The 46733-nt window shown below is 29.9% G+C and carries 42 protein-coding genes; 31 read left to right on the plus strand and 11 right to left on the minus strand.

Annotated elements, in window-relative coordinates; genetic code table 11:
- Positions 1-1442: oligopeptide ABC transporter substrate-binding protein (locus HMPREF1984_RS05065; RefSeq protein WP_021766840.1), on the plus strand; the 1442-nt coding region annotated here is incomplete at its 5' end.
- Positions 1443-1617: 175 nt separating this feature from the next.
- Positions 1618-2433 carry a hypothetical protein gene (locus tag HMPREF1984_RS05070; RefSeq protein WP_021766842.1) on the plus strand — a complete coding sequence of 272 codons (816 nt, stop codon included), beginning with the start codon at positions 1618-1620 and terminating at the stop codon, positions 2431-2433.
- A gap of 85 nt (positions 2434-2518) precedes the next feature.
- On the opposite strand, the gene HMPREF1984_RS05075 is transcribed toward HMPREF1984_RS05070, so the two are convergent.
- Both HMPREF1984_RS05075 and dtd read right to left on the minus strand, forming a co-directional pair.
- Positions 2519-3196 carry a C40 family peptidase gene (locus HMPREF1984_RS05075; protein ID WP_021766843.1) on the minus strand — a complete coding sequence of 226 codons (678 nt, stop codon included), beginning with the start codon at positions 3194-3196 and terminating at the stop codon, positions 2519-2521.
- A gap of 30 nt (positions 3197-3226) precedes the next feature.
- The gene (gene dtd, locus HMPREF1984_RS05080) at positions 3227-3664 is read right to left on the minus strand and encodes a D-aminoacyl-tRNA deacylase (RefSeq protein WP_021766844.1); all 438 of its coding nucleotides are present in this window, start codon (positions 3662-3664) and stop codon (positions 3227-3229) included.
- Between the two features lie 291 nt (positions 3665-3955).
- Here dtd and metA point away from each other — a divergent pair, with 291 nt between their 5' ends.
- From metA to HMPREF1984_RS05110, 6 genes are all read left to right on the plus strand, one after another.
- Positions 3956-4879 (plus strand): homoserine O-succinyltransferase, encoded by a 924-nt coding sequence (gene metA, locus HMPREF1984_RS05085; protein WP_021766845.1) that lies wholly within the window; start codon positions 3956-3958, stop codon positions 4877-4879.
- 39 nt (positions 4880-4918) lie between these two features.
- The gene (locus HMPREF1984_RS05090) at positions 4919-5605 is read left to right on the plus strand and encodes a helix-turn-helix transcriptional regulator (RefSeq protein ID WP_036099834.1); all 687 of its coding nucleotides are present in this window, start codon (positions 4919-4921) and stop codon (positions 5603-5605) included.
- Positions 5606-5754: 149 nt separating this feature from the next.
- Positions 5755-7290, plus strand: a complete 1536-nt coding sequence (locus tag HMPREF1984_RS05095; protein ID WP_156894246.1) for a L,D-transpeptidase family protein — start codon at positions 5755-5757, stop codon at positions 7288-7290.
- Positions 7291-7375: 85 nt separating this feature from the next.
- On the plus strand, positions 7376-9160 hold the full coding sequence (locus HMPREF1984_RS05100; RefSeq protein ID WP_021766848.1) for a L,D-transpeptidase family protein: 1785 nt from the start codon (positions 7376-7378) through the stop codon (positions 9158-9160).
- Positions 9161-9254: 94 nt separating this feature from the next.
- A complete protein-coding gene (locus HMPREF1984_RS05105) occupies positions 9255-10373 on the plus strand; it encodes an aminotransferase (RefSeq protein WP_021766849.1) in 1119 nt (372 codons plus the stop codon).
- A 93-nt stretch (positions 10374-10466) separates the two neighbouring features.
- Complete coding sequence (locus tag HMPREF1984_RS05110; protein ID WP_156894247.1) at positions 10467-11342, plus strand: M23 family metallopeptidase; 876 nt, start codon at positions 10467-10469, stop codon at positions 11340-11342.
- A 10-nt stretch (positions 11343-11352) separates the two neighbouring features.
- Here HMPREF1984_RS05110 and HMPREF1984_RS05115 read toward each other — a convergent pair whose 3' ends face one another.
- A complete protein-coding gene (locus HMPREF1984_RS05115; protein WP_036099873.1) occupies positions 11353-12312 on the minus strand; it encodes a site-specific integrase in 960 nt (319 codons plus the stop codon).
- A 334-nt stretch (positions 12313-12646) separates the two neighbouring features.
- On the opposite strand from HMPREF1984_RS05115, the gene HMPREF1984_RS05120 reads away from it, so the two are divergent.
- From HMPREF1984_RS05120 to HMPREF1984_RS05180, 14 genes are all read left to right on the plus strand, one after another.
- Positions 12647-15799 carry a helicase-related protein gene (locus HMPREF1984_RS05120; RefSeq protein ID WP_036099836.1) on the plus strand — a complete coding sequence of 1051 codons (3153 nt, stop codon included), beginning with the start codon at positions 12647-12649 and terminating at the stop codon, positions 15797-15799.
- Entirely contained in the window at positions 15800-16513 is a 714-nt protein-coding gene (locus HMPREF1984_RS05125) for a DUF4391 domain-containing protein (protein WP_021766853.1), read from the plus strand.
- A gap of 15 nt (positions 16514-16528) precedes the next feature.
- The gene (locus HMPREF1984_RS05130; protein WP_021766854.1) at positions 16529-18493 is read left to right on the plus strand and encodes a site-specific DNA-methyltransferase; all 1965 of its coding nucleotides are present in this window, start codon (positions 16529-16531) and stop codon (positions 18491-18493) included.
- Between the two features lie 51 nt (positions 18494-18544).
- The gene (locus HMPREF1984_RS05135; protein WP_021766855.1) at positions 18545-18829 is read left to right on the plus strand and encodes a hypothetical protein; all 285 of its coding nucleotides are present in this window, start codon (positions 18545-18547) and stop codon (positions 18827-18829) included.
- A gap of 167 nt (positions 18830-18996) precedes the next feature.
- Complete coding sequence (locus tag HMPREF1984_RS10920; protein ID WP_021766856.1) at positions 18997-19557, plus strand: hypothetical protein; 561 nt, start codon at positions 18997-18999, stop codon at positions 19555-19557.
- The gene (locus tag HMPREF1984_RS05145; protein ID WP_021766857.1) at positions 19554-20402 is read left to right on the plus strand and encodes a hypothetical protein; all 849 of its coding nucleotides are present in this window, start codon (positions 19554-19556) and stop codon (positions 20400-20402) included. The genes HMPREF1984_RS10920 and HMPREF1984_RS05145 overlap by 4 nt, the downstream gene beginning before the upstream one ends.
- A gap of 300 nt (positions 20403-20702) precedes the next feature.
- On the plus strand, positions 20703-20864 hold the full coding sequence (locus HMPREF1984_RS11515; RefSeq protein WP_021766858.1) for a hypothetical protein: 162 nt from the start codon (positions 20703-20705) through the stop codon (positions 20862-20864).
- A gap of 132 nt (positions 20865-20996) precedes the next feature.
- On the plus strand, positions 20997-21203 hold the full coding sequence (locus HMPREF1984_RS05150) for a hypothetical protein (protein ID WP_021766859.1): 207 nt from the start codon (positions 20997-20999) through the stop codon (positions 21201-21203).
- A 16-nt stretch (positions 21204-21219) separates the two neighbouring features.
- Positions 21220-21753 carry a hypothetical protein gene (locus HMPREF1984_RS05155; RefSeq protein ID WP_021766860.1) on the plus strand — a complete coding sequence of 178 codons (534 nt, stop codon included), beginning with the start codon at positions 21220-21222 and terminating at the stop codon, positions 21751-21753.
- Between the two features lie 24 nt (positions 21754-21777).
- Positions 21778-21957, plus strand: coding sequence for a hypothetical protein (locus HMPREF1984_RS05160; RefSeq protein ID WP_021766861.1), 180 nt, complete (start codon positions 21778-21780; stop codon positions 21955-21957).
- 137 nt (positions 21958-22094) lie between these two features.
- Complete coding sequence (locus HMPREF1984_RS05165; protein WP_021766862.1) at positions 22095-25178, plus strand: DEAD/DEAH box helicase family protein; 3084 nt, start codon at positions 22095-22097, stop codon at positions 25176-25178.
- An 11-nt stretch (positions 25179-25189) separates the two neighbouring features.
- Positions 25190-26233, plus strand: a complete 1044-nt coding sequence (locus HMPREF1984_RS05170; RefSeq protein WP_021766863.1) for a hypothetical protein — start codon at positions 25190-25192, stop codon at positions 26231-26233.
- A 54-nt stretch (positions 26234-26287) separates the two neighbouring features.
- Positions 26288-26596 carry a DUF898 family protein gene (locus tag HMPREF1984_RS05175; protein ID WP_021766864.1) on the plus strand — a complete coding sequence of 103 codons (309 nt, stop codon included), beginning with the start codon at positions 26288-26290 and terminating at the stop codon, positions 26594-26596.
- A gap of 527 nt (positions 26597-27123) precedes the next feature.
- Positions 27124-27876 (plus strand): queuosine precursor transporter, encoded by a 753-nt coding sequence (locus HMPREF1984_RS05180; protein WP_051314463.1) that lies wholly within the window; start codon positions 27124-27126, stop codon positions 27874-27876.
- A 92-nt stretch (positions 27877-27968) separates the two neighbouring features.
- Here the strand turns inward: HMPREF1984_RS05180 and HMPREF1984_RS05185 are convergent, their stop codons facing one another.
- Positions 27969-30074, minus strand: coding sequence for a glutamine synthetase III (locus HMPREF1984_RS05185; RefSeq protein WP_021766866.1), 2106 nt, complete (start codon positions 30072-30074; stop codon positions 27969-27971).
- Between the two features lie 234 nt (positions 30075-30308).
- Positions 30309-31559, minus strand: a complete 1251-nt coding sequence (locus HMPREF1984_RS05190; protein WP_036099838.1) for a Glu/Leu/Phe/Val dehydrogenase — start codon at positions 31557-31559, stop codon at positions 30309-30311.
- Between the two features lie 255 nt (positions 31560-31814).
- Here HMPREF1984_RS05190 and HMPREF1984_RS05195 point away from each other — a divergent pair, with 255 nt between their 5' ends.
- From HMPREF1984_RS05195 to HMPREF1984_RS05230, 8 genes are all read left to right on the plus strand, one after another.
- A complete protein-coding gene (locus tag HMPREF1984_RS05195; RefSeq protein WP_021766868.1) occupies positions 31815-32618 on the plus strand; it encodes a toxin-antitoxin system YwqK family antitoxin in 804 nt (267 codons plus the stop codon).
- 61 nt (positions 32619-32679) lie between these two features.
- Positions 32680-33588: a DNA-binding protein WhiA gene (whiA, locus tag HMPREF1984_RS05200; protein WP_021766869.1), complete on the plus strand. Its 909-nt coding sequence runs from the start codon at positions 32680-32682 to the stop codon at positions 33586-33588.
- A 12-nt stretch (positions 33589-33600) separates the two neighbouring features.
- On the plus strand, positions 33601-34557 hold the full coding sequence (lpxK, locus tag HMPREF1984_RS05205) for a tetraacyldisaccharide 4'-kinase (RefSeq protein ID WP_036099882.1): 957 nt from the start codon (positions 33601-33603) through the stop codon (positions 34555-34557).
- A 58-nt stretch (positions 34558-34615) separates the two neighbouring features.
- Complete coding sequence (locus HMPREF1984_RS05210) at positions 34616-35425, plus strand: hypothetical protein (RefSeq protein ID WP_021766871.1); 810 nt, start codon at positions 34616-34618, stop codon at positions 35423-35425.
- Between the two features lie 20 nt (positions 35426-35445).
- Entirely contained in the window at positions 35446-36717 is a 1272-nt protein-coding gene (gene serS, locus HMPREF1984_RS05215) for a serine--tRNA ligase (protein WP_021766872.1), read from the plus strand.
- A 55-nt stretch (positions 36718-36772) separates the two neighbouring features.
- Positions 36773-37507 carry a GH25 family lysozyme gene (locus HMPREF1984_RS05220; RefSeq protein ID WP_021766873.1) on the plus strand — a complete coding sequence of 245 codons (735 nt, stop codon included), beginning with the start codon at positions 36773-36775 and terminating at the stop codon, positions 37505-37507.
- Positions 37508-37638: 131 nt separating this feature from the next.
- Positions 37639-38625, plus strand: a complete 987-nt coding sequence (locus HMPREF1984_RS05225) for a class II fructose-bisphosphate aldolase (protein WP_021766874.1) — start codon at positions 37639-37641, stop codon at positions 38623-38625.
- A 231-nt stretch (positions 38626-38856) separates the two neighbouring features.
- Positions 38857-40470 carry a CTP synthase gene (locus HMPREF1984_RS05230; protein ID WP_036099842.1) on the plus strand — a complete coding sequence of 538 codons (1614 nt, stop codon included), beginning with the start codon at positions 38857-38859 and terminating at the stop codon, positions 40468-40470.
- Between the two features lie 182 nt (positions 40471-40652).
- Here the strand turns inward: HMPREF1984_RS05230 and HMPREF1984_RS05235 are convergent, their stop codons facing one another.
- The 6 genes from HMPREF1984_RS05235 to HMPREF1984_RS05260 form a co-directional block, all read right to left on the minus strand.
- Positions 40653-40913, minus strand: a complete 261-nt coding sequence (locus HMPREF1984_RS05235; protein WP_021766876.1) for an HPr family phosphocarrier protein — start codon at positions 40911-40913, stop codon at positions 40653-40655.
- 121 nt (positions 40914-41034) lie between these two features.
- Entirely contained in the window at positions 41035-42642 is a 1608-nt protein-coding gene (locus HMPREF1984_RS05240) for an NFACT family protein (protein ID WP_021766877.1), read from the minus strand.
- A gap of 90 nt (positions 42643-42732) precedes the next feature.
- Positions 42733-43395 carry a MarR family transcriptional regulator gene (locus HMPREF1984_RS05245; protein ID WP_021766878.1) on the minus strand — a complete coding sequence of 221 codons (663 nt, stop codon included), beginning with the start codon at positions 43393-43395 and terminating at the stop codon, positions 42733-42735.
- Between the two features lie 35 nt (positions 43396-43430).
- Positions 43431-44066 (minus strand): ribulose-phosphate 3-epimerase, encoded by a 636-nt coding sequence (gene rpe, locus HMPREF1984_RS05250; RefSeq protein ID WP_021766879.1) that lies wholly within the window; start codon positions 44064-44066, stop codon positions 43431-43433.
- A 43-nt stretch (positions 44067-44109) separates the two neighbouring features.
- Positions 44110-45015 (minus strand): ribosome small subunit-dependent GTPase A, encoded by a 906-nt coding sequence (rsgA, locus tag HMPREF1984_RS05255; RefSeq protein ID WP_021766880.1) that lies wholly within the window; start codon positions 45013-45015, stop codon positions 44110-44112.
- Positions 45016-45040: 25 nt separating this feature from the next.
- A complete protein-coding gene (locus tag HMPREF1984_RS05260) occupies positions 45041-46039 on the minus strand; it encodes a PASTA domain-containing protein (RefSeq protein WP_021766881.1) in 999 nt (332 codons plus the stop codon).
- 563 nt (positions 46040-46602) lie between these two features.
- Here HMPREF1984_RS05260 and HMPREF1984_RS11760 point away from each other — a divergent pair.
- Positions 46603-46733, plus strand: a 131-nt coding sequence (locus HMPREF1984_RS11760; protein WP_021766882.1) for a low temperature requirement protein A, incomplete at its 3' end; no start/stop codon positions are given.

The following is a 46733-nucleotide window of genomic DNA, read 5'->3' on the forward strand; positions in this document are numbered from 1 at the left end:
CTATAAAAATAAAAGATGGAATGAAATGGTCTGATGGACAGCCAATAGTTGCAGATGATGTAATCTATCCTTATGAAGTAATAGGTAACAAAGATTACACTGGTGTAAGATATAGTGATGAGAGTGCCAAAATAGTAGGAATGGAAGAGTATAAAGCAGGAAAGGCATCCACAATTTCAGGAATTAAAAAAGTTGATGACAAGACAGTTGAAATTTCTTTTAAAGAAATGGGACAGGGAATCTTTACAGGTGGAAATGGGCTGCTGACTTATGCAATGCCTAAACATTATTTGAAGGATGTACCTATAAAAGATCTTGAAAAATCAGAAAAAGTAAGAACAAAATTGGTAGTGGCAGGACCTTATACAATAAGCAGCATAGTGCCTGGAGAAAGTATAGAATTAAAAGCAAATCCTAATTATTTCAGAGGAAAACCTAAAACTGAAAAGGTTACAGTACAGGTTGTAAACTCACAGACAATAACTGCCGCTATGAAGTCAGGAAAATATGATTTAGTATTTGATATTCCGACAGAATTATACAAAATTTATAAAGATTTTGATAATATAGAAACACTTGGAAGACAGGAACTTTATTATTCATATTTAGGATTTAAAATGGGGAAATATGATAAGGCAAAGGGTGAAAATATAGTAAATCCTAATGCAAAAATGGCTGATTTAAAATTAAGACAGGCACTTGCTTATGGACTTGATATAAATCAGATGGTAAAAGCTTTCTATGACGGATTAAGAGAAAAAGCGACTTCTTCTGTGCCACCTGTATTTGGAAAATATTATCCAAAAGATCTAGCAGGATTCCCTTATGATCCTGAAAAGGCTAAAAAACTTTTAGATGAAGCTGGATATAAAGATGTAAACGGTGACGGATACAGAGAAGATAAAAATGGAAAACCATTTGAAATAAAAATTGCCGCAATGTCAGGTGGAGATATAGCTGAACCATTAGTACAGTTCTATATACAGCAATGGAAAGAAATAGGAATAAAAGGTGTTCTTGCAACAGGAAGACTTATAGAATTTAACAGTTTCTACGACAAAGTTGAAGCAGATGACCCTGAAATAGATGTATACTTTGCGGCATGGGGAGTTGGAACAAACTTAAGTCCGTTTGAAACGGCAGGACGTAAATCAATGTTCAATTATTCAAGATTTGCTTCAGAAGAAAATGATAAACTGATGGCTGAAGTGGCAAGTCCTAAAACATTGACAGATCCTAACTATAAGCCGGAAGCTTATAAAAAATGGCAGGAATATTTTATAAATCAAGCAGTTGAAGTACCTTTAACTTACAGATATCAATTATACCCTGTAAATAAACGTGTTAAAAACTTTGATGTAGCTTATGGTTTACAAAAACAAGGAAAAGGAATACACCTGGTTGAACTTACAGCTGCAGAACCTATAAAATCTAAAAAATAATATTATAACTGAAACTGAATGAGGGTGTAATAAATGCCCTCTTTCTTTTTTCCAGATACTGAAATATGGAGCTGTAAAATTAAAAGTTGTAAAATAAAGAAAATATTGATTAAATCATTAAAAAATGATAGAATTTTAACAGAAAAAATTAAGTTATGAGAGGAGAAATAAGTTAATGGATGAATTGAGAAAATTATTAAAGGAAGGAAAGCTTACTTTTAGACAGTACTTTATAGTAGCATATGAATTATTTAAGGAAATGATTAAAAATGATAATAAGGAAATAATAGTATTATATGTCCTTTATTTGGCAACTGTATTTTTTGTTGTAAGTCAGAATCCTTTATTCGGAATGCTTACTGGTATAGTAACACTTGTAGCTATATCTAGAATATGGTTATTATACAAAAAAGTGATTTTTAAAATAGAAGAAAGGGAATATGATAACAACGGTAATCTAAGAAAAATATTTGCACTGCTAGGTTTTTCAGCATTAATTGGATTTATACTGGCAGTAATGTTTATGCATTATATCTTCAGTCTTGGAATCGAAAGATTGTCAAGTACAGATCAGATAAGTTTACTTTCTGAAATGAGAAATCCAATTATAATATTGGTAGTTATAATGCTTCTTATACAAATATGTATTTTATATTTTATTCCAGTGTATATGTCAAGAAGAGGCGGTTTCTGGGAATCCTTCAGATATAATTTATATCTTTCCAAAGGAAATAAAATGAAGGTGTTCATACCAATATTTGTTATTGGGGCATTAAATGTTGGAATAGGACAGACTTTAGGTAGATTGGGAATTATAGGAATTTTTTTGAGCACAGTTCTGACAGTGACGCTTAATATATTTAAAGTAATACTGCTGTCAATTATTTATCTTAATGTGGAATATACAAGTGAAATACCTGAAGAATTTTCTTATCTTATAGGTAAAGAAGAAGAAACTTATAATGTAGTAGAAGATAAAATAGAAGAATAAAAGGTAATAATAAAAAAACTGTTTCAAGTTTTCAGATTTTAAATATATCTGGCTGAAACAGTTTTTATTATATTATAGCTATTATTTATACATTTGCACTTGCAGTATCAACTCTCACACCATGTACAAAATATTTTGACCAGTAGGAGTGTTCCAATGAAGATAATATAACTCCTTTTGAGGAAGAAGCATTTATGAACAATGAATTTCCTAGATAAACAGCTGTATGATTATATTTTCCATCAGGTCTGAAGTACAAAATATCTCCAGGTTTCAAATTATGTCTTGAAACATGTCTTCCTACTTTAATCTGATCTTTTGTAACTCTAGGTAATTCAAAACTGAATACTTCACGATAAACTCTACGTGTTAAGGCAGAACAGTCAATTCCTCTGCTTGAATCTCCACCAAATGCATATCTTGTCCCTTTCCAGTTTTCAAATGATTTTAAAAGGGCATTCTGCAACTTGACTGTACGTATTTCAGAACTTGTACCGCTAATTAAAAGTCTCTGATTTTTCTCCTGCAGTTCGTTAATTTTAGTAATAACTAAACTATCATTACTAAATCTGTTTTTTAAATTTTGATTGTCTGATTTGTGCTCCCTGTCATCTTCTTTTCTGCTAGCAGTTGCATCTGCATTTTCAGGATCTGTCTTAACTTTATTATTTCCTTTTTTAGAGCTTAAATTCTCCTGTAAAGTTGAACAGTTCATTGCAAATAAGGAAAGCGAAGCCATCAGAATAACATTTTTCTTTTTCATAATAACTTTTCCTTTCTGAAGTTTTTAGCTTTAAGATTCTATAATTAAATTTATTGGACCATCATTTATTGACTCTATTTCCATATATTGCTGGAATTCCCCTGTTTTGAAGGGTACATCTGTTTCTGAAAGTTTTTCAACAAAAAGGTCATATATTTTTTTAGCTTTTTCTGCAGGTGCTGAATTTAAATAATCCGGTCTTCTGCCTTTTTTTGTATTTCCATAGATTGTAAAATTACTTACAATTAGCAGTTCCCCTTTGATATCCTGTACAGATAAATTTAATTTACCGTTTTCATCATCAAAAATTCTCAAATGAATCAGCTTGTCAACGCAGTAATTAATATCTTTAATGTCATCTTCATGTGTAATACCCAGGTATGCAACTATTCCTCTGTTAATTTCACATTTAAAATTGTTATTAACAGACATTTTTGCAGACTTTACCCTTTGTATAATTAATTTCATAAAAACCACCTGTAAAAAAATGTATTTCTGTTATTTTATTTTATAAATATTCTAAGGATTTGTCAAGCTTTTTCTTATAAATTCATTTAAAATTTTATTTGAAAATACATATAAAAAAGTGTTAGCTAAGTATTTTATAAGCTTAAGCAAATAATAAGGCTATACTGTAGTCTATAGAAAGTAGAAAGAATATCTAAATACTCTTGCAATTTAAGGGAAAAAAATATATAATATTTAATAAAATTAAATAAGCTTTAAGCTATAAAAAATAATGAAAGGAGAATATTGACAATGCCTATAAAAATACCAAATAATTTGCCAGCTGTAAATATTTTAGCAAAGGAGAATATTTTTGTAATGAACGAAGCAAGAGCATTGTCGCAAGATATTCGGCCTTTGAAATTTGTGATAGTAAATCTGATGCCTACAAAAATAGAGACAGAAACCCAGCTTTTAAGATTGTTGAGTAACACTCCCCTTCAGATGGAGGTAACACTATTAAAGATGGACAGCTATGTGTCAAAAAATATTTCAGAGGAACATATGGAAAATTTCTATAAGACTTTTAATGACATAAAAAATGAAAAATTTGATGGGCTTATAATTACCGGAGCTCCTGTGGAAACTCTTGAATTTGAAAAAGTTGATTACTGGAAGGAACTTACAGAAATTTTAGAATGGAGCAACAAACATGTTTTTTCAACATTGTACATATGCTGGGGAGCACAGGCGGGACTTTATTATCATTATGGAATAAAAAAATATCCCCTCAATGAAAAGCTTTTTGGAATATATCCTTTAAAGCTTGATGACAGCAGCATAGGACTTTTTAGGGGATTTGACGAAGTATTCTATATGCCGCAGTCAAGACATACAGAAGTAAAGGAAGAAGATATAAATAAAATTGAGGAACTTGAAATATTGGCAAAATCTCCTGAAGCAGGAGTTTCAATTGTGAGAACAAAGGATAAAAGAAGGATATTTGTTACAGGGCATATGGAATATGACAGAATGACCCTTGCATCTGAATATGAAAGAGATGTTAAATTAGGCAAGGAAATAAGCGTTCCATTTAATTATTATCCGGAAGATGATCCGAAGAAAACTCCTTTATTCAAGTGGAGGGGACATGCAAACCTTTTCTTTATAAACTGGATTAACCACCATGTTTATCAGGAAACTCCTTATAATCTGGATGAGCTGGAAGAAATGTAAGTTTAGAACAATATGAAATATGAATCAGAAGGAGAGATTATGGAAACTACAGGAGAAATATTGGAAAAATATATCAGAAGAAAGATATCCCAGGTAGAACTTTCTAAGCTGATAGGAGTTTCTCCACAATACATAAGTAATATTATAAATGACCTGAAAGGACCGTCAGAAAATTTTCTGGATAAGTTCTATAAAATATTTGATGTGTCGGATGAAGATAAAAAGAAAATTTCTGAATATGAGGAACTTAGAAGATTACCAAAAAAAATTCAGGAGGAAATCACTCTTTTTAGACAGGATGAGATAATACAGGAAAAAAAGCATAAACTTCCTGTAAGTAATATTGTACTGGATGGTGAAATTCTTCCAAATGACGAAATATATTTCTTCAATGAAAAGGAGATACAGATTTTCCCTAAATTTGAAGGAGATGACGAAGATCTTTTTTCAATAATAGTGAAATCTGATAATTATGAACCAAAATTTCACTATTTGGATACTTTAATCTTTTCAAAACAAAAAAAAATTAATTTTGAAGAGTTACATAAAAAATATTGTCTTGTTGAATATGAAAATAAGAAGTATATAAAAAATGTTGAATATGTTGAAGATACAATAATTTTAAAAGCTTTAAACGAAAAAGAAGATACAATGATTTTTCCTAAAGGAACATATTATAATTTGAGAATATTAGGAATATTGAAGGGGTGTCTTCATCTATATTAATATAAATTATTAATATAAAAAACTTATATTATATATATTGTATATTGTAGATGATATATATGAAAATATAGTAGATTTTTTTACCAATTTATTATAAAATTATATGTGAATATATATTGAGAAATGATTTAAAAGAAATAGGAGTTGAAATGAGAAAAAATAAATTAGCCTTGTTTACTTTTGCATTGGCAGCATTTAATTTTGCAGGAAAATCAAGTGAAAAAATATCATTACCGAAGGAATATACAGAAAATATACAGGTAAATGGTTACGATATCTATGAGACAGAATATGATTTTGATAATGATGGAACACCTGAAAAAATAGTGATAAACAGGAAAAGTGACAGTATCATAGCAAAGGGAGGACTGGCTTCAATTTATACGTTGCAGGATGGTAAGTATGCACTTACTTATCAGATTCCTCTGAAAAATGAAGCAACTGCATTTTCTTTTGAAAATACTGAAAAAACATTGAAAAGTATAAAAGATTATTATGGAGAATATTCTAAAGGAATAGAAAAGGGAGAGGTAAGAGTAGTAAATCTGTTTGGTGACAATACAAATGAAAACGTATCAGTAAACCTTAAATATGATAAAAATTCTCTTAAAGATTTGGAGAACTTTCTTTTTATTGGGCATTCAGAAGTGCTGAGGGAATCACCGAGTAATTCATCACCTGGAGTCGCCACTTTGAAATATAGGGATAAGCCTAAGTTATTGCTGGAATTTACGTCTTTAAAAGATAATACAAGCCAGAAATGGTACCTTGCGGAATTTGGTAAGGAGTCAAAGGTAAAGGGTTATATACAGGAAAATAGTAAGGTTATAAAAAGAGGATTCTATTGGGATAAAATGGTTTCCAAAATGGAAAAAATAAATGCTTTTGTTTCAGATACGCTTGAAAAAAAGGAAGATATCTATATTGTTACTGAATACAGACCGTTGGCAAATGATTATTACAGTAAAAAAGACAAATTTGGGAATAGAAGCAACCAAAGTATAAAGGGATATGTAAATTCCAATAAAGAAGGAGAATACATAAATATACCGGATAGGACGCTTCTTAGAGTTTTAGGTGAAGAAAATGGTATGGTAAAAATAGAAACACCAATGTATGGAGGCCCATATTATATTGAAAAGAAAAATAATAACATACAGAAATCAGGTATAACATCTAAAATAAATAAGTTTGTTGCAATAGATCCGGAAAGTCAGACGGAAGCCATATTTGAAAGAGAAAATGATACCAATAAATTTAATATTGTAACTTATTCTTTTGTAACAACAGGAGTAGATAACGGATACTCATCATATGAAACACCGCATGGAGCTTTCCTTGTGGCATTTACCAGACCTTATATGCTATTTACGGGACATGCCAGGGAAGGGGATACACGTAAAAGTGCAGGAAAAGAAGGACTTGTAATAGCAGGAGAAGCCAATTATGCAGTAAGATTTAGTGGTGGTGCATACATGCATGGAATTCCGGCTGCATACGGAGCATCAAAGTCAACAAAAGCTTATACTGCAGGAAAAATAGGAACGTATAAGGAATCACATAAATGTGTAAGACATTATGATGACCAGATTGAATATATAGTAAAATGGATAAATGCGGACAGTCAAAAAAAGGAAAAGGAAAATACAATACCAGCAGAGCCGGTAGTAGTAGTGGTCTTATAATAAACAAATTTAGAAATTTTAATATTATAGCTAAAGTTAAAAAAATTCATAAAAATATTTCACAAATTTGGAAATGAGGTAAAGTATGAAAGGTACTAAGAAAATTATTCTATTATTTTTTCTTATGATTTTATCTGTGTATGGAAACGTCGCAGGTAATCCTGTAACTAGTGGAAATACTGCAGAAAAAACAGAAGAAAAGAAGGAATGGAAATCGAATGAACTTAAACCGGATTTAGATAAGGACGGTAAGAAGGATAAACTAGTTATTATGTATCTGATTGAACCGGATAGGGTTGTAACTAAGTTTATTCCATATATAACAGATGATAAAGGAAAGTCTGTAAAAGGAAAAGAAGTTGAAAAAATATTTGGGAAATCAAATTTCGATAATGATTTTGGTAATTTTATGACTAGCTTTATAGATAGTTATCCTAAAAAAGAAGTAGCAAAATCTAGCTCTGATTCCAATACAGAGCCAAAAAAAGAAAATATCAAAAAAGCAGAAACTGAAAAGAAAACAGAAGAAAAGAAGCTAGCAGAGAAAACACCAGCTGTAGCTGAAAAAAAGCCTTCTACAGCTGAAAAAGCACCTGCGGAAAAAGCACCTGATGTAACAGAAAAAAATGATGTTCCTGAAGATTTAAAGAAAGAGGATAACATAACTAATGTACCTCAGAATACGGATACAGATATAAAATCTAAGGACAATGTGGTAGATGAAGGTAAACAGCCTGCAAAAAATATTAAAGGGCCTTATACTTATATTAATTACTATGTAAAAGAAAGACCAAAAAATTTAACTTTCAACTATAAATATGACAAAAATTCTCCTAAAGATATGGATGACTTCGTATTTATAAAGACAGCAACAGCAGTAAGAAAAGAGCCAAATACAAAATCAGGAGTTCTAAAGAATGCCGCCTACAGTCACAAATATAAAGTTATTGGAAAAGTTAAGACGAATGTACCTGGTGGAACTGCAGAATGGTATGAAGTTTATTTTGATGGTAAACTTGGGTATGTTTTAGCTGCAAATGCAATAAAGAGGGAATTTGACTGGAATGACATGATGAAAAGGGCTGAAAAAACTAATAACTTTATAAAGGAAGCAGTTGCAAAAAATCAGAAAATTTATGTTTTAGATGATTATACTCCATTAGGTGGAGGTAACGGTTCAAGCAAGGATAAGTATGGTAATAAAGAAAATCAGAGTGAAAGAGGATATTTAAGTTCTTCATTTAAGGAATTTATAAATATTCCTGACAGATCAATCATGACAATAACTGAAGAAACTGATAAGTATATAAAGGTAAAAATAGATGTTTATGATGATAAGGAATATTATCTTCAGAAATCAAACAAGAAACTTCTGAAGGATTCAGGAATCAAGGAAGAAGTTTCAAGATTCATTTATGTTGATAGACATAGCCAGAATGAAATGATAATAGAAAAAAATAAAGATACAAACAGTTGGAATGTTGTAACAAGTTCTTTTGTAACAACAGGAAAAGATGGAAATGGCTCATATGCAACACCTTATGGAGTATTCCATGTAGCTTATTCAAAACCTGTAATGCAGTATACAGGTTCTGCAGGAACAGTGGTAGGAGATGCTAAAAATGCCGTAAGATTCAGTGGTGGAGGATATATGCACAGTATACCTTCATTATTTGAGCCAAAGGAAACAAGAAATCAGAGAAAAGCTGTAACAGCAAAGAAAATAGGAACTTATCCTGAATCGCATAAATGTATAAGACATTATGATGATCAAATAAAGTTTATATATGACTGGCTTGGAAATGCTTCGCCTGGAGATAAGAACGGTTTCAGAGTACCTGAAGTTCCAACAGTTATGCTTGTAAAATAGCTCTAAACGATAAAATAATATTTAGGAAGGATATTCGGGGTATTCATTTAAAAGTGGGTATCCCGTATGTTTATATATAAAAGAGGTGAGTAATATGAAAATTGCAAACTTTGGAGTTGAAGAATGGCTAAATGTATGGGAAAATGATGCGATTTATGATATTGCAGGAAGTTCAATAGCATCATTCACATTGGAAGAAATTATAAAAACAGGAAATAAAAGTGAAAAAGAATTTTTTTCAGGGTTAATGACGAAAAAGATGAATTATGGATGGATAGAAGGTTCACCGGAATTTAAGGAGCAGGTAAGTCTTTTATATAAAAATATTAAGCCTGAACAGGTTTTACAGACAAATGGGGCAACAGGAGGCAATTTCCTGGCTTTATATTCTCTGATTGAGGCTGGAGACCATGTTATTTCACTGTATCCCACTTATCAGCAGCTGTATGATATACCGCGTTCTTTTGGTGCAGAAGTGGATTTGTGGCATATTAGGGAAGAAAATAGATGGTTGCCAGATTTGGAAGATTTACGGAAACTTGTAAGAAGTAATACAAAAATGATATGTATTAATAATGCAAATAATCCTACAGGAGCAGTTATGGAGGAAGATTTTCTGAAGGAACTGGTAAAAATTGCTGAAGGCTGTGGAGCCTATATTCTTTCTGATGAAGTCTATAAATCACTGGAAACAGGAATAGAAGTTCCTTCGATTGCTGATTTATACGACAAAGGGATATCAGTAAACAGTATTTCAAAAACTTATTCTGTTCCAGGGATACGTATAGGCTGGGTTGCTGCCAATTCCGAGTTAAGTGATATTTTCCGTAAATATCGTGATTATACAATGATATGTGCTGGAGTGTTTGATGATTATCTGGCTACGTATATACTGGAAAATAAGGAAGCTGTACTTGAAAGAAATAGAAAAATAGTAACAGAAAATTTAGAAGTTGTAAAAAAATGGGTGGAAAATGAACCTAAAGTATCACTGATTTATCCTAAATATGTATCAACTTCCTTTATTAAATTAGATATTCCAGTTGATACAGAGGAATTTTGCATAAAACTTCTGAAGGAAAAGGGAGTACTGTTAGTTCCAGGTAACCGTTTTGATATGCCGGGATACGCAAGATTAGGTTACTGCACACATAGGGAGATACTGGAAAAGGGACTTGAAAAGCTTTCGGAATTTTTGAGAGAATTTGAATAATTTAAAGAGGAGATTTTAAAATTTACTACTATGGAAAATAATTACAGTAATATGAAAAAAAATAAAAAATGGCGTATTAATAAGAGAAAAGTTATGTTTGTTTTTATAATTCCTTTAATAATTGTCGGAATTATTTTTTCAGTTGTAACTTATATTAATACTAAACGTGAAGAAGCAGTTGTCAAAGCGGCAATGGAAGAGGAAGAAGACAATATTTTCAGGATAGATCCTGTAAAAAATCCCCAAGTTACATATTATAACTTCAGGGGGGAAGAATATCCTGACTGGGCTAAATTTGGAATGACAAGAAGTAATGGAATAAAGGCTCATCAGGGAATTGATATTTTTGCTGTTCCGGGAACAGATGTCTTTGCAGTTCTGGATGGAAAAATTGTTGATTTATATGTAGATAAAAAGGGTTATGGGTTAAATTTTTATCTGGAAGTGGATCCTAAGGAGCTTGAAAAAATTAAGAGAAAAAATTATAAGCCAAAGGAAGGTTCGGGAGAAGAAAACTACGGTCCAAATTATGAACCCGGAATGGTAATAAAATATCTGAGATATTGTCATTTGAGTGAAGTCAGTGTAAAAGTTGGAGATACAGTAAAGGCAGGGCAAATACTTGGAAAAACAGGAGTTACAGGTAATGCAAGCGGAACACGTGCTCCACATCTGCATTTTGAAATAGCTTATGAAATGAGGGGAAAAGGGCTTTTAAACAGAGTGGATCCTGAAATGTATTTTAAGATAAAAAATGGGAATCAATTATCTGAGGAAGAGAAGAAAGTCCAGTATGAAGCTACTCAATTAGTCTGGAAAGCTGATAAAAAATATGCGGAAGGTTTCAGGCTAGCAAGTGTGTTTATGGATGAGGAAAACGAAAGAAGGCTTAAGGAAGAGGAAGAAAAGAATAAAAAAATTTCAAATAATGGAAAAGTTTCCGGAAGAAAGAAAGGGAGCAGGAGATAAGGCGAGGGCCTTATCTTTTTCTTTTTTTGAGGTATGAAGAGAGTTTGTTGTGGATTAGGGTTAGGCATTTTTTCTTATGTTCCATTTTTGGATGAACATATAAATTTAGAGTTGTATTTATGCTGGAATGTCCTAAAATTTCTGCAACAGTTTTATAATCAGTTCCAAGTTCGATTGCCTGTGTTGCAAAAGTATGTCTCAAAGAATGAAAAGAAAGTTTTGAAATATTTAGTAAGGAAAGTATTGAATAATAGTATTTGCGGTATATTCTAGGTTCAATAAAATTTCTATTTCCTGAAATAATATAGAAATTATTATTTTTACGTAATTTTTTAATTGTTTTTATTAGATGTTTACTGAGGGGAATATTTCTAAATGAGGAAGTTGTCTTTGGAGAAGAAATGATGATTTTACTTTCACTTGAAATAGTTTTTTTAATATAAATTCTTTGAACAGTTCTATTTACAGATAAGATTTCATTTTCAAAGTCAATATCACACCATTTCAAACCACAAACTTCGCCTATTCTTAAGCCACATAGTAAAGAAATCAGTATACCAAGAGATTTTTCATCTAGATTGGAGTTTATATATTGAAAAAGTTTAAAATGTTCAGCATGGCTAAAAATTTCTATTTTTTTACTTGGAATATTTTTAGGAAATTTATAGTCAAAAGTTTTCCTCTTAATAATACCATTTTTCATTGCAGAATTTAAACAAGATTTGATAACTGTCATAATATCTTTTACAGTTTTTAGTGACAGTCCTTTTTTATTATTTAATTTTCCTGAATTTAATTTTTCAAATATTATATTTTGTAGGTCATTATTTTGGATATAGTTTATATTTTTAGCACCTAAAGATGGTTTTATGTGGTTTTCAATAATATTTGAGTATGTTGCATAAGTAGATTCTTTAAAAAAGGGTTTTTCATTTTTTAACCATATGTCAATCCATTCTGAAAATTTCATATCCTTTCTACAATTAGTATTCTTTTTCATATTTTTACCTCCCTGTAATATAGTTCTTATTAATTTTACTATATTTGTGGAAGTTTTTCATTTGAGGAGAATTAAGCTGAATACTTAATTCCAGTTTTATTAAAACTTACTTTTTTAAAGTAAATTCTAATATATTATACCATATATTATTTAAATATGACTAAAAAACGTCTAGAAATCTTTAGCCATTTTTTTCTTTTCTATATAATTTTAAAACCTCTGGAATTAAGTATTCAGATTAATTTTAAATAGGGCAGGTTGATAGAGGTTTTAAAAACTCTAAATGAAAAGGATATTGAAGAAAATGGAAAATTCAGCAAAAAAATTTATTGAAAAAATAAATGAAGTTTTGGCAGAAAAAGAAAATGCTGTGGTGAATATCATTAATGATAAATTAACCATATCAGTTTTTACGGCACTGGAAAAAAATTTAAAAAATGTGAAGGAAATAAATTTTGTTATAAGAGATACAAAGTTTATTCCTGAAAATAGTGAAATATCGAGAGAATTTGAGATAACGCCTAATGATATTTTGTACAATTCTTACGATATAAAGGAAAAAAATAAGTTGAAGCATTTTGCTAAGGCGAAGGCTATGTATGATTTTATAAAAAATAATGTAAATGTCAGAAAAGTAAAGCCATATCAGAAAGTAAATGGAAATATTTTAATAATTGATGATGATTTTATGATTCAAGGGACATCATCACTTGAAATATACGAAAAAAGGACAAATCGCTATGATTTTGATACAACAATAAAAGGAGAAAATGAAAAAGAACAAATTCTTGAAACAGTAAAAAAATATAATCAGATTTGGAATAACAATGATGTAACACAGGATTATAAACAGGAATTATTAGAAAGCCTTGAATTTGTTTATAAAAATTATAACCCTGAATTTTTGTATTATTTCACGTTAAATGAATTGTTTGGAGATAAGTTGGACAGTGGAGTTGAGAGATTTGAAAATGACAGCGAAAAATTTAAAAAGACTGAAATTTGGAATTCGCTTTTTGATTTTCAGAAGGATTGTGTTGTTTCTGCTATACAAAAACTTCAGAAATATGGAGGATGTATAATTGCTGATTCTGTAGGATTGGGAAAAACATTTGAGGCACTTGCTGTGATTAAATATTTTGAAATAAGAAATGATAATGTATTAGTTCTTACACCAGCAAAATTATACGATAACTGGCGTTCTTTTACAGGAAGTTATAAAGATAGCTTTTTGGATGAAATGTTTAATTATAAAATTATGTTTCATACGGATTTATCGAGAACTAAGGGAGAATCAAAATCAGGTTATGAACTAAGCAGATTTGACTGGTCAAAATTTGATTTAGTTGTGATAGATGAGTCACATAATTTCAGAAATAGAATTGCAAAATATGATGAAAATGATGAGTTAATAATGAACAGATACTTTAAATTACTTCATGATGTAATAAAAAGTGGAAAAAATACAAAAGTACTACTGTTATCAGCGACACCAGTAAATAATAGTCTTGTGGACTTGAAAAATCAGATTTCAATTATAACAGGAGATAATGACAATGCTTTTAATGAAGAAGGTATTTCGAGCGTGGGATATTTACTGAAAAAAGCGACGCAAGTTATAAATGACTGGGAAAAAGAAGGAAGTCAGAAAAAAGATGAGTTACTGGATAACTTGCCGTCGGATTTTTATAAACTGCTGGAAATGATGACAATATCAAGAAGCAGAAAACATATTACAAATTATTACGGAACAAAAAATATAGGTAAATTTCCTAAAAAAAATAAACCAATAACTTATTATCCTGAAATAGACAGCAAAAATCAGTTGTTAGATTTTAAATATACAAATTCACTTTTAGAAGAACTGAATTTATCAGTATATACACCAACAAAATTTATAAAAAGTGACAAATTGGCCTACTACATCAACAAATACAAGTTATCAGGAAATCGTGGAGGAAAACTGGACTTTGAAACACAATCAAAAGGACTTATTTATCTGCATAGAGTGAACTTATTTAAAAGGCTGGAAAGTTCAGTTTATTCATTCTCTGAAACGTTGAAAAGACTGATTGAAAATATTGACAGGACAATAGATAACTTACAGAAAGGACAGCAGATTGAAGAAGAGCTTGATGTGGAAAATGAAGATGAAATATATATTGAAAGAAGTAAGTATGAAATAAAGGTAGAAGATTTGAGAATAAATGCCTATCTTGAAGAGTTGTATAACGATAGAGATATTGTAAAAAAAATATATGATGAAACATTGATTTTATTGAAAGAAGGTAGAGATAACAAGATTCATGAACTGGAAAAGATTGTGGAAAATAAGGTTGAAAATACACCATATAATGAAGGAAATAGAAAAATACTTATTTTTACAGCATTTGCGGACACAGCAAACTATATCTATTCTGAGTTGTTAAAAAAATTCGATGGTAAAGATATTAGCATTGCAAGTGTTACAGGTAAAGGCGTAAAAACTACAAACAAAAAAGTAAGAGAGGACTTTCACAGCATTCTGAGTGCATTTTCACCAAAGTCCAAAATGAAAATTGAAATCCCACAGGAAGAACAGATAGATATTATAGTGGGAACAGACTGTATTTCAGAAGGACAGAATTTACAGGACTGTGATACTGTAATAAACTTTGATATTCAGTGGAATCCTGTGTCGCTTATTCAGAGATTTGGAAGAGTGGACAGAATAGGAAGTAGAAATGACAAAATACAGATGATTAATTTCTTTCCGAATGCAGATCTGAATGAATATTTGGACTTGGAGAGAAGAGTAAAAGGGAAAATGACAACATTAAATATTGCTTCCACAGGGGATGAAGATATGCTTAATCCTGAAATGAATGATTTTAACTTTAGGAAAAGACAGCTGGAAAAATTGAAGGATGAAGTGATAGATATAGAAGATACAAATGAAAATATTTCATTGACAGACCTTAATATGAACGAATATCTGTATGAACTTTCAAATTATGTGAATAATCATAAGGAAATAAACAAAATACCTAAAGGAATTTATTCTGTAGCTGAAGGTGAACAGAAGGGAGTGTTGTTCTGCTTTAAACATAGTAAAAATGATGCTAAACCTAAAAATGACAGTTCCCTTTATCCCTATTACCTGATTTTTGTTGGAAATAATAAAGAGATTTTATTTAAAAACAGTCAGGCAAGGGAAGTTATAAAACTTTTCAGACAGCTATGCTATGAGAAAAATGAAGTTCAGGAAAAAGTTTTAAAGGAATTTTTTAAAGATACGAAAAATGCTACAGAAATGGGATTTTATTCAGAACTGCTTAATACTGCGGTAAATAGTATAAAAGGTGAAGAAGAAGAAAAGGCTATTCAGACAGTGTTTGATTTTTCAGGATTTAATAACAATTTTAAAAATGATATGATTGATGACTTCGAATTAATTTCTTTTCTGGTGGTGGGTTAGATGATAAATATGCCCGAAAGATATGAAGTAAATCAGGAAATAAAATTGAAAAATCTTATTCTGAAGGAATTTAAACCTGATGAAAAAAAGAAAATAAAGGAATATGTAAAATCTGTAATATTAAAGTACGTGATAAATGATGAAGAAATACCGAGTGTGGAAGATGAAAAATATAATTTTAAGGTAATTCAGTATTTTGACTTTGAAATAAGCGATATAAAAAAGGCAGGATTTCTTGCAAATTTATATCAGGAAGCAATTAAATCGCCGTGTGTATTAAGATTTTACGATAATTCAAAAGAAGTGTATTCCTTAGCTTTAAAAAGACTGAATCAAAATGATAGAGATGAAATAGTAGTTACAGATACAGTAATGACTGAAATATTTGACTTGTCAATGTCAAGTTCAGCAAAAAGGGAAGTGGAAGGAGTTTTAGACTATTCTAAAATCCTGAATCGAACTAACAAAGTTAATTTTTATTCGGAGATGTTTATAAGAAATTATATTTTAAAAAACCAAAAATATTATCAGAAATCAAGGAATATTTTAGAAAGTTTAATATGGTATGACAGAAACAAAACGATTAATATTTTTGAAAATTTTAAAAATCTTGTGATGTACAAAGAAAAAATGAAATCAACTATTAGAAATAGTGAGAAAGTAGAAATTAATAAAAAAATCAGAGAGATAATTTCTGAATTGGATAAATATTAGAATTTTGGAGGAAAAATGGAAAATAATAAAATAAAAAAAGAGATAAATGACATAGTAAATGATAATTTAAAAGCACTAGAACAATTATTTCCATCTGCTGTAAAGGATGGACAGCTGGATATAAAAGCATTAAAGGAAGAACTGGGAGATTTTGAAGAAGTAACAACTGAAAAATATGAGTTAAACTGGGCAGGGAAACAAAATGCCAAAAAAAGAGTACAGCAGGGGATAGGAAATAAAACATTGAAATTTGTGGAAAAAGATAGTAAAAATGCTGATACAACAGAAAATATCTATATTGAAGGAGATAATCTGGAAGTATTGAAACTGTTAAGACAGAATTATTACAACTCAATAAAAATGATATATATTGACCCGCCGTATAATACGGGAAATGATTTTGTCTATAATGATACTTTTAAAATGGACAAGGAAGAGAGCGACAAGGCAGAGGGAATAATATCAGAAAATAATGAAAAACTGCAGAAAAATCAGAAGTCAACTAACAGGTACCATGCAAACTGGTTAAATATGATGTATCCAAGATTGAAACTGGCTAGGGATTTACTGACTGATGAGGGAGTTATATTTATAAGTATTGATGATAATGAGCAGGCTAACCTAAAGAGATTGTGTGATGAGATTTTTGGGGAGGAGAATTTTGTCGGGGTAATTTCGAATATAACAGGAGCTAGTCAAAATGGTGAAGGAGTTCTTTTGCAGAAGAATATAGAGTATTGTTTGGTTTATTCAAAATTAATAGATAGAGTAAGCATTAATAAAGTAGATAAAGCGAATGAAGAATTGAGAAATTTATCAGATGCACCTACTTCATTGATAACAAGACCAGATATGGGATATACAATCTATTATAATACAGAGACAAATGATATTATTCCAGTTAAAGACTATAATAAAAATAAAATTCTTTCAAATATTCAAGAGGAAGTGTATCAGGATGTGAAAGAATTAATTGAAAATGGATACATACCAATTAGACCAGGAATTAAAAATAATCAGTTGCACAGATGGAGATGGGGATTTGAAACTTTTTCTGAAAGAAAAAATGAAATAATTGTAAAAAAAATAAATGATAAATTTAATGTATATTTTAAGCAATCAGGATATAATCCACCTAAAAATATACAAAAGTTTTCAGTTGGAACAAATGAATTAAAAAAATTATTTGATAATATTAAAATATTTGATTATCCCAAATCAGTAAATATGTTAAAATATTTAGTTTCTATTGGAATGAATAAGGGAGATTTAATGATTGATTTTTTCTCAGGTTCAGCAACAACAGCACATGCCGTTATGAAACTAAACAGTGAAGATAATGGAAATAGAAAATATATAATGGTTCAATTACCTGAAACAACTGATGAAAAATCAGAAGCATTTAAGGCTGGATATAAAAATATTGCAGAAATTGGAAAAGAGAGAATCAGACGTGCTGGAGAAAAGATAAAACAGGAAATAGAAGAATATAATTCAAATTTAAAACTTGGAGAAGAACCAAAAAAAGTTCCAGATATTGGATTTAAAGTATTTAAAGTGGATGATACAAATATAAAATGGTACGACTTGGAGAATTTCAATGAAGAAAGTCAATATTCTTTTGATGACCCTGATTCATTGGATTTTGTGCTTGGAAGCAATGATATTGATATTGTTTATGAAATAATGTTAAGACAGAATGATGTTCCGTTGTCAGAAAATCTGGAAGTGTTGACAGATATTGGAAATAGAACTTATCTGTATGCAAGTACATACTTGATTTGCCTTGAAACAGAAATAACAGAGGAAATGGTAGAAAAATTAGCTTCATTAGATCCGTTACCGATAAAATTTGTATTTAGGGATTCAGCATTTAAGGATAATATTTCATTGAAGGATGAGACTTTTAGGAAGTTGAGAAGTCTGATTGAGAGAAATTCAGGGGAGAGTAAGGTTAGTTATAGGGTTGAGTTTATTTAGGAGAGGAGAAGAGGTAAAAAAATAAAATAAAAATAGGAAGGAAATGAAAAAATGAAAATAGAAAAAGAGATATCAGAAAAAATAAGAAAAGAATTAGAAAATAAGATAGTTATAGGTTCAACCACAGCATTAAAAAATGAATTTAGAAAATACAATGAAATGTTAGATGTAAATTTAGGCTCTTGTTTTAAGATTCCAACACAAGAAAATAAAAATAAGTTTCCTTGTAATATTTTAATTGAAGATGAAATAGTAGGAAAATTAATATACGAAGAAATTAAAGATGGGAGACATAAAATCTTAAAAATAGAATTTTTAGATGAAGAGTCTGAATAGTAAATTTAGTTTATTTAATATAGGTAATTGTAAAAGTAAAAAATACATAATAATAAGGGATTAAAGATCTTTGTCAGAGAGTTGGAAAAAAGAAAATCAAATATTCAGATTCTATATTTATTGGAATTTTTAGACTTTTACAAACAGCTATAAAGTAAGGAGAAATCATGATAAAACAAATGAATAATTTTATTTTATCATTTTTATCAATATCTTGGATGATATTGATATATATTTTAGATAATACAGATAAAGAAGAATTATTTTATGGATTAATTCTCAAATATAAGTATTTTTTTGAAATAGTTGTAATTATTTTTATTATTTTACAAATTTGTTTGACATATATTGAGATAAAAATTATACAATTAGAAAAATTTCAGATATATTCAAAAGATAAATTATACGATGTAAAAGAAATAGAAAATTTGGATGGAGAATTTTTATCGGTATATTTAGGTTATTTTTTTGTAGCATTAGGTTTAGGAAGTTTAAAAATAGCAATAACAGTCTTTACATTAATTCTTATTTTTGTTAGTTTGACAAGAGTACAGTATTATAACCCAGTATTATTATTCTTTAAATATCACTTTTACAATGTACGAACTGAAAGAGGAACAAAAATATTTTTAATTTCAAGAAAAGAAATAAGAACTAATGAACTGATAAATTTTGAAAGATTACGAAGAATAAATAATTTTGTATATTTTGACGAGGAGAAAAGATGATAAATATAATAGGAAAATTGAATAAAAAGATAGAACGCTCATTAGATTACAGAACTATATTAACAAAGGTAAATAAAGAGATATATAATATAGAATTAAAAGAAATAGAAAGTATTAAATACGATTCTAACACAATATTATCTGACAATGAATGGTTCTTTATAGAAGAATTTACAAAACAAAATTATTGCTTAGAAATTTTAAAAAATAATTTTTCTACCGCAGGATACAATGATTTAGAAAAAAATTGTATAAAAGAGTTACACTATATTTTGATTGAAAATGAAAAAAATAACTGTGTATATATTCAAAAAATAACAAAATCTACAATAATAAAACAAAAAATGATTTCACTAGAAAGTAAAAAATATAAATTATTAGAAAGTGAGCCTTTACTAGTATTTAAAGATTATCCTGATGCTATATTAGATATAAAAGAAAATAAATTTTATTTTAGGAATTTAAGTATTCTAACAAGTATATTTAACGGTATAGATGAATTATTTAGAGAAGCAACGGATGAAGAAATGAATATTTTTTTAAAAAATGATTTTATTAAATTAGATAATGAAAAATATACTAAAAATGATATAAAGTCAAGTAATAGAAAAAGAATTTTACTTGTAAATGGAATTTTAAATAATTTAACAGAAAAAAAGAAGAAAAAGTTATTAAATTATACTTCTAAATATTGTAAAAAGTTACCATATGATAATGGCAAATTTAAAATTTCTGATGAGCAACAATTAAAAGAATTGTTGTACGGACTTCAAGAAAGATATTACACAACAGAGATAGGAGGAGAAAAAAGAATTGCAAATTCAATTATTTCAATAGAAAATTAGATTTTATAAATTTGTCTTAGAATTATGAGGTATTTGGGATGAAAAGGACAATGACAATTAAATAAAAAGAGACATAAAAACATTATTAAAGAAAGGAAATTTAAAAATAATTATGTTGAATTAATTTAATGATTTCTATACTTTTTACAGGTGGTTTGGATTTTGTACATAAGTACTTTAAATAAAAAAGACAATTTTAAATTATTATAACAGATGTATATATTGTGTAATTTTTGTAAAGATAATGATTAACAAAATCAAAATTATAAAATATCTCTACAACTAAGGAAGGTGATTAGCATGACACAAAAAATGATTGATTCTAATAATGATAAAAATACAGGAAAAGAAGTAGAAGAATTATTTTATTCTGAAAGTAATATAAAATATTTGGAAAAAGTTATTGCAGATATTGAATCAGGAAAAGCAAAATTAGTGGAACATGATTTGATAGAAGAATAAAGAAAATCCTTTTATTGCTTTAATCTTCAGATTATATGTTAGAATTATATGTTAGAAATCTAATTGACACTCTAAAACAGATATGGTATCATAAAAATGAAAATAAAGTTAAAAAAGGGGAGAGTGGTAAAAATGTTTAGTAACAGAGTTGAAGCTGAAAAAATTTTTGAAAAAATGGATTTTGAAAATATAAAGGATTTTGATGATATTGGTTTCTATGTATTACCTAGAGAAACAGAGGGCTATTACGATATTCGTAAAGCTAACGAATATATTAAAAAAAATCATATTGAGAATGGTTTAACTGAAAAAGAATTGGAAATGTTTAAAGTGAAATAAAAATGGGTGGGCTAAATTGAGGTATAAAAAATTAATAGAAATAGATATAGATTTATTAACTCAGTGTCTGATTAGAACAAAAGATAATAAAATTGTAAAAACTGAAGTAAAAGAAATTAATACACAGCATTATAATTTCAAAGATTGGGAGTTTAATTGGATTGAGGAAAGTAAAAAAGGAAATAAAATTTTAGGATTATTTGCTGAAAGTGATAAAAGATTACAGGGAATTGTAGAATATTATGAAAATAAAGAAAGAAAATTATTAGAAGTTGTGTTAGTTGAAATTGCCCCATTTAATAATCGTCATAATCCTAAAAATTTTTTAAAAAGTAAAGAGTATTTAGGAGTCGGAGGGCATTTGTTTGCTGAAATAGCAAGAATAAGTTTCGAAAAAGGCTATGATGGCTATGCTTCATTTTTAGCGAAAACTAACTTAATAGAACATTATAAAAAAATATTGGGAGCAAAACAATTATCATATATTGAAATGTATATAGATGATGAAGCAGCTATGAAGTTAGTAAAGAAATATTATGGTAAAAATTAAAACAGATAAAAGGGAGTGGTAACCATGGCTACAGAAAGTATATTACTTGATGCTTTGAGAATTCCTGCAAGATATGCAGATGAAGTACTGGAAGCAATGGAGAGTAAAAAGAAAATTAAGAAACTCGATGTTGATTTTGAAATTGTGGATGACCCGGAAGAAATAAGAAAAATGTTTGGATATTCTTCAAAGGATGAAGAATAACAGAATTATTTCAGAAAATAACTTAAAAACAATGATACTAAGATTAGATAATTTTTAAAAATAATGATTTTAATAGTCTCTTTTATCAAAAAAGATAATGGAGGCTTTTTTATTACAGAACAAAAGGAGAAAATGAAATGTCAAATAAAATAATATTTCAGTTTGATGATAATTTGGAATATCAGAAAAAGGCAGTAAAGTCTGTCGTGGAACTCTTCAGAGGACTTCCAAAAGAGGTAGGAAGTATTTATGCTGAAAAATTAATAAAAACAAGAATTACAGAAAAAGATCCTGTGAGAAATATAGATATTGTAAAGGGAAACAAACTTCTTCAAAATCTGAAAAAAGTACAGCTGGGAAATGGGTTATTTACAGATGAGATTTCGTATAGAAATCATGAGAGGGATTTTACTATTGAAATGGAAACAGGAACAGGAAAAACTTACGTATATTTACGTACAATACTGGAACTCTATAAAGAATACGGTTTCAAGAAATTTATGATAGTAGTTCCTTCCATAGCAATCCGTAAAGGAGTGGAAAAATCTATAAAACAGCTGACAGAACATTTTAAAAGACTGTACAATGTTGATTTGTCAAAATACAGTTTTATTTATGACAGTAATAATCTGGGAAAAATGAGCAGTAATTTTGTAGAAAGTAATGATTTAAGCATATGTGTTCTGAATATTCAGGCATTTAACAAGGATACAGCAAAAATACGTAAGGATGACGAATATGGTAGAGTTTTATGGAATGACATAAAATTTATAAGACCTATTGTACTGATTGATGAACCGCAGAAAATAGAAGGTACAGCAAAGAAAAAATCACAATCATTAAAAGCAATAGATGAACTGGAGCCATTATTTACATTGCGTTACTCAGCAACACATAAAAATCTTTACAATCAGGTGTATAAGCTGGATTCCTATGAAGCATACAAAAAAGATCTGGTAAAAAAAATACAGGTAAAAACTATAAATGGAGTGATTTCTAAAGATTATCCATATATCAGATATACTCATTTTACAAAGGATTTGAAGGCAAGGATTGAAATATTTTCTCAGATACAGGGAGAAAGCATCAGGTTTAAAAGTTTTGATGTGGAAAATGGAGTTTCACTGTATGAACTATCAGGTGGATTACCGCAGTATAAGGATATGTTTATTGCGGAACAGCCAAATAAAGCAAATCCATTAAAAGTTTCTTCCACTAATGAAGATATTGAGCTGGAACTGGGAGAAAGTAATAAAAAGCTTGAAAACAAGGAAATTATTCGCATTCAGATAAGATTAGCAATAAAAAATCATTTTGAAAAGCAGTTTGAAATTTTAGATGAAGGAAGAAAAATAAAAGGACTGACATTATTTTTCATAGATGAAGTTAAAAAAGTGCGTGACAATGATGCAGTGGACAGAAGAGGGGAATATCTGAAAATATTTGATGAAGAATACGGGATGGCTATAAAAAAATACAGGGAAAAAATTGAGAAATATAAAAATTATTTTCCAAATTATGAAAATGTAAATTTAGTAAGGGAAGGTTATTTTGCACTGGATAAAAAGAAAAATGAAGTTGAAGTAGATGACTGGAATTCTGATAAAGGTGAAAGTGCAGTAAAGGCAAAATCACAGGAAGAGATAGACAGAGGAATAGAGCTTATTCTGGAAAAAAAGGATGAGCTGATTTCATTTAATGAACCTCTTGCCTTTATTTTTTCACATTCCGCCCTCAGGGAAGGATGGGATAATCCAAATGTATTTACATTGTGTACATTGAAAAATGGAAGTAGCGATATAGCCAAAAAGCAGGAAATAGGTAGAGGACTTAGACTTCCTGTAGATGTGACAGGAAACAGATGTCTAGACAGAAATGTGAATGAACTTACTGTAATTGCAAATGACAGTTATGAAAATTTTTCAAGAATGTTACAGGAAGATTTCAATAGGAATCTAAATATAAATGAAGTTACATCAGACATTATTTTACTTACACTTGAGAAATCAGGGATTCCTAAATCAAAGGTTACTTCTGAACTGGCAGATAATTTAAAGCAGGAACTGGTAAATAATAAGATAATGGATAATAATAATATTCTTTTAAAAGATACTGAAAAAATAGCAGAAGCCATTAAGGAAATTAAATTTTCAGACGAAATATTGGAAGAACATTCTTCACAAATTATGGAAAATTTTGTAAAATATATGGTAGAAAAGGGGACAAAACGTATAGAAATAACAAATGGAGATAATGAGCCGATTATTAATAAACAGAGAAGTTTTATTTCTGAAAAGGAATTTAAAGATATTTTTGAAGAATTAGGAAAAAATCTCAGTAAAAAAGCCATCTATAAATGTAAAATTGATAGTGATAAGTATATTTTAAGCAGTATAGATAAAATAAATAAACATATCAGTGATTTTGATTTAAAGAAAATAGTTGAGCTGACAGACTCTAAAGGAGAGTATGACAATACCGGAAAGTTTAAGCTTGAAAAAATGATAAATGAAGATGTTGAATTGTCTGATATTGTTACTGAAAAGAAAAATGATTTTGAAATAGCTAATTACATTATGTATCATACAATGTTACCGAGATTGGCAATACTTAAGATAATAAAAGGACTTGAAGAAAAAAATAGAAATGCCTTAAATATTCAGGATGTGCTGGAGGATGTTACTGAAATACTGCTGGAAGAATTAAAGAATATGAAAGCTGAGAGAGTTTTTGAATATGAAGTGATAGATGGATACGAAACAGAAAGAGAAAAGATATTTGAAGTGGATAAAATAAATGAAGAAGATCTGAATAATAAGAGAAGACTGTTTAAAGCTAAAAAAGACAGTACCAGCTTAAATGAATATTATAAGCTTGACAGTGATGGAGAAAAAGAATTTGCAGAAAAGCTTGAAAACAATGACAATGTGTTATTATTTACAAAGCTGAAAAAAGGTGGTTTTGTAATAGATACGCCTTATGGAAATTATTCACCTGACTGGGCTGTTGTCTATAGAAATTCTTTAGAAAATGAAAAAAATAATGTAGGAATTTATTTTATAGTTGAAACAAAGGTAGGCAAGGAAGAAAAGGACTTATCAGATGTTGAGAAAAGAAAAATAAAATGTGGTAAACTACACTTTGAAGCTGTTTCTAAAAATATAGGATTTGACTGGGTAAACAGTTATGATGATTTTAAAAGAAAATTTAAAGTAAAATAAGGAGTCCCAACATGAAATGGAGAAATGAAGAATTAAGTAATAACGGAAAAATCAGATTGGTCTTTATTTCAGTATCTGTAGTTATATTTATAGTCTTTTTTGTATTTGTATCGGTAATTTATCTTACTCCTATATATGAAAAATATAAAATTGAAAAAGCAATGAAAGAGAAAATTTTAGTAGAAAAAAAAAGAGATGAAAGGATTAAAGAGCAAGTAAAGGATTTAGATGAAAAGTTCAAAAATTTAAAAGTAATAGTAGAAAAAAATGATAATCCTGAAAATCCTGTTGAAATCAGGGCGGAAAAATATTATATTATAAATTCAAAAAAATTTACATTTGCTACAAATGTAATATACTCAGATAAATTTATCTACCTTAAAGCTTATGAAATGGTAAAATACAAAATTTCCAAAAATGAATGGCTATACTTTTTTAGGGGATTTGAAATAAGAAGTAAAAATGGGCTTTACTCAACAAAAAATTATGATCGTTATGGAATACATCTTATTAATGGTAGACTTTTCAGTAATCATTCCAGTCACTATAACGATGTTATGGTTTGTAATGAAAAAACCTTTGAATATAAAGAATACAGGAATTTTATAACAACTGATTATACAGATTTAGCATCTTCAAAAGAAATGACTTTAGAAGAAATTAAAGCTGCAGAAAAAATAATGGAAAACCTTCAAAAAAGTGAAGCGAATACTTATGACAGTTTGAGATCACAAATGAAAAAAGAGGAAGAAAAGAAAAAGGAAAGCGGCAAAAAAGATGATCCGGATGCATCAAATATTTATTATTATCAAAAAAATAATTATAGGGCTGTTTTTTCAAAAGAAGAACTGGAAAAATTAGGGGAAATCAAGGAATACGAATACAGGATAAGAAATTCAGGAAATAGTTATGGAAACTCCTATTCAAATGGGAAATCAGAATCCTACAGTAAAGAAGAATATGATGAAATGCTGAGAAATGAAGGTGAAATAACAGATGACTGGGAATGGGAGTCTGGAGAAGATAACGGAGAAATAAGTAAATGGGAAGAGTAGTTTTATAAATTTATTTTTTATGACATAATTAAAAAAAAATTATAAGGAGGAAGTATGGAAGAAAAAAGTTATTTTGATGGAGGTCTGCTTAGTTACATAGGTTGGATTATTTTAGGCTCTTTTATAACAACATGTACTGTTGGAATTTGTTTTCCTTGGGCTATATGCATGATTTATGGATGGAAAATAAATCATACAGTTATAGAAGGAAAAAGATTAAAATTTAATGGTACAGCTATGGGATTATTTGGAAACTGGATAAAATGGTTGTTACTGATAATAGTAACATTAGGAATTTATTCGTTCTGGGTACATATTAAATTGGAACAGTGGAAAGTGAAGAACACTACTTTTTTAAATTAAATTTATAAAAAACAGTAAAATTTAAAGGTGTTTTTTGAAAAAATTATAAATAAATTAAAAAAACTATTGACAAATTGAGAAGTAAATACTATAATATTCTTATATCAAAAGCCTTATTCGTTTAAGGATGGGATGTTTCGAGGAGATAAAAGAGCCTTATTCGTTTAAGGACTACAGTAAGCATATCAAAAGATATGCTTAATTTTTTGAGGGGGATAAAATGGTTATTTGTGAAATTTTAGGTGTTTATTTAGTGGATTTTAAAAGTAATGAAGGTGGGGAAATATCTGGAAAACAGAAAATTCTGACATAAATAATAAAAAAACATTGCAATTTTTTTTAAATAATTGTAAAATATAACACAGTAAATACAATTGAAAATAATAAAAGTTAGAAATAACAGGATGTTTGGGAGAATCCATCCATAAAAAAAACCTTTAATAAGATAACAGATTTACAAATGTATCGTTGTCAAAAAGGGGATGATACATTTTTTTTGTGAAAAATAAAATAAAATGGAGGAGAAGATGTTAGAATTTTTTAAGAATTTTCAATTTGGAACAAATGAAATGCTCTGGCTGGCGTATATGTTATTCAATTATACTGCAGTTTTATTTGCTTACAAATATTGGGGTAAAGTAGGATTACTTATATTTGTTCCTCTGTCAGTAGTACTGGCAAATATACAGGTATTAAAAATGATGAACTTATTTGGAGTTGAAACAACAATGGGAAATATAGCTTTTGGAGGAGTATTTCTTGTTTCGGATATTTTATCTGAAGTCGAAGGGAAAAAATATGCAAGAAAGCTAGTTACAATTGGATTTATTACAATGGTATTTACTACGATAGTTATGAACTGGGCATTAGCAATAAAGCCTGCATCTATTGATCAGTTTCAGGAACATTTGAAACCTATTTTTGGACTTGCTTTAAATGAACTGTCTGTTATAAGAGTAACAGCGGCAAGTATGACAGCATTTATAATATCGCAGCTATTTGATGTATGGGCCTATCAGGTTATAAGAAAATGGCGTCCAAGCTACAAGGATATCTGGATTAGAAACAATCTGAGTACAGTAGTTGGACAGATAATTGATAACTCCCTGTTTACAGTTCTTGCATTTGCAGGAGTATATAAAATCAGTGAATTATTTGTAATCGCCTTTTCAACATACTTCCTGGAATTATTTATTTCAGTAATGGATACGCCTTTTGTGTATATAGCGGCATTATGGAAAAAACAAGGTAAAGTAAGAGAACTGGAAGATCATATATAGAAATGGAATTTATAAAAAGTTTATCTTGAAAAAGTAAAAAGCACTAACTTTCCCATTTGGGCAGTCAGTGCTTTTTGTATTCATATTAAGTCTTATAGTTTAAACAGTAAATCAGTATAAGTAGGCAATGTCCAGATTTCATTGTCAACTATCTTTTCAAGATTATCACAAGGAACTCTTAAATTTTCAAGTCCTTCAACTAAAAATTCCTTAGCCATGTCTGTCTGCTTTTCAAGATTTTCCTCTTTTTTAACTTCTGCAATTCTTGCTTCAAGAAGCTTTGTTTCTTTACGTATATTGGAAATATCTGTCAGCACGCTTTTTAAAAGTTCTTTTTGTTCTTCTGTACCTTCAGGATAGAATTTTTCAACTTTTTCAATATTTTCAGCCAGAAGGTTTGCGTATTTCAGACCAAAAGGAAGTATATATTTATTAGCCATGTCAATTAGCGTTCTGGCTTCGATGCATAAATGTGTAATGTATCTTTCAGCATAGGCATTATATCTTGATGCAGACTCCTGTATTGTAAGCATTCCAGTTTCTTCAGTAACTTTAAGGATCTCCGGATCAAGATATTTTCTTAATGCAGTATTTGCAGATATTTCATTTGTAAGCCCTCTTCTTTTAGCTTCTTCCTGCCATTCTTCGCTGTATCCGTTACCATTGAAGATAATTCTTCCATGTTTTTTGTATGCATCTGTTATAATTTCTACAATAGTTTTATCTAAATTTTTCTTGTCACTTTTTTCCAGTTTGTCGGCATATTCACTTAAAACCTTTCCTACAATTGCGTTTATTGCAGTTGCAGTTGTGGAAGGAGTAGAGCTTGATCCAGGCATTCTGAATTCAAATTTATTTCCTGTAAAGGCAAACGGAGATGTTCTGTTTCTGTCTCCGGCATCAATTCTTAATGAAGGAATAACGTCCACATCAAGATCAAGTTTGGAACTTGCAGCTACAGGAAGATTTTTACCTAATGCAATATTTTCAAGAATTGTTGTCAGTTCATCACCTAAAAAGATTGAAATAATTGCAGGCGGAGCTTCGTGTCCTCCAAGACGGTGATCATTTGTTGCAGTTGCGGTTGTAGCTCTCAGCAAAGGATAATATCTGTCTATAGCTTCAATTACAGCTGATACAAACAGAAGGAATCTCTTATTTGTCTGTGGATCTTTCCCAGGACTGAAAAGGTTTCTTCCGTCATCAGTACTAAGTGACCAGTTATTATGTTTTCCTGAACCGTTTACACCTTCAAAAGGTTTTTCATGAAGCAGTGCAACCATGTTATGTCTAAGTGCTGTTTTTTCAATAGTTTCCATTATAATCTGGTTCTGATCTGAAGCTAGATTGGCTACTGAAAATAGTGGAGCTATTTCAAACTGGTTAGGAGCTACTTCATTATGTCTTGTTTTGGCAGGTACTCCCAACTTCCAAAGTTCCACATCGACATCACTCATAAAGTTTATTACTTTTTCCTTTATTTTTCCGTAATAGTGGTCGCTTAATTCCTGTCCCTTAGGAGCAGGTGCACCAAATAAAGTTCTTCCTGTCAGCAGAAGATCTTCCCTTTCTTCAAATAAATCCTTGTTTACAAGGAAATATTCCTGTTCCACTCCCAAAGTATTGAATACGTGGTGTGATTCGTTATTTCCTAGAGCCCTTAAAACTCTTAATGACTGTTTTCCTACATATTTCATTGTTCTAAGCAGTGGAACCTTTTTATCCAAGGCTTCACCTGTAAATGAAACAAAGGCTGTAGGTATATATAATGTAACTCCATTTTTATTTTCTCTTATGAATGGATATGAACTTGTATCCCAGACTGTGTATCCCCTTGCCTCAAAAGTGCTTCTCAAACCACCGTTTGGAAAAGAGGAGGCATCAGATTCCCCTTTTATAAGGCTGCTTCCTGAAAACTTATAAATAATTTCCTTATCCCCAGTAGGTTCCAGAAATGAATCGTGCTTTTCTGCAGTCAAGTCATTTAGAGGTTGAAACCAGTGACAATAATGCGTTGCCCCTCTTTTTGTCGCCCAGTCCTTCATTGCATTTGCAATAACTTCAGCAGATTCCTTCGATAATTCAGTTAATCCAAGCTGGGAAAGTCTGAATTCTTCGAATACTGATTTTGGAACTCTCTTTTTTAAGTTACTTTCGGTAAAAACATTTTCACCGAATACTTTCATAATATTTTCCATTTTTTAAGCTCCTCATTTCTTTAAATTTATTTTTATATAATATATTAAAGTCTTCAATATGTCAATATTATTTTAAAGAAAACCTTATCCTGTGAACTATATATGACATAGAAATATTGAAAATAGTAGAAATAAAATTAAAAAATATAGGATATATTTCTAAACTTTAATAAAATTTTATTGAGTCATCGAGTATATATCCTATATCTGTTATATCAGAGTATTTTTACTTAATTAATACCATCCTCTTAGTTTCATTGCATGGGCAATTTTCTTAATACTTGTCATATAAGAAGCTGTTCTTACATCAACATTATATTCTTTTGCCAGATTCCAGATGTCATTAAATGAATTTTTCAGTACATTTGTTTCTTTTTCCTGAACTTCTTCAAAGCTCCAGTAGTATCCTTGAAGATTCTGTACCCATTCAAAGTATGAAACTACAACTCCACCTGCATTTGCAAGTATATCAGGAATAATAGTTACACCTTTCTTATTTAAAATTTCATCAGCTTCAGGCGTAGTAGGTCCGTTTGCACCTTCAACTATTACTTTAGCCTTAATTCTGTTTGCATTTTCAGAAGTAATCTGATTTTCAAGTGCACAAGGAGCTAAAACATCAACTTCCAGTTCAAGAAGTTCCTGGTTAGTTATTTTCTTACCGTATACACCGTCAGCAATGGCACCGTTAGATCCAACTTCCTTGATTATTTTTTCCATATCCAGTCCATTTTCATTGTATACTGCAGTATCAACATTTGAAATTGCTACAACTTTTGCCCCTGCCTTATGAGCGTAGTAAGCAGTATAGTAACCAACATTTCCAAATCCCTGCACAGCATAAGTTGCCCCTTTTATATCCTGTCCAAGTTTTTCAAGAGCAAGTTTTGCTGCAAGATTTACCCCATATCCTGTAGCTTCAGTTCTTGCAAGTGATCCTCCAAATCCAAGAGGTTTTCCTGTAAATGTACCAGGAGCTGATTTTTTAACTACACCTTCGTAAGCATCTACCATCCATGACATTATTTGTCCGTTAGTGTTTACATCCGGAGCAGGTATATCAATTTTTTCACCAATTAATGGAGCAATAGCTTCTGCATAAGCTCTGGAAATTCTTTCAAGTTCAGCAGCTGAATAGTCTTTAGGATCCAAGGTAATTCCCCCTTTACCTCCACCATAAGGTATTCCCGCAACAGAACATTTGAAAGTCATCCATGTAGACAATGCTTTAACTTCATCTCTTGTTACACCTGGATGGAATCTTATTCCTCCTTTAAAAGGTCCTACTGCATTGTTATGCTGAGAACGGTAACCGGTAAATGTTTTAACAGTACCGTCATCCATTTTAACCGGGAATGAAACTTCCAGCACCCTCATAGGATTTTTTAAAATTTCATATACAGCCGGGTCTGCATTTAATTTATCACACGCTGCTTTTACCTGCTTTTGAGCAATCTCAAAAGGATTCAGTGTTTCTTTAGACATAATATTTCTCCTCTCTAAATTTTCAATTTTTTTCTCAGTCTGACTGAGAACTTCCCACACATATTTTATACACCAATTTATTATTAAAAATCAACATTTTTTTTAAAAGTATAGAAAGAAAATAAGTTTGAATATATATTGTTAATGTTTGACTTGCAAGAGATAAATGTAACAAATAAATAAATTCTCGGTTTAAAAAAGCAAAAAAATTTGCTATAATATAAAAGATAAATTATAGACATAAGGAGAAGAATAATGAAAAGGATAAAGAATTTATTAGTAACGTTGATGTTTTTTTTATCACTTGCAGTATACGGTAAAAATATTAATGCAGGAAATTACAGAATAAATGACGGGAAAATAGAATTACTTAATTATGATAGAGGGTTAAGTGACAGCGTAAATGTAAAGAGGGAAAATGGAGCTGAAGTGATTACAGGCTCGGAAGATTTAAGAATAACTGACGGAGGCGGAAGAATACTTGTAACTAAAGTAAGCAAAGGCCTTATAGACGGTAAATATGAAGAATATTATGCAAATGGAAATACATTCATGTCAGGAAGATATGAAGATGGTAAAAAAGAAGGGGAATGGAAAACTTATACTGAAGAAGGGTATCTATGGAAAAAACATACATATAAAAATGGTCAGTTAAATGGTAAATTTGTAAATTACTATACAAAAACCGGAGTGGAAGAAACAGTTGGAAATTACGCAAATGGCAGAAAATCAGGAAACTGGAACAGCTACTACTCTTCAGGAAGAAAAAAACTGTCAGGTAACTATTCAGACGGATATAGACAGGGAACATTTACTGAATGGTATGAAAATGGTCAGAAAAAATCAGTTATAAACTATAGCTATGACATAGTTGACGGGAAAATGACAGTATATTATGATACTGGGGCTGTTTTTTACGAAGGAAACATGAATGATAAAGATGGAAGTGTAAAGGGATACGACCAGAATGGAACTTTAAGATTTGAAGGAAAACTGGAAAAAGGGAAAAAAGTAGGAAACTGGAAATATTATGATGAAATGGGAAATTTAATAAGATAAAGTCAGGTAATTGATGGAAGTTTGTTTTAGCTAACTGGAATTTTCTAGAAAGGAGGCAAAAATGTCCTATTCGGTAGACTTGAAAAGGGAAATTTTCGGGAAATCAGTTACAGACAGGGAGGAGATTCTTGCCGAACTTTTTGGAATTTTTATTGCCAGGGATGTAATAACTGAACAGGGAATACACTTCAGTACAGAAAACATATCACTGGCAAAAAGAGTTTATTCGGGACTGAAATCTGTGACAGAACTTGATATTCAGCTGAAATATGTGATGAGTAAAAGGCTTGGTGTACATAAGGTTTATGAAATACATCTCATGGCAACAGAAGAAAAGGAATATAGGGAGCTTATAAAAAAACTGTTTTCATATAAGAGTTTTTTCACAGAAAAAACGGAAAAGGAGCTCGCTGGAATAATAAGAGGTTTTTTTCTCTGCTGTGGATATGTAAAATCACCTGAAAAAGGTTATGCATTGGATTTCTTTATAGACACCGAAGATGCGGCAACATATCTTTATTACCTTTTTAAGAATATGGGAAAGAGAGTCTTCCAGACTGAGAAAAAGAATAAAAGTCTTGTGTATCTTAGAAATTCTGAGGATATACTGGATATTATATTTTTAATCGGTGGATTAACTTCCTTTTTCGAATTTGAAGAAGTAACTATAAATAAGGAAATAAGAAATAAAATTAATAGAAATATGAACTGGGAAATTGCAAATGAGACAAAGAAACTCTCTGCTGCAGAAAAACAGATTAGAATAATAAATAAAATAGATGAAGAAATTGGACTGGAAGAACTGTCGGATGTATTAAGGGAAACCGCAGTTAGTCGTCTTGAAAATGAAGAAATGTCGTTGCAGGAACTTGCAGATTTAATGTCAATTTCAAAATCGGGAATAAAAAATAGATTCAGGAGACTTGAAGAAATCTATAAAAATTTAACTGAAAACAGAGGTGAGAATTAGATGCAGATATTGTTGAAAATACTATCACTTATTTATGGCTCGGTAATTTTTATACGAAATAAGCTGTATGACCTGAATATATTAAAATCAAAAAAAGCTGAAGGTGTGGAAGTAATCTGCATAGGAAACGTTGTCGCAGGTGGTACAGGGAAAACTCCTGCTGTTCAGTATTTTGTAAAAAAATATTTGAATGAAGGTAAAAAGGTAGGGATTTTGAGTAGAGGATATAAGGGTAAAAGAAAAGAGGATTTGCTGTTAGTGAGAAATGATAAGGAAATACTGGCAACCTCTGCCGAGTCTGGAGATGAAGCATATCTTCATGCCCTGAATCTTAAAGTACCTGTTGCAGTGTCAAAGGACAGATACAAGGGAGCAGTATATTTGCGTGATATCTGTAAAGTTGATATTATAATTATGGATGACGGATTTCAGCATAGAAAACTGAAAAAGGACAGGAATATTATACTTATAGATGCAACAAATCCTTTTGGTGGAAATGATTATCTTCCAAAGGGGAGATTGCGGGAATCACTTGAATCCTTAAAAAGGGCAGATGAACTTATAATAACTAAAAGCAATTATATAAATAATGAATCACTTGAAAAAATAAAACAGAAATTATTAAAATATGGAAAAAAAATATCTGTTGCAACTTTTTCTGAAGAAAATTTTTACAATATGAATGGGGAAGAAAAGGAGCTTAGTATAGTAAAAGATAAAAAAATACTCATTTTTTCCTCAATTGCAAATCCTAAAATATTTTATGAAACTGTAAAAAGGCTGGAACCTTCTGAGATAGAAGAAATTAAATTTGAAGATCATCATCTCTATAAACCGGAAGAAATAAACAATATTTCAGAAAAGGGAAAAGATTACGATTATATTGTAACTACAGAAAAAGATATAGTAAAAATTAATGAAAAGATAGATAAGCTTCTTGTTTTAAAAATGGGATTCAAAATAGTGTAATTAATATTTTAAACAATAAATAGAATATTTAAAAAATAGAAAAGGAGGCATCATTTATTTGGAAGAGGGAATAAAAAATAAAATAGAAACAATGGAAATATTTAAAGAAACAGCTGATTTTTTTCAATTTATTTTAAAATATAAAAACTGTTTTTCGAAAAAGAAATACTTTACAGTTGATAAAAATTTTAAAATAATAAGAAAAGAGCCTTCTTTTATATTGGAACTGGCAAATATTTATTATAGCGGAACTGAAAATAAGGACGAAGAAATTGAAAAGATTTTAGAAGAGGAATTTTCAGAAACTTATAAGGAAAAAGAAAAACGTATAGACAGAATGTCGAAAATAGAATTTTCAAAATTAAAGGACAGTTACAGAAGAGCTTTAATTAATGCAAGTGCAGAACATTCGGTAAAACTTGGAAATGAGCTTATGTACAGGGATAAAAAAGTATTTTTGGAAATAATGTATAATTTTGCTCTTGTGTCGTGTGACTGTAATAAACTTATAAAAACTTATTTTGCTGAAAAAATGCTTAATGAAACTGATAAAAATGAAGAAGGAAGTTTTTCAGCAAACAGAATATTTAGGGATGAAATCATAAAAAATATAATTAATTATTTTATCAAATCAGACAGGGAATTTTTAGATTATGAAAATGAATCGGATATGAAATATTTTATGGAAAACAAGGCTGATTTGCTTTATAAAAAAATATATACTGAAAAATATGATGAAATCGTAAAAAAATATGATATAAAAAATGTCAGAAAAATAAATTTTGAAATTAATGAAGAGAAAGAATATGCAGAGCTGTCAGAAAGTAAGAAAAAACTTTATGATTATTTTACAAAAACAACTAAATAGAAAAGGAAAAGGAGAACATTATGCTTGAAACAAGATATATAAGAGAAAATACCGATAAGGTAAGGGAATATTTGAAAAATAGAAAGAGTGACTTTAATCTGGATGCTTTTTTAAAGCTGGATGAAGATAGAAGGGAAGTTCTTCAGGAAGTGGAAATGCTGAAGAAGGAAAGAAATGAATCAAGTTCACTTATAGGAAAATATAAAAAAGAAGGAAAAGATGCAACAGAATTACTGGAAAAAATGCAGGGTGTAAGTGCTAAAATAAAGGAACTGGATCAGAAACTTGCAGAAATTGATGAGAAACAGCTTGCATTAGCTTACACTATACCTAACAGACTTCATGAAAGCACTCCAATAGGGGAAGATGAGGATGACAACGTTGAAGTGAGAAAATGGGGAGAACCTACAAAATTTGATTTTGTTCCTAAACCTCATGATGAACTTGGAACAGCTCTTGGTATTCTTGATTTTGAAAGAGGTTCAAAATTAAGCGGATCAAGATTTACAGTATATAAGAAAGCAGGAGCAAGACTTGAAAGAGCTCTTATTAACTTTATGCTGGATACACACACATCAGAACATGGATATGAAGAAATAATGACACCTCAGCTTGCCAAGAGGGAAATAATGATGGGAACAGGGCAGTTACCTAAATTTGCTGATGATATGTATAAAATAGAAGGAGAAGACCTGTTCTTAATACCGACTGCAGAAGTAACACTTACAAACCTTCATAATGGAGAAATTCTGGATGAAGAAGAAATTCCTAGATATTACTGTGGATTTACTGCATGTTTCAGACAGGAAGCAGGTTCAGGAGGAAGAGACCTTAAAGGACTTGTAAGACAGCATCAGTTCAACAAAGTAGAAATGGTGAAAATTGCTCATCCGGATAATTCTTACGAAGAACTTGAAAAAATGGTAAATAATGCCGAAGCAATATTACAGAAATTAAAACTTCCTTACAGGGTAATTTCACTTTGCAGCGGAGATATAGGATTCAGTGCGGCAAAAACATACGATCTTGAAGTATGGGTTCCTAGTCAGAATAAATACAGGGAAATTTCTTCTTGTTCAAATACTGAGGATTTCCAGGCAAGACGTGCAATGATAAAATACAGAGTAAAAGAAACTGGAAAAAGTAGATTTGTGCATACGTTAAATGGTTCTGGACTGGCAGTAGGAAGAACTTTACTTGCTATAATGGAAAATTATCAGCAGGAAGACGGAAGTATAAAAGTACCTGACGTACTAGTACCTTATATGGGTGGAATGACAGTTATAAAATAAAAAAATTTACGAACCAAAAGAAACATAAAATCCTTAATTTTGAAGAGGAGTTAGGATGAAGAAATTTTTAAAAATTTTAGTTTTTCTTATAATTCTCGGAGCTGCAGTAGTTTATCTTGAACGTTCAGGATATGTATATCACAATGATATTATTGCCAAGGTATTGCATTATAATGTTGAAGGGCTGGATGTTTCACATCATCAGATAAGAATAAACTGGAAAAGGGTAGACAGAAAGTATAAATTTATTATTATGAAGGCTACCGAAGGAAAAGATTTCCTTGACAGTGATTTTCTTTATAACTGGAATAATGCAAGATTGAATGGATTTACAGTAGGAGCCTATCATTTTTTTTCAATGTTAAGCAGTGGAGAGGCACAGGCAGATTACTATATAAGCATGGTACCTGATTCAGATAAGGTTCTTCCGCCGGTAATCGATCTGGAAATACCTACTAAGTATCCAAAAAATGTGGTTATAAAAGAATTGAAGGATATGATAGAAAAATTGGAAAGACATTATAAAAAAAGAGTCATAATATATGTAACCTATCACACATATAATGCCTATATAAAGGGAGAATTTCCGGATAATAGGCTGTGGATAAGAGACATAAAATATATTCCTAAACTTGCTGAAGATGACAGATGGATTATATGGCAAGTTTCAAACAGAGGAAGAGTGACAGGAATTCCAGGGTTCACTGATAAAAATGTTTTGAGAAGTGGCACAGTTGAAGAACTTATTGAAAATAGCAGAATAAAGATTGAAATGCAGGAAAAAAATTAGGGAAATAAAAATCTTATAATGTTTTAAACAAAAAAATTAAATAATATTGCAATTTTGAGTAAAATTTGCTAATATGTATTAAGGAAATGAAATAGTTTAGCAAAATTTATTATTAATATTAGGAGGCTAAAATGAAATATCATTTTAAAGATTTAGGATTAAGCAACACAAAAGAAATGTTTGCAAAAGCGAACAAGGAAGGATACTCAGTACCGGCTTTTAACTTTAACAACATGGAACAATTACAGGCTATTATAGAAGCATGTGTTGAAATGGGGTCGCCGGTAATACTTCAAGTATCTACAGGGGCAAGAGATTACATTGGAAAAGAAATGTTACCTTGGTTAGCTAAAGCTGCAACTGCATATGTTGAAGCTTCAGGATCAGATATACCGGTAGCGTTACACTTAGATCATGGTCCAAACTTTGCAACAGCTAAAGATTGCATAGAATATGGATTCTCTTCAGTAATGTATGATGGATCTCACCATCCATATGATGAAAACGTTGCAGAAGCAAAAGAAGTTGCAGAATTTGCACACCAGCACGACGTAACAGTTGAAGCTGAATTAGGAGTTTTAGCTGGAATCGAAGATGACGTTGTAGCAGCTGAACACGTTTACACTCAACCTGATGAAGTTGAAGATTTCGTATCTAAAACAGGAGTAGATTCATTAGCAATTGCTATAGGAACTTCTCACGGAGCACATAAATTTAAACCAGGAGACGATCCTAAATTAAGATTGGATATTCTTGCTGAAATTGAAAAAAGAATACCTGGATTCCCTATAGTATTACACGGATCTTCAGGAGTACCTCAACAATTCGTAAAAATGATAACTCAATATGGTGGACAAATTGCAGATGCAATCGGTATACCTGATGAAGAATTAAGAAAAGCTTCTAAATCAGCAGTTGCTAAAATAAACGTTGATACTGACGGAAGATTAGCTTTCACAGCTGGAATAAGAGAAGTATTTGCAAATAAACCAGGAGAATTCGATCCTAGAAAATATTTAGGGCCTGCAAAAAATTACATGAAAAACTACTACAAGGAAAAAATTCAAAATGTATTTGGATCTGAAGGTGCTTACAAAAAAGGTGCTGAAAGAAAATAATCGATTTGATGATTGACCTTTAAAATAAAAATTAAGTTCTAAGTCGGTTGTTATGACCGACTTAGAATGATGAATAACTAAAGTAAATTGTTACATGACAGATGAAAATTTTTTTTTTCATCTTTTTTATTTAAAATGATATCATAGCAGTAAAATCCTTATATTAAAAGATATACAGATAAAAAGCAGTTCGTGATAAATAATAAATTTAAAATATATTCAGGAGGAAAAATGAGAACGAAAATTGACGGGACAAAATATATTTTTGTCACAGGAGGTGTAGTTTCTTCGTTAGGAAAAGGAATAGTGGCATCTTCATTAGGAAGACTTTTAAAAGAAAGAGGATACAAGGTAACTATACAGAAATTTGATCCATACATAAATGTCGATCCTGGAACAATGAGCCCTTACCAGCATGGAGAAGTATTTGTAACTGAAGATGGTGCTGAAACAGATTTGGATTTAGGCCATTATGAAAGATTTATAAATGAAGATCTTACTAGATATAATAACCTTACTACTGGAAAAATTATGTCAAAAATAATTTCTAAAGAAAGAAAAGGTGAATTTTTAGGTGGAACAGTTCAGACTGTACCTCACGTAACAGATGAAATTAAGTATAATATTATGAAAGCTGCGGAAGAAAGCCAGTCTGACATAGTTATCACAGAAATAGGAGGAACAATAGGGGATATAGAAAGCGATCCTTTTATAGAAGCAATAAGACAGCTTAAAAGGGAAGTAGGAAGAGAAAATATAGCCTATATTCACGTAACTTTATTACCTTATCTGAAAGCTGCAGGAGAATTAAAGACAAAACCTACACAGCACAGTGTTAAAATGCTTCAGGGACTTGGAATTTCTCCAGATGTGATTATAGTAAGAAGTGAGCATCCTGTAGATCAGAATATTAAAAAGAAAATATCGATATTCTGTGATATAGATGAAGAAGCTGTAATAGAATCCCTTGATGCAGAAACTCTGTATGAAATACCTTTAACAATGGAAAGACTTGGACTTGCAGATGTAATTTGTAAACATTTTAAAATAGAAAATAAAAAACCTGCTCTTATTGAATGGAATAAAATGGTGGAAAAATTTAAACACCCTAAAAAGCTTATAAAAGTAGCAGTAGTAGGAAAATATGTAGAATTGAAGGACGCTTATATAAGTATAACAGAATCAATTGAACATGCCGGATTTAATCTTGATACAAAGGTTGAAATTGATTATCTGAAGGCTGGAGAATTTGAAATAGAAAAACTTGCAAATTATGATGGAATACTTGTTCCAGGTGGATTTGGAGACAGAGGAATAGAAGGGAAAATAGATGCAATAGAGTTTGCAAGAAAAAATAAAATCCCATTCTTTGGAATATGTCTTGGAATGCAGATGGCATGTGTAGAATTTGCAAGAAACGTCCTTGGATATGAAGGGGCAACTTCAACTGAATTTGATAGCGATACAAAATATCCAATAATCAGTCTTATGGAGGAACAGGAAGGGCTTGAATATTTAGGTGGAACAATGAGACTTGGATCTTATCCATGTATTTTAAAAGATGACAGCCATGCGGCAAGAGTTTATGGTAAAACATCTATAAATGAAAGACATAGACATAGATACGAGTTTAACAATAAATATAAGGAAGAATTTGAAAAAGCCGGAATGGATATAGTGGGACTTTCGCCTGATGGAAATTATGTGGAAGTTGTTGAAATAAAAGATCATCCTTATTTCATAGCTTGTCAATATCACCCTGAATTTAAAAGTAGACCAATAAAACCGCATCCATTATTTACAGGATGGGTAAAAGCGGCATTGAAAAAAAGAAAAGAGAAATAGAAGTTAAATTGTAAACAATAAGTATAAAAAAACTGTCCCAGGAAAAGTGAAAAACTATTTTTATGAGTTATTCATATTTTCTCCGGAGACAGTTTTTTATATTGATATTATTAAAATAGAGATAGCTAAAACAAGTGTTTTAAACTATCTCCTTCCATCCGATAAATATTAAATTGTGTAAATTAGTCTCTAATAGTTGCTAATAATTCTCCTAAAACTTCAACTGCTTGCTCAGCGTCAGCCCCTTCTGCGTGAACAGTTATTTCAGAACCATTTTTGATTCCAATTGATAATAATTTTAACAATGATTTACCGTTTACTTTTTTTCCTTCATTTTCAACGAAAACATCACTTTCGAATTCTTTTGCCTTAGCTACAAACACACCACCTGGTCTTGTATGTAATCCTGTAGGGTTTGTCATAACAACTGTCTTACTTGCCATTTATATATCCTCCTAAAAATATTTATGTAACTTAATTTTACAATAGTTTTGGGTATTTGTCAATAAAATATTAAATAGTATCCCTTAAAAATCATAACATTTGTTATTTGAAATTCATATTTTAAACTGTAATTGTTAAAGCCTTGAAATTAGTGTATGTTACATTTCCAGGTTTTGAATTTTTAATTTTTTTAACGAATTTTTTTTCACAGTAATCTACTGTGACTTTATCACCTTTATTAGCTTTTGAAAATTCTCCTGCAAGTTTAGCCGCATAGAGAAGAGTATCTTCGTCAACTTCCTTCTGTTCCCTTATGATAAGGACATGACTTCCTGGAATATCCTTTACATGCAGCCATATATCTCTTGAAGTACCTCTATTGAAGGTTATTTCTTCATTTTCCTTATTATTTCTTCCAACAAATATTTTGAAGCCGTTATACTCAAAAGAAAGTAGCTCCCTCTTTTTTGCCTTATTAAGTTTAATTTTCTTTTTACCACTGAATTTCAGCTCATTTTCTATTTCTTCAATACCGACAAAGTCAGTTTCCTTTTCAATAAAAAGTTTTACCTCTTCAAAATATTTTATTTCATTTTTTATATTCAGAAGTCTTGCATTAAGGGCAGTTTCAGTTCTTTTTCCTTTATTATATCTATTATAGTAAAAATTCAGATTGTCATTTGGAGATAGTAACGGATCAAGGGAAATAGTGATATCACAGTTATTGTAAAAATCAAAAACTGTTATTTTATCCATACCGTGCTTAAGTAAATGCATATTTGCAGCTAATATATCTCCTGTATTTTTGTAATTTTCATAATTTCCGTTCTTTTTTAAATCAATATCTATATTTTTAAGTATTTTTTCAAATTTCTTTATTTGAGTATCCACATATTTTACAAGTTCTTTTTTCTTTTCGTTAATTACATTAGATGTAATTGTTGTTCTGAAATATTCGTTTAATCCTTCGTTTAATGTTGAAAATTCCTTTGTTTCAGTAACTTTATCCTCATATTCGGAAAAATAATTGTAGGTAAGTATTTTTTGTAATTTTCCCCTAATTTCAGCTTCATGAAGAAGTGAAACATAATTTGTAATATATTTTTTATAAATTTCATAACTGTTATAACATTGTGTGGCAAAAACTTTTCCTATTCCTTCAACTTTCCGGATAAAATCCTGTGGAGATTCAAATGGGAAATTATCTTCATCCAAATATAAAGGAGAGATTTTTTTCTCCTCAAATGGAAGAGTGTATCTTGCCCCAGTCATTATAACTCTATTTCCTTCATCTATGGAAGAAAAATAGAGGGCTGAAATAATTTTTTCATCATCTGAGGATGTCAGAAATATGTTACTTGCCTTTCCCATTAGCTCCATAGTAAGAGTAAACTTTTCAACATCTCCAAACTGATTAAGCTTTTCAAAATCAAAATATACAATCCTGTCAAAACCTTCCTGTCTAATATTTATAAGAATAGAATTAAGAAGATGCTTTTTCAGGGAAAGAAGAAATTTTGACTGAAAATCTGTATTCAAATCCTTTTCTTCCTTTAAATAAAAAATTGTGGAGTTATCCTTAACCTGAAAAAGAAGATTATTCTTACCAAAGAAAAAAGAAAGTGAGGAACGGTCATACTGATAAATTTTAGTTAGTCTGTAATTTACTATTTTTTCCTTTATCTCCTTAATTAAAAAAGATAATCCTATTCCATCAATATATATCATATCTTATAATTCCTTTCAAATAATAAATAAAAATGGATAAAATCTTACATAGATTATATAAAATATTATCCATTTAAAGCATGTATTTAATTATACATAATTTCTTGTAACCATTATATCAGAAGCATCATCAATACTGATAACTTTTTCATCTCCGTCAACAAGCAGCATAATAATGTGTTTGTTAATATCAAGTATTTTGATAAGGGATTTTATAACAATTCCTTTTTCATTCAAATATTTTCTTATTGCGGGGCTCCCTTTAAAAGATGACACCTGAACAATATCTCCCTTTTCAAAGCTCAGTATGGATTCTGGCTGAATATCTTTTTTTACTTTATTAAGGTTATTTACAATTATCTTGAAAACTTCAACAAAAGTATTGAGTTTTTCTTTAGGAATTTCTGAAGTGACTTTTTCAAGAATGTTTGAATGAAAGTTTCCATGATATTTGTAAGCCAGAAGTCCTTTTTTAGATAACTGTACAAAAACTTTTCTTCTGTCACTTTCAGAACGGTTACGTTCTATAAAATATTTATCTGTCAGTTTATTTACTGCAACAGATGCTGTTCCCATTGTAATTCCAAGCTTATCAGCGAGCTCATTCATTGTAAGAGATTCTTCCCCAATTGCTTCAATTACGTGTAATTCAGTAGTAGTAAGACATTTTATAACCTGATTCAAGTTAATTTCCTCAATTTTATAATATGTCTTATAAAATTCATCTAGCAATGCTTCGATTTCTAAATACATTATGTACCTTCCTTTTCCTTCATTTTTAATATCGATTATTTTAAAGATTCTATTTTTTCCTTATAGTTTCCACTAAACACATAAGAACCGGCAACAAGGATATTTGCCCCTGCTTCCTTTACTTTTTTTGCAGTTTCGGCATTTATTCCACCGTCTACTTGAATATCTATCTCCTTATTAATATTACGTAATTCTTTAATTTTTTCTGTCATATCTTCTATAAATTTTTGTCCTCCAAATCCAGGATTAACTGTCATAATAAGTACCATATCAATATTTTTCAGATCGTACTTTATCATTTCCAGAGGAGTAGACGGATTTAGGGCAATTCCTACTTTTTTTCCATAGGATTTAATTAACTGCACTGTTCTGTTAAGATGTTTTGTGGCTTCAGCGTGAACAGTGATAATATCTGCACCTGCATCAACCATATCTTTTATGTACATATCAGGATTTTCAACCATAAGATGCACATCAAAAACAAGACTGCTATGTTTTCTTATTGCTGAAATAACAGGAGCTCCAAAACTTATATTAGGAACATAGTTACCATCCATAACATCAAGATGCAAATATTCAGCACCATGTTTTTCCACTTCTGATATTTCTTCCCTTAAATTACTGAAGTCTGCAGCAAGCAATGAAGGAGCTATAATAATTTTCCTTTCCATAAAAACCACCTTTACTAAATAAATTTTATTTAATCTTCAATATCTAATTTTTAAAAATATTTTCCAGAGAGTTTAAGTAAAACTCATATCTCATTTTAGGAATATCGCCATTTTCAACAGCTTCCTTAATACCACAGTGAGGCTCATTATTGTGGAGACAGTCCCTGAATTTACAATTCTGGATATGATTAAGAAACTCAGGAAAGAGTGTTTCCAGTTCTTTTTTGTTATCCAGTTTTGGAAAATCAAGTGATGTAAATCCTGGAGTATCAATGATGTATGTAGATGCATTTATTTTGAAAAAACGGCTTTCTGTCGTAGTGTGACGTCCTCTTGAAGTCTTTTCGCTGACTTCATTTGTAGTAAGAATTTCTTCTCCAATGAGGGAGTTAATCAGTGTTGATTTACCTACTCCACTTGGACCCGAAACCGTAACAGATTTTCCTTCTATGTATTCCTTTAATTCTGTCAGACCAATATTTTTTTCAGTAGAAATAGGAAAAACTGGAAATTCTTCCCCAAAATTTCCCTTTATTTTGTTTAAAAATTCATCTAAAGTATTTTTTTCAACTAAATCAATTTTTGAAATAATTAATATAGCCGGAATATTTTGCCAAGAAGCATTTAATAACATTTTCTGAAATACATTAAAATTAAATTCTGGAGAAACTATGGAAAATAGAATACCTATAAAATCAATGTTGGCAAGTAATGGACGATATAGGAAATTTTTTCTTTCATCAATTCCTGTAATGACTTTTTCCTTTTCATCAAATTCAACAATATCACCTATGATACAGTTCATTTTGTTATTTTTTACTTTTAGAGTTCCTTTAAGCTTGCATTCATAAGTATCTTCTTCCTTCAAATGATAGTATCTTTCATCTGAAACATAGTAAAATCCTTTAATTTTTCTAATAACTTTTCCTTTAATATAAATTCCTCCCAATTATATTTTACTAACCACCCACATTTTAATCATTGCCAGGACGATCAACTTCACGTTTTTTAGGTTTTGTAAATATTTTATTGTCATTTGAATCATCCGAATTATTATTGCTGTTGTTCTGATTATTTTGATTATTCTGGTTAGAATTCTTTTTCTGGTTGTCTTTATCTTCATTGTTACGTTTATCAATTTTTTCCAGAGTATTGTTAATTATATTATCAATCTGCTTATCATCAATCTGGTTGTTAGTCTGATTTATAATTTCCTCTACTGAAGGTTTATCAGATTTTACTGGAGTACCAATGTTTATAACAACAGAAATTTTTTGGCCTTTTGTAACTTTCTGTCCTGGTGCAGGCGATGTTGAAATAATAGTATTTACAGGAAGAGTAGGATCGCTTGACTTAGAAGTTCCTCCCAATTCCAATCCAATTTGAGCCAGTAATACTTTCGCATCATTTAGATCCAGTCCTATTAAGTTAGGCATAACAGAAGGATCAACAACTTTCTGTGATGAAACCAGTATTGATATCTTCTGATTTATTTCAAGAGTAGTTCCAGGTTTAGGATAAACCCCTAATATAGTGTTGTACTTCTGATTGGAAGGCTGATAATCTATCCTTTCAATCTGTATGTTCTGCCCCTGCAGCAATGAACGTGCCTCAAGAAGTTCCAATCCAATGATATTAGGTACTTCCTGCCCTTTGCCGTTATTTACCCAAATTTGTATGGCACGGTTGACCTTTACAGTTTTTCCAGGTAAAGGAAACTGTATGTAAACTGTATCAAGTGGAACTTTTTCAGTTTTTGAATTAATTACTTTAACATTAAGTCCTGCATCCTTCAAATATTTTACAGCATCCTTTTCGTTAAGATTTACAACGTTAGGAATAACAGTAAGCCTTTCATTGAAAAAATGCCTTATAAAAACATTTTTTCCTACTGTTGAAAGTATAAATAAACAAACTAACACAAGAAAAGTTTTTATAGTTTTTATAATATTAAATTTAAATTTTTTAGCCATTTCAGCACCTCAAATATTTTTTTATGTTACTGTAAATATAATAACATAAATAGCATGAAAAGGCAATATTATCATATGGAAAAGAGAAGGTAAAAATTAGGAAGTAGTAGTAAAATATTATAATCAAATTTATCAGCTAGTTCATCAGTTATATTTTATTTTTAATTTAAATGTGCTAAAATAGAAAAAAATAAGGAGAAATTATAAAAATGAGTTTAATTAAAGAAAGGAAAGTTGAGAATATTGAGCTTTTTTATTTATAAGTAAAGTAAATTTATTTTTAATAACAAGACAAATCAGAACAATTTTTTATATTTACCAAAAGAAGTTACAACATTTTTAAGATTGATTATAAGTACCCAACATTCATTTAAAAATCTAATAATACCAATAAATTATGCTACAAATGAAATAAAAAAGGGAATGGTTACACTACAAGTAAATGACAAAAGAAGTCAAGGTGTTGACAATTCGCGCCACATTAAGTTATTTAAGAATCTCCTTGTATTTCATTGCCATTTCTGTTATAATAAATTATACTTCTAAAATAGAAAGGACTTAATATGACAACTCTTATTAAACATAAACGTGTAGAATTTTCAGAACTTTTTTATGACCTAGTTTTTGTTTTTGCAATTTCAAAAGCAACTACTTTAATTGACCATCTTCATAACGGTATTTTGACTTGGAATTC

Source organism: Leptotrichia sp. oral taxon 215 str. W9775, from assembly GCF_000469505.1.
Lineage (GTDB): Bacteria > Fusobacteriota > Fusobacteriia > Fusobacteriales > Leptotrichiaceae > Leptotrichia_A.

Bases quoted from the DNA above. Each gene is read 5' to 3' on its own strand.
- HMPREF1984_RS05225 (WP_021766874.1), top strand. From the start codon at position 37,639: ATGAAATATCATTTTAAAGATTTAGGATTAAGCAACACAAAAGAAATG.
- rpe (WP_021766879.1), bottom strand. From the start codon at position 44,066: ATGGAAAGGAAAATTATTATAGCTCCTTCATTGCTTGCTGCAGACTTC.
- HMPREF1984_RS05070 (WP_021766842.1), top strand. From the start codon at position 1,618: ATGGATGAATTGAGAAAATTATTAAAGGAAGGAAAGCTTACTTTTAGA.
- HMPREF1984_RS05130 (WP_021766854.1), top strand. From the start codon at position 16,529: ATGGAAAATAATAAAATAAAAAAAGAGATAAATGACATAGTAAATGAT.
- HMPREF1984_RS05185 (WP_021766866.1), bottom strand. From the start codon at position 30,074: ATGGAAAATATTATGAAAGTATTCGGTGAAAATGTTTTTACCGAAAGT.
- HMPREF1984_RS05095 (WP_156894246.1), top strand. From the start codon at position 5,755: ATGAGAAAAAATAAATTAGCCTTGTTTACTTTTGCATTGGCAGCATTT.
- HMPREF1984_RS05245 (WP_021766878.1), bottom strand. From the start codon at position 43,395: ATGTATTTAGAAATCGAAGCATTGCTAGATGAATTTTATAAGACATAT.
- HMPREF1984_RS05090 (WP_036099834.1), top strand. From the start codon at position 4,919: ATGGAAACTACAGGAGAAATATTGGAAAAATATATCAGAAGAAAGATA.
- HMPREF1984_RS05235 (WP_021766876.1), bottom strand. From the start codon at position 40,913: ATGGCAAGTAAGACAGTTGTTATGACAAACCCTACAGGATTACATACA.
- HMPREF1984_RS05105 (WP_021766849.1), top strand. From the start codon at position 9,255: ATGAAAATTGCAAACTTTGGAGTTGAAGAATGGCTAAATGTATGGGAA.
- HMPREF1984_RS05175 (WP_021766864.1), top strand. From the start codon at position 26,288: ATGGAAGAAAAAAGTTATTTTGATGGAGGTCTGCTTAGTTACATAGGT.
- HMPREF1984_RS05165 (WP_021766862.1), top strand. From the start codon at position 22,095: ATGTCAAATAAAATAATATTTCAGTTTGATGATAATTTGGAATATCAG.
- HMPREF1984_RS05190 (WP_036099838.1), bottom strand. From the start codon at position 31,559: ATGTCTAAAGAAACACTGAATCCTTTTGAGATTGCTCAAAAGCAGGTA.
- HMPREF1984_RS05100 (WP_021766848.1), top strand. From the start codon at position 7,376: ATGAAAGGTACTAAGAAAATTATTCTATTATTTTTTCTTATGATTTTA.
- HMPREF1984_RS05075 (WP_021766843.1), bottom strand. From the start codon at position 3,196: ATGAAAAAGAAAAATGTTATTCTGATGGCTTCGCTTTCCTTATTTGCA.
- HMPREF1984_RS05220 (WP_021766873.1), top strand. From the start codon at position 36,773: ATGAAGAAATTTTTAAAAATTTTAGTTTTTCTTATAATTCTCGGAGCT.
- HMPREF1984_RS05120 (WP_036099836.1), top strand. From the start codon at position 12,647: ATGGAAAATTCAGCAAAAAAATTTATTGAAAAAATAAATGAAGTTTTG.
- HMPREF1984_RS05195 (WP_021766868.1), top strand. From the start codon at position 31,815: ATGAAAAGGATAAAGAATTTATTAGTAACGTTGATGTTTTTTTTATCA.
- HMPREF1984_RS05150 (WP_021766859.1), top strand. From the start codon at position 20,997: ATGTTTAGTAACAGAGTTGAAGCTGAAAAAATTTTTGAAAAAATGGAT.
- HMPREF1984_RS05125 (WP_021766853.1), top strand. From the start codon at position 15,800: ATGATAAATATGCCCGAAAGATATGAAGTAAATCAGGAAATAAAATTG.
- HMPREF1984_RS05115 (WP_036099873.1), bottom strand. From the start codon at position 12,312: ATGAAATTTTCAGAATGGATTGACATATGGTTAAAAAATGAAAAACCC.
- HMPREF1984_RS05240 (WP_021766877.1), bottom strand. From the start codon at position 42,642: ATGATATATATTGATGGAATAGGATTATCTTTTTTAATTAAGGAGATA.
- HMPREF1984_RS05145 (WP_021766857.1), top strand. From the start codon at position 19,554: ATGATAAATATAATAGGAAAATTGAATAAAAAGATAGAACGCTCATTA.
- HMPREF1984_RS05180 (WP_051314463.1), top strand. From the start codon at position 27,124: ATGTTAGAATTTTTTAAGAATTTTCAATTTGGAACAAATGAAATGCTC.
- HMPREF1984_RS05230 (WP_036099842.1), top strand. From the start codon at position 38,857: ATGAGAACGAAAATTGACGGGACAAAATATATTTTTGTCACAGGAGGT.
- HMPREF1984_RS05160 (WP_021766861.1), top strand. From the start codon at position 21,778: ATGGCTACAGAAAGTATATTACTTGATGCTTTGAGAATTCCTGCAAGA.
- HMPREF1984_RS10920 (WP_021766856.1), top strand. From the start codon at position 18,997: ATGATAAAACAAATGAATAATTTTATTTTATCATTTTTATCAATATCT.
- serS (WP_021766872.1), top strand. From the start codon at position 35,446: ATGCTTGAAACAAGATATATAAGAGAAAATACCGATAAGGTAAGGGAA.
- HMPREF1984_RS05110 (WP_156894247.1), top strand. From the start codon at position 10,467: ATGTTTGTTTTTATAATTCCTTTAATAATTGTCGGAATTATTTTTTCA.
- HMPREF1984_RS05135 (WP_021766855.1), top strand. From the start codon at position 18,545: ATGAAAATAGAAAAAGAGATATCAGAAAAAATAAGAAAAGAATTAGAA.
- metA (WP_021766845.1), top strand. From the start codon at position 3,956: ATGCCTATAAAAATACCAAATAATTTGCCAGCTGTAAATATTTTAGCA.
- HMPREF1984_RS11515 (WP_021766858.1), top strand. From the start codon at position 20,703: ATGACACAAAAAATGATTGATTCTAATAATGATAAAAATACAGGAAAA.
- HMPREF1984_RS05260 (WP_021766881.1), bottom strand. From the start codon at position 46,039: ATGGCTAAAAAATTTAAATTTAATATTATAAAAACTATAAAAACTTTT.
- HMPREF1984_RS05170 (WP_021766863.1), top strand. From the start codon at position 25,190: ATGAAATGGAGAAATGAAGAATTAAGTAATAACGGAAAAATCAGATTG.
- dtd (WP_021766844.1), bottom strand. From the start codon at position 3,664: ATGAAATTAATTATACAAAGGGTAAAGTCTGCAAAAATGTCTGTTAAT.
- whiA (WP_021766869.1), top strand. From the start codon at position 32,680: ATGTCCTATTCGGTAGACTTGAAAAGGGAAATTTTCGGGAAATCAGTT.